General features: G+C 71.7%; 52 protein-coding genes (1 of these 52 cut by a window edge). 27 read left to right on the top strand and 25 right to left on the bottom strand.

What is annotated here, in order from left to right; genetic code table 11:
• The 4 genes from ACIBG7_RS04120 to ACIBG7_RS04105 form a co-directional block, all read right to left on the bottom strand.
• Positions 1-2,071: the 5' portion of a xanthine dehydrogenase family protein molybdopterin-binding subunit gene (locus tag ACIBG7_RS04120; RefSeq protein ID WP_397335123.1), read on the bottom strand. 311 nt of this gene lie to the left of the window's left edge; the window shows 2,071 of its 2,382 coding nt (coding positions 1-2,071); its start codon is at positions 2,069-2,071; its stop codon lies off the left edge, out of view.
• Positions 2,068-2,559 carry a (2Fe-2S)-binding protein gene (locus ACIBG7_RS04115; protein ID WP_357916085.1) on the bottom strand — a complete coding sequence of 164 codons (492 nt, stop codon included), beginning with the start codon at positions 2,557-2,559 and terminating at the stop codon, positions 2,068-2,070. The genes ACIBG7_RS04120 and ACIBG7_RS04115 overlap by 4 nt, the downstream gene beginning before the upstream one ends.
• A 95-nt stretch (positions 2,560-2,654) precedes the next feature.
• Entirely contained in the window at positions 2,655-2,861 is a 207-nt protein-coding gene (locus tag ACIBG7_RS04110; protein ID WP_357916088.1) for a hypothetical protein, read from the bottom strand.
• Entirely contained in the window at positions 2,851-4,356 is a 1,506-nt protein-coding gene (locus tag ACIBG7_RS04105) for a PspC domain-containing protein (protein WP_397335122.1), read from the bottom strand. Before ACIBG7_RS04105 ends, ACIBG7_RS04110 begins: the two co-directional genes overlap by 11 nt.
• Positions 4,357-4,594: 238 nt before the next feature.
• On the opposite strand from ACIBG7_RS04105, the gene ACIBG7_RS04100 reads away from it, so the two are divergent.
• A complete protein-coding gene (locus ACIBG7_RS04100) occupies positions 4,595-5,740 on the top strand; it encodes a PspC domain-containing protein (protein ID WP_357918356.1) in 1,146 nt (381 codons plus the stop codon).
• Positions 5,737-6,369: a response regulator transcription factor gene (locus tag ACIBG7_RS04095; RefSeq protein ID WP_357916094.1), complete on the top strand. Its 633-nt coding sequence runs from the start codon at positions 5,737-5,739 to the stop codon at positions 6,367-6,369. Before ACIBG7_RS04100 ends, ACIBG7_RS04095 begins: the two co-directional genes overlap by 4 nt.
• Before the next feature lie 61 nt (positions 6,370-6,430).
• On the opposite strand, the gene ACIBG7_RS04090 is transcribed toward ACIBG7_RS04095, so the two are convergent.
• Positions 6,431-7,525, bottom strand: a complete 1,095-nt coding sequence (locus ACIBG7_RS04090) for an MFS transporter (RefSeq protein ID WP_397335121.1) — start codon at positions 7,523-7,525, stop codon at positions 6,431-6,433.
• Between the two features lie 143 nt (positions 7,526-7,668).
• Here ACIBG7_RS04090 and ACIBG7_RS04085 point away from each other — a divergent pair, with 143 nt between their 5' ends.
• From ACIBG7_RS04085 to ACIBG7_RS04070, 4 genes are all read left to right on the top strand, one after another.
• Positions 7,669-8,571 carry a LysR family transcriptional regulator gene (locus ACIBG7_RS04085; RefSeq protein WP_397335120.1) on the top strand — a complete coding sequence of 301 codons (903 nt, stop codon included), beginning with the start codon at positions 7,669-7,671 and terminating at the stop codon, positions 8,569-8,571.
• A 64-nt stretch (positions 8,572-8,635) separates the two neighbouring features.
• On the top strand, positions 8,636-10,078 hold the full coding sequence (locus ACIBG7_RS04080; protein WP_357916103.1) for a glutamate--cysteine ligase: 1,443 nt from the start codon (positions 8,636-8,638) through the stop codon (positions 10,076-10,078).
• Between the two features lie 87 nt (positions 10,079-10,165).
• Positions 10,166-10,426 (top strand): WhiB family transcriptional regulator, encoded by a 261-nt coding sequence (locus ACIBG7_RS04075; RefSeq protein ID WP_357916106.1) that lies wholly within the window; start codon positions 10,166-10,168, stop codon positions 10,424-10,426.
• 9 nt (positions 10,427-10,435) lie between these two features.
• Positions 10,436-11,212: a lysostaphin resistance A-like protein gene (locus ACIBG7_RS04070; RefSeq protein ID WP_397335119.1), complete on the top strand. Its 777-nt coding sequence runs from the start codon at positions 10,436-10,438 to the stop codon at positions 11,210-11,212.
• Here the strand turns inward: ACIBG7_RS04070 and ACIBG7_RS04065 are convergent.
• A complete protein-coding gene (locus ACIBG7_RS04065; RefSeq protein WP_397335118.1) occupies positions 11,176-11,895 on the bottom strand; it encodes a PIG-L deacetylase family protein in 720 nt (239 codons plus the stop codon). The genes ACIBG7_RS04070 and ACIBG7_RS04065 overlap by 37 nt on opposite strands.
• A gap of 92 nt (positions 11,896-11,987) precedes the next feature.
• Between ACIBG7_RS04065 and pcrA the strand changes: the two genes are divergently transcribed.
• Complete coding sequence (pcrA, locus tag ACIBG7_RS04060) at positions 11,988-14,210, top strand: DNA helicase PcrA (RefSeq protein ID WP_397335341.1); 2,223 nt, start codon at positions 11,988-11,990, stop codon at positions 14,208-14,210.
• On the opposite strand, the gene ACIBG7_RS04055 is transcribed toward pcrA, so the two are convergent.
• Entirely contained in the window at positions 14,207-14,920 is a 714-nt protein-coding gene (locus tag ACIBG7_RS04055; RefSeq protein ID WP_397335117.1) for a hypothetical protein, read from the bottom strand. The two genes, pcrA and ACIBG7_RS04055, sit on opposite strands and share 4 nt — an antisense overlap.
• Positions 14,921-14,974: 54 nt before the next feature.
• Here ACIBG7_RS04055 and galE point away from each other — a divergent pair, with 54 nt between their 5' ends.
• A complete protein-coding gene (gene galE / locus ACIBG7_RS04050; RefSeq protein WP_397335116.1) occupies positions 14,975-15,955 on the top strand; it encodes a UDP-glucose 4-epimerase GalE in 981 nt (326 codons plus the stop codon).
• Between the two features lie 30 nt (positions 15,956-15,985).
• Here galE and ACIBG7_RS04045 read toward each other — a convergent pair whose 3' ends face one another.
• From ACIBG7_RS04045 to ACIBG7_RS04035, 3 genes are read right to left on the bottom strand one after another with little or no spacing between them, the layout of a single operon-like run.
• Entirely contained in the window at positions 15,986-17,218 is a 1,233-nt protein-coding gene (locus ACIBG7_RS04045) for an amidohydrolase family protein (protein WP_397335115.1), read from the bottom strand.
• A 55-nt stretch (positions 17,219-17,273) separates the two neighbouring features.
• A complete protein-coding gene (locus ACIBG7_RS04040) occupies positions 17,274-18,050 on the bottom strand; it encodes a hypothetical protein (RefSeq protein WP_357916121.1) in 777 nt (258 codons plus the stop codon).
• 56 nt (positions 18,051-18,106) lie between these two features.
• Positions 18,107-18,901: a hypothetical protein gene (locus ACIBG7_RS04035; RefSeq protein ID WP_397335114.1), complete on the bottom strand. Its 795-nt coding sequence runs from the start codon at positions 18,899-18,901 to the stop codon at positions 18,107-18,109.
• A gap of 271 nt (positions 18,902-19,172) precedes the next feature.
• On the opposite strand from ACIBG7_RS04035, the gene sucC reads away from it, so the two are divergent.
• Positions 19,173-20,351, top strand: coding sequence for an ADP-forming succinate--CoA ligase subunit beta (gene sucC, locus ACIBG7_RS04030; RefSeq protein WP_357916127.1), 1,179 nt, complete (start codon positions 19,173-19,175; stop codon positions 20,349-20,351).
• A gap of 3 nt (positions 20,352-20,354) precedes the next feature.
• The gene (sucD, locus tag ACIBG7_RS04025; protein WP_357916130.1) at positions 20,355-21,230 is read left to right on the top strand and encodes a succinate--CoA ligase subunit alpha; all 876 of its coding nucleotides are present in this window, start codon (positions 20,355-20,357) and stop codon (positions 21,228-21,230) included.
• Positions 21,231-21,288: 58 nt separating this feature from the next.
• Here the strand turns inward: sucD and ACIBG7_RS04020 are convergent, their stop codons facing one another.
• Positions 21,289-21,891: a DUF6461 domain-containing protein gene (locus ACIBG7_RS04020; protein ID WP_397335113.1), complete on the bottom strand. Its 603-nt coding sequence runs from the start codon at positions 21,889-21,891 to the stop codon at positions 21,289-21,291.
• Positions 21,892-21,926: 35 nt separating this feature from the next.
• Entirely contained in the window at positions 21,927-22,490 is a 564-nt protein-coding gene (locus ACIBG7_RS04015) for a DUF6461 domain-containing protein (RefSeq protein ID WP_397335112.1), read from the bottom strand.
• Between the two features lie 203 nt (positions 22,491-22,693).
• On the opposite strand from ACIBG7_RS04015, the gene ACIBG7_RS04010 reads away from it, so the two are divergent.
• Positions 22,694-24,214, top strand: coding sequence for a DUF6350 family protein (locus tag ACIBG7_RS04010; protein WP_397335111.1), 1,521 nt, complete (start codon positions 22,694-22,696; stop codon positions 24,212-24,214).
• Here the strand turns inward: ACIBG7_RS04010 and ACIBG7_RS04005 are convergent.
• Positions 24,211-24,606, bottom strand: a complete 396-nt coding sequence (locus ACIBG7_RS04005; protein WP_357916142.1) for a hypothetical protein — start codon at positions 24,604-24,606, stop codon at positions 24,211-24,213. The genes ACIBG7_RS04010 and ACIBG7_RS04005 overlap by 4 nt on opposite strands.
• A gap of 94 nt (positions 24,607-24,700) precedes the next feature.
• Between ACIBG7_RS04005 and purN the strand changes: the two genes are divergently transcribed.
• From purN to ACIBG7_RS03990, 3 genes are all read left to right on the top strand, one after another.
• Positions 24,701-25,291 carry a phosphoribosylglycinamide formyltransferase gene (gene purN / locus ACIBG7_RS04000; protein ID WP_397335340.1) on the top strand — a complete coding sequence of 197 codons (591 nt, stop codon included), beginning with the start codon at positions 24,701-24,703 and terminating at the stop codon, positions 25,289-25,291.
• A 76-nt stretch (positions 25,292-25,367) separates the two neighbouring features.
• Positions 25,368-26,939, top strand: coding sequence for a bifunctional phosphoribosylaminoimidazolecarboxamide formyltransferase/IMP cyclohydrolase (gene purH / locus ACIBG7_RS03995; protein ID WP_357916145.1), 1,572 nt, complete (start codon positions 25,368-25,370; stop codon positions 26,937-26,939).
• A gap of 165 nt (positions 26,940-27,104) precedes the next feature.
• Complete coding sequence (locus tag ACIBG7_RS03990; protein ID WP_357916148.1) at positions 27,105-27,281, top strand: hypothetical protein; 177 nt, start codon at positions 27,105-27,107, stop codon at positions 27,279-27,281.
• Positions 27,282-27,284: 3 nt separating this feature from the next.
• Here the strand turns inward: ACIBG7_RS03990 and ACIBG7_RS03985 are convergent, their stop codons facing one another.
• Genes ACIBG7_RS03985 through ACIBG7_RS03975 form a run of 3 tightly spaced genes read right to left on the bottom strand, consistent with a single transcriptional unit; the run spans position 27,285 to position 33,138 of the window.
• The gene (locus tag ACIBG7_RS03985; protein ID WP_397335110.1) at positions 27,285-28,184 is read right to left on the bottom strand and encodes an ROK family protein; all 900 of its coding nucleotides are present in this window, start codon (positions 28,182-28,184) and stop codon (positions 27,285-27,287) included.
• A complete protein-coding gene (locus ACIBG7_RS03980; protein WP_397335109.1) occupies positions 28,184-29,032 on the bottom strand; it encodes a hypothetical protein in 849 nt (282 codons plus the stop codon). Before ACIBG7_RS03980 ends, ACIBG7_RS03985 begins: the two co-directional genes overlap by 1 nt.
• A complete protein-coding gene (locus tag ACIBG7_RS03975; RefSeq protein WP_397335108.1) occupies positions 29,029-33,138 on the bottom strand; it encodes an NEW3 domain-containing protein in 4,110 nt (1,369 codons plus the stop codon). Before ACIBG7_RS03975 ends, ACIBG7_RS03980 begins: the two co-directional genes overlap by 4 nt.
• A gap of 159 nt (positions 33,139-33,297) precedes the next feature.
• On the opposite strand from ACIBG7_RS03975, the gene ACIBG7_RS03970 reads away from it, so the two are divergent.
• Positions 33,298-33,426, top strand: coding sequence for a hypothetical protein (locus ACIBG7_RS03970; RefSeq protein ID WP_397335107.1), 129 nt, complete (start codon positions 33,298-33,300; stop codon positions 33,424-33,426).
• A 42-nt stretch (positions 33,427-33,468) separates the two neighbouring features.
• Positions 33,469-34,515 carry a LacI family DNA-binding transcriptional regulator gene (locus ACIBG7_RS03965; RefSeq protein ID WP_397335106.1) on the top strand — a complete coding sequence of 349 codons (1,047 nt, stop codon included), beginning with the start codon at positions 33,469-33,471 and terminating at the stop codon, positions 34,513-34,515.
• Between the two features lie 127 nt (positions 34,516-34,642).
• On the opposite strand, the gene ACIBG7_RS03960 is transcribed toward ACIBG7_RS03965, so the two are convergent.
• Complete coding sequence (locus ACIBG7_RS03960; protein ID WP_397335105.1) at positions 34,643-35,155, bottom strand: DUF5946 family protein; 513 nt, start codon at positions 35,153-35,155, stop codon at positions 34,643-34,645.
• Positions 35,156-35,258: 103 nt separating this feature from the next.
• Between ACIBG7_RS03960 and ACIBG7_RS03955 the strand changes: the two genes are divergently transcribed.
• Positions 35,259-35,639 carry a hypothetical protein gene (locus ACIBG7_RS03955; protein WP_357916167.1) on the top strand — a complete coding sequence of 127 codons (381 nt, stop codon included), beginning with the start codon at positions 35,259-35,261 and terminating at the stop codon, positions 35,637-35,639.
• Positions 35,640-35,748: 109 nt separating this feature from the next.
• Entirely contained in the window at positions 35,749-36,267 is a 519-nt protein-coding gene (locus ACIBG7_RS03950) for a GNAT family N-acetyltransferase (protein ID WP_397335104.1), read from the top strand.
• A 264-nt stretch (positions 36,268-36,531) separates the two neighbouring features.
• On the opposite strand, the gene ACIBG7_RS03945 is transcribed toward ACIBG7_RS03950, so the two are convergent.
• Together ACIBG7_RS03945 and ACIBG7_RS03940 are read right to left on the bottom strand one after the other, a co-directional pair.
• Positions 36,532-37,392 carry a MurR/RpiR family transcriptional regulator gene (locus ACIBG7_RS03945; protein WP_357916173.1) on the bottom strand — a complete coding sequence of 287 codons (861 nt, stop codon included), beginning with the start codon at positions 37,390-37,392 and terminating at the stop codon, positions 36,532-36,534.
• A gap of 58 nt (positions 37,393-37,450) precedes the next feature.
• On the bottom strand, positions 37,451-38,887 hold the full coding sequence (locus ACIBG7_RS03940; protein WP_397335102.1) for a glycoside hydrolase family 3 protein: 1,437 nt from the start codon (positions 38,885-38,887) through the stop codon (positions 37,451-37,453).
• Positions 38,888-38,970: 83 nt separating this feature from the next.
• On the opposite strand from ACIBG7_RS03940, the gene ACIBG7_RS03935 reads away from it, so the two are divergent.
• Together ACIBG7_RS03935 and ACIBG7_RS03930 are read left to right on the top strand one after the other, a co-directional pair.
• Positions 38,971-40,521, top strand: coding sequence for a glycoside hydrolase family 10 protein (locus ACIBG7_RS03935; protein WP_397335101.1), 1,551 nt, complete (start codon positions 38,971-38,973; stop codon positions 40,519-40,521).
• Entirely contained in the window at positions 40,522-41,610 is a 1,089-nt protein-coding gene (locus ACIBG7_RS03930; RefSeq protein WP_397335100.1) for an anhydro-N-acetylmuramic acid kinase, read from the top strand.
• On the opposite strand, the gene ACIBG7_RS03925 is transcribed toward ACIBG7_RS03930, so the two are convergent.
• Both ACIBG7_RS03925 and ACIBG7_RS03920 read right to left on the bottom strand, forming a co-directional pair.
• A complete protein-coding gene (locus ACIBG7_RS03925; protein WP_357916185.1) occupies positions 41,555-42,235 on the bottom strand; it encodes a polysaccharide deacetylase family protein in 681 nt (226 codons plus the stop codon). The two genes, ACIBG7_RS03930 and ACIBG7_RS03925, sit on opposite strands and share 56 nt — an antisense overlap.
• Before the next feature lie 62 nt (positions 42,236-42,297).
• On the bottom strand, positions 42,298-42,942 hold the full coding sequence (locus ACIBG7_RS03920; protein WP_357916188.1) for an FHA domain-containing protein: 645 nt from the start codon (positions 42,940-42,942) through the stop codon (positions 42,298-42,300).
• A 180-nt stretch (positions 42,943-43,122) separates the two neighbouring features.
• Here ACIBG7_RS03920 and ACIBG7_RS03915 point away from each other — a divergent pair, with 180 nt between their 5' ends.
• Together ACIBG7_RS03915 and ACIBG7_RS03910 are read left to right on the top strand one after the other, a co-directional pair.
• Positions 43,123-44,241 carry a citrate/2-methylcitrate synthase gene (locus tag ACIBG7_RS03915; RefSeq protein ID WP_357916191.1) on the top strand — a complete coding sequence of 373 codons (1,119 nt, stop codon included), beginning with the start codon at positions 43,123-43,125 and terminating at the stop codon, positions 44,239-44,241.
• A complete protein-coding gene (locus ACIBG7_RS03910; protein ID WP_357916194.1) occupies positions 44,228-44,524 on the top strand; it encodes a DUF3017 domain-containing protein in 297 nt (98 codons plus the stop codon). The genes ACIBG7_RS03915 and ACIBG7_RS03910 overlap by 14 nt, the downstream gene beginning before the upstream one ends.
• A gap of 7 nt (positions 44,525-44,531) precedes the next feature.
• On the opposite strand, the gene ACIBG7_RS03905 is transcribed toward ACIBG7_RS03910, so the two are convergent.
• A complete protein-coding gene (locus tag ACIBG7_RS03905; protein ID WP_397335099.1) occupies positions 44,532-46,715 on the bottom strand; it encodes an NADP-dependent isocitrate dehydrogenase in 2,184 nt (727 codons plus the stop codon).
• Positions 46,716-46,837: 122 nt separating this feature from the next.
• Between ACIBG7_RS03905 and ACIBG7_RS03900 the strand changes: the two genes are divergently transcribed.
• Positions 46,838-47,587, top strand: coding sequence for an SAM-dependent methyltransferase (locus tag ACIBG7_RS03900; protein WP_357916199.1), 750 nt, complete (start codon positions 46,838-46,840; stop codon positions 47,585-47,587).
• A gap of 61 nt (positions 47,588-47,648) precedes the next feature.
• On the top strand, positions 47,649-48,668 hold the full coding sequence (locus ACIBG7_RS03895; protein WP_397335098.1) for a polysaccharide deacetylase family protein: 1,020 nt from the start codon (positions 47,649-47,651) through the stop codon (positions 48,666-48,668).
• A 32-nt stretch (positions 48,669-48,700) separates the two neighbouring features.
• Here the strand turns inward: ACIBG7_RS03895 and ACIBG7_RS03890 are convergent, their stop codons facing one another.
• Genes ACIBG7_RS03890 through ACIBG7_RS03880 form a run of 3 tightly spaced genes read right to left on the bottom strand, consistent with a single transcriptional unit; the run spans position 48,701 to position 52,167 of the window.
• Positions 48,701-49,801, bottom strand: coding sequence for a saccharopine dehydrogenase family protein (locus tag ACIBG7_RS03890; RefSeq protein ID WP_397335096.1), 1,101 nt, complete (start codon positions 49,799-49,801; stop codon positions 48,701-48,703).
• Between the two features lie 12 nt (positions 49,802-49,813).
• Positions 49,814-50,680 (bottom strand): hypothetical protein, encoded by an 867-nt coding sequence (locus tag ACIBG7_RS03885; protein ID WP_397335095.1) that lies wholly within the window; start codon positions 50,678-50,680, stop codon positions 49,814-49,816.
• Entirely contained in the window at positions 50,677-52,167 is a 1,491-nt protein-coding gene (locus tag ACIBG7_RS03880; RefSeq protein WP_397335094.1) for a hypothetical protein, read from the bottom strand. Before ACIBG7_RS03880 ends, ACIBG7_RS03885 begins: the two co-directional genes overlap by 4 nt.
• 66 nt (positions 52,168-52,233) lie before the next feature.
• Between ACIBG7_RS03880 and ACIBG7_RS03875 the strand changes: the two genes are divergently transcribed.
• The 3 genes from ACIBG7_RS03875 (at position 52,234) to ACIBG7_RS03865 (ending at position 55,802) form a co-directional block, all read left to right on the top strand.
• The gene (locus ACIBG7_RS03875; RefSeq protein ID WP_397335093.1) at positions 52,234-52,695 is read left to right on the top strand and encodes a hypothetical protein; all 462 of its coding nucleotides are present in this window, start codon (positions 52,234-52,236) and stop codon (positions 52,693-52,695) included.
• A gap of 71 nt (positions 52,696-52,766) precedes the next feature.
• Complete coding sequence (locus tag ACIBG7_RS03870; RefSeq protein WP_397335092.1) at positions 52,767-54,776, top strand: protein kinase; 2,010 nt, start codon at positions 52,767-52,769, stop codon at positions 54,774-54,776.
• A 51-nt stretch (positions 54,777-54,827) separates the two neighbouring features.
• Entirely contained in the window at positions 54,828-55,802 is a 975-nt protein-coding gene (locus tag ACIBG7_RS03865; RefSeq protein WP_357916220.1) for a malate dehydrogenase, read from the top strand.
• Positions 55,803-56,118: the final 316 nt, after the last annotated feature.

The raw sequence follows: 56,118 nt of genomic DNA, 5'->3' as shown, positions 1-56,118 counted from the left end.
CGTGCACCTGGCCCTCGACGATCAGCGGGTTGACCACCTTGCCGACGTCGTCCACGGCCACGTACGAGCGGATCTTCGTCAGGCCCGTCTCGGTGTCGACCTCCACCGCGCACAGGTGGGTGCCGTGCGGGAAGGAGAAGGTCTGCGGGTCGAAGGTGGCGTCGGAGTCGAGCCGCGGCTCGACGCCGTCGGGCAGGTCGTGCGCGGTGAAGGTGGCCAGCGCCACCTCCTGGATGGTCTTCTGCGCGCCGGTGCCCTTCACCCGGAAGGCTCCCTGGACGAATTCCAGGTCGTCGGGCGAGCACTCCAGCGCGTGCGCGGCGACCTTCCTGGCCTTGTCCTTGACCTTGTCGCAGGCGGCCAGCAACGCCATGCCGCCGACCACCAGCGAGCGCGAGCCGTAGGTGTCCATGCCCTTGTGCGAGATCGCGGTGTCGCCGTGCAGGACCGACACGTCCTCGTACGGCACGCCGAGCGAGTCGGCGACGATCTGGCTCCACGCCGTCTCGTGCCCCTGGCCGTGCGCCGAGCTGCCGGTGACCACCTCGACCTTGCCGGTCGGCAGCACCCGGATCGAGGCGTGCTCCCAGCCGCCCGCGCCGTAGTTGAGACCGCCCAGGGCCCGGCTGGGCGCGATGCCGCACATCTCGGTGAAGGTGCTCACCCCGATGCCGAGCTGGACGGGGTCGCCGCGGTCTCGCCGGTCGGCCTGTTCGGCGCGGAGCTTGTCGTAGCCGAACAACGACAGGGCCCGGTCGGTGGCGGCCTCGTAGTTGCCCGAGTCGTACTCCAGCCCCACGATCGTGGTGTACGGGAACTCCTCGTGCTTGATCCAGTTGCGCCGCCGTACCTCGATGGGGTCGATCTTCAGCTCGTGGGCCAGCTCGTCCATCAGGCGCTCGATGGCGTAGGTCGCCTCGGGGCGGCCGGCGCCGCGGTAGGCGTCGGTGGGCATCTTGGTGGTGAAGACGCCGGTGCAGGAGAAGTCGTAGGCGTCCATCTTGTAGATGCCGTTGTACATCAGCGCGCCGAGCAGCGGCACGCCCGGCGTGATCAGCATCAGGTAGGCGCCCATGTCGGCGAGCAGCTCCACCCGCACGCCGCGGATGCGGCCGTCGGCCTCGGCGGCCAGCGAGACGTGCTGGATCTGGTCGCGGCCGTGGTGCACGGTGAGGTTGCCCTCGGAGCGGCTCTCGGTCCACTTGACCGGCTTGCCGAGCTTGCGGGTGAGCAGGAGGCAGAGCACCTCCTCGGCGGTGACCTGCAGCTTCGAGCCGAAACCGCCGCCGACGTCGGGGGCGATGACGCGCAGCCGGTGCTCGGGGATGCCGGTGGTCAGGGCCAGCATGACCCGCAGGACGTGCGGGATCTGGGTGGCCGACCACAGGGTGAAGCTCTCGCCGTCGGTGGTGGCGACCACCGCGCGCGGCTCCATCGCGGTGGGGATCAGCCGCTGCTGGACGTAGGTCCGGTCGACGACCACCGGCGCGTCGCGGAAGGCGGCGTCGATGTCGCCCACGCCGAGCTTCCAGGTGTAGGCCCGGTTGCCCGCCTCGTGCACCTTGGGGCTGCCCTCGGCCAGCGCGTCGTTCATGTCGAGCACCGGCGGCAGCGGTTCCCAGTCGACCTCGATGGCCTCCAGCGCGTCGGCGGCCTGGTAGCGGTCGGTGGCGATCACGCAGGCCACCGCCTCGCCCACGTACCGCACCTCGTCGACGGCCATCGCCGGGTGGTCGGGGATGACGATGTCCTCGCTGACCGGCCAGGCGCAGGGCAGGCTGCCCTGCTCGGCGGCGAAGTCGCGCCCGGAGAAGGCGGCCACCACGCCCGGCAGTTCCAGCGCGCCGGAGACGTCCACGCGGCCGATCCGCGCATGGGCCATCGGGCTGCGCAGGAACGCGACGTGCAGCAGGCCGGGGAGCTGGATGTTGTCGGTCCACTGGGTGCGGCCGGTGAGCAGCCGGGCGTCCTCCTTGCGGCGCCGGGCCCGGCCCACCTCGTGGCCGTTCTGCTTCTGCTCGCCGGTGACCTCTATCTGCTCGGCGATCAGGCCGGCGTCGAGCTCGCTCACGGGGTGTTCACCGCCCTGTCGGCCTTGCTCATCTCCTGGGCGCCCCGGCGGACGGCCCGCACGATGTTGCAGTAGCCCGTGCACCGGCACAGGTTGCCCTCGAGGCCCTCCCGGATGGCCTCCTCGGACGGGTCTGGATCGTCCCGCAGGATGTCGATGGCGGCCATGACCATGCCGGGGGTGCAGTAGCCGCACTGCAGGGCGTGTTCTTCGTGGAAGGCCTGCTGCATCGGGTGCAGCGAGCCGTTGCTCGCCAGCCCCTCGATGGTGACCACGTCGCTCCCGTCGGCCTGGACCGCCAGGACCGAGCAGCTCTTCACGCTCTTGCCGTCGAGGAGCACCGTGCAGGCGCCGCAGTTGCTGGTGTCGCAGCCGATCGGGGTGCCGGTCTTGCCCAGCCGTTCACGTAGGAGATGGACGAGCAGGAGCCGCGGCTCGCACTGCTGCTCGTACTTGATGCCGTCGACAGTGACGGTAACTAGGGGCATACGTCCTCCCTTGAAGGGATATGGCGGACAGATGCCAAGCTACGCCGGGGGAACCGGAGGTCAAGGGTCACTTACCTCCGGATTGCCTGCACGGCCTACTTTCCGCGCACCAGCCGGGCGATCACCGCCACCACCCCGGCGATCCCCAGCCCGCCGACCGTCACCGCGGTCAGCACGATCCAGTCGCGCAGCTCCCCGGTGACCACCAGGATGCCCAGGACGATGAAGAGCAGGCCGCTGAGCAGGGCCATCCAGTCGGTACGGTGCACCCGCCGGGGGCGCTCCTCCATCTCACGCCGCACGCCGCACCACCACGTCGCCGACGCCGCCCTTGATCCGCAGCACGATCGTGGCCGCCGCGCCCTCCGGGGGCGTCTCCGGCTGCAGCACCCTGTTCACCTCGATGTCCGTGCCGTCGATGACGGAGTGGTCCACCCGGATCTCACCGATCCGGGCGGTGGCGTGCACCTCCACCTGGGCGGTGGGCGGCAGCACCACGATCAGCTCGCCGATGGTCACCGACGCGTTGAAGGTCGTCCGCGACCCGGCCGCCAGCGGCAGCCGCGTCAGGTCGAGCGTCGCCTCGCCCAGGCCGACCTGGTAGGGGTCGGCCACCTCGGCCATGCTCGTCGGCGTCCACACGGTGTCGGTCAGCCGCTTGGGCACGCCGCCGAGCACCAGGCCGGCGGAGATGGTCAGCGCCAGGACGGTGCCCAGCGCGACCAGGCCGGCGCCCCTTCCCCACCAGGTCGCCACCAGCAGGCCGGCGCCTACGGTGATCAGCATCGCGCCGCCGACGACGGTCAGGCTCGGCATGCCGGACGCGGACGTGATCTGGCCGGCCACGACGACGCCTCCAATGAATAGAGCGAGCAGGAAGGTGAGCACGCCGATGTACGACCTCGGCCGCTTGGCCGGGCGGCGCGGGCGGATGATCGTCTCGCCGGGGTGGAGGCCCGGGTCGTGACCGGCGCGCCGGCGCGGGTCCAGCGGCTGGTAGGGGCCGTGCGGGGCGAACGGCTCGCCGTAGGCGAGGTTCGGGTGGGGTCGCGTCACGTACGGCGAAGCCCCCGGCTCGGCTTCTGCGGTCGCCGGCTCGTCGATCGGCTCGGCTCTTGCGGCCACCGGCTCGTCGATCGGCTCGGTCAGCGGCTCCGGTTCAGGCTGCGGGCGGGCGGCCTGGGGGCTCGGCTGGGCCTCGGGCGGCGGCGCGGGCCGGTAGGCCGGGGCCGGCTCGTACGCGCGGGTGTCGAAGGGCGCGGCGGGGGTGCCGAAAGGAGTGGCACCGGTGTCGAAGGAGGTGAACGGCTCGTACGGCGGCGCCGGAGCCACCGGAGGCTGCCGGGTCGCCGCCCGCCGGCGGTTGAGCCGCTCCGGCATGGACCTCGCGATCCCCAGCAGATCCACCCCGTTGGCGTGCGCGGCCAGCAGCCCCACCGCCATCAGGATGGCCACCACCAGGGTCCCGGTCCCGAACGCGACGGTCGCCAGGTTGACGGTGAGCCCGAACCCCAGCACCGCGGTCAGCAGGGCGAACACCGTGTCACCGGAGAAGTCCCGCCGGGTCCACTGCTCGACGTACCCCGGCCCGCCCCGCGGCGCCTTCATCAGCAGGAAGGCGGCGAGATAGAGGTAGACCCCCACGCCGGAGCCCAGCACCAGCACCGCGAAGGCCGCACGGAAGACCACCGGGTCGATGCCGGTGTAGCGGCCCAGCCCGGCGCTGACTCCGGTGAGGATGCGTCCCTCGGAGCTGCGGGCCAGGGGCCGGAGTGGCGGCGGCGGTGCTGCTGTCATAGGACCATCGTGGCGTGAGCGCGCCTCGCCCGCATCGGGGACTCCCCTGAGCCGACCCCTAGGCGGCGGTGTCGGGACAGCTCAGGGGATATCCCTGATGTCCCGCACACCGGGCCCGTGTGACGATTCAGGCTGCACGAACGTTGTACTAGCGTCGAGAGGACCACAGATGCAGGGTTCGATTCGGCGTGATGAGGTGAGTTCCGTCGACAAGGACGTAGCCGAGCCGTTCCACCGGATGATGCGGCCGATGGACGGCCGCCTCGTGGGCGGGGTCGCCCACGGGCTGGCCCGCCAGCTCCGGCTCGACCCGGTGGTGATCCGGCTGGCCTTCCTGCTGCTGAGCGCGGTGGAGGGCGTCGGCCTGGTGGTCTACGCCGTCCTGTGGATGATCACACCGCGGGAGCCGTACGAAGGGCCGTCGCCGGCGCGCGACTGGAGCCAGCTCAGCGCGTTCACCGCCATCGGCATCGCGGTCCTGGCCTTCGGCTGGCTCACCGGCGCCTCGCGGGGCGGGGTGGCGATGCTGCCGTTCGCGGTCTGCGGCATCGGCGCGCTGATCCTCTGGCAGCAGGCCGATCCCGACCGGCGCACCAACTGGGTCAGCGGCGCCACCAAGGGCATGCGCAAGCACCGGGTGCGGACCCTGCTCGGCGTCATCCTGGTGATCGGCGGCGCGATCGGCTTCCTGGTGACGCAGGACGCCCTGGAGGCGGCGCGCAACGGCCTCATCTTCACCCTGGTCGTCGTGGGCGGCCTCATCTTCATCGCCACCCCGTGGCTGGCCGGCCTGTGGAAGGAACTGCAGCTCGAACGGCGTGAGCGCATCCGCCAGGAGGAGAAGGCCGAGATCGCCGCGATGGTGCACGACTCGGTGCTGCACACCCTGACGCTGATCCAGCGCGTCGCGCACGACCCGCGCGAGGTCACCAGGCTGGCCCGCGCGCAGGAGCGGGAGCTGCGCAACTGGCTCTACCAGCCGGCCCAGGACGCCGACTCGACCTTCGCGGCGGCCGTGCGCCGGATCGCCGCCGAGGAGGAGGACGCGCACGGCGTCTCGGTCGAGATCGTCTGCGTCGGCGACACCGCGCTCGACCCCAAGCTCGACGCGATGCTCAAGGCCTTCCGGCAGGCCATGGTCAACGCCGGCAAGTACTCCGAGAGCCCGGTCATCTCGGTCTACGCCGAGGTGGAGGGCGAGGAGGTCTTCATCTCGGTCAAGGACCGGGGCAAGGGCTTCGACCTCGACGAGGTCCCGCTGGACCGGATGGGCATCCGGGAGTCCATCATTGGCAGGATGGAACGGCACGGCGGAACCGCGCGGGTGCGCAGCGAGCCGGGCGAGGGCACGGAAGTGATGCTGACCATGAAGGTGGAGAGATGATTCGGGTACTGATCGTCGACGATCACCGGCTGTTCCGTTCCGGCGTCCGGGCCGAGCTCGGCGACTCCATCCAGGTGGTGGGCGAGGCCGAGGACGTGGAGTCGGCGGTCAAGGCGATCGCCGAGCTCACCCCCGACGTGGTGCTGCTGGACGTGCACATGCCCGGCGGCGGCGGCCAGGAGGTGCTGCGCCGCGTCCTCGGGTCGGGCTCGCAGGTGCGTTTCCTCGCGCTGTCGGTCTCCGACGCGGCCGAGGACGTCATCGGCGTCATCCGCGGCGGCGCGCGGGGCTACGTGACCAAGAACATCAGCGGCCGGGAGCTGACCGACGCCATCCGCCGGGTGTCGGAGGGCGACGCGGTCTTCTCGCCGCGGCTGGCCGGGTTCGTGCTCGACGCCTTCGCCTCCTCCGAGGCCCCGCCGATCGACCCCGAGCTCGACTCGCTCACCCAGCGGGAGCGCGAGGTGCTGCGGCTGATCGCGCGGGGCTACGCCTACAAGGAGATCGCCAAGGAGCTGTTCATCTCGGTCAAGACGGTCGAGACGCACGTGTCGAGCGTGCTGCGCAAGCTCCAGCTCTCCAACCGGCACGAGCTCTCCCGCTGGGCGACCGCCCGCCGCCTGGTCTGACCCCTTTTGGTACGGCAGGCGCACCGTCTGACCTTGTACGGCGAGCGGTCGCGGCCCGGGTTCAGGCCGGTTCCGGGGCGCGACGCCAGGCCGCGGCCACGATCAGGCCCGCCACGGCCAGGCCCGCGCCCAGCCACACCGCCCCGGAGGCGGACAGCGCGTCCACGGCCACCCCGCCGAGCACCGAGCCGAGCGCGATGGCCAGGTTGAACACCATCGTGAGCAACGCCAGCCCCGCCTCACGCACCCGAATGCCCGCCTCGAACACCCACAACTGCACCGCGACCCCCACCCCGCCATAGGCCAGGCCCCACGCCAGCAGCGCCGGCCAGCCGAGCACCGCGGTCAGCGGGGCGGTCACCGCGATCCCGGCCGCCATCACCAGCAGCACGCGCCGCGCGCCCCCGGCCGCCCGCGGCCCGAGCACGAAGTTCCCCAGGATGCCCGCCGCGCCGTACGCCAGCAGCAGCAGGCTCGGGTCAAGGTCGGAGACCCCGGACAACACCGGCCGGACGTAGGTGTAGGCGGCGAAGTGCCCCGCGATCAGCAACCCGGTGACGATCATGATGGGCCGCAGCGCCCGCGAGCGCAGCGCGTCCCGCAGCCGGGCGCCGCCGTCGGCGGGCAGCGAGGGCAACAGAGCGGCGAGCGCGACGAGCACGAGCGCGGCGACGATCGCCATGGCGCCGAAGGCCCACCGCCAGTCGAACCGGTCGGCGAGGAAGGTGCCCGCCGGCACGCCGAGCACCGAGGCCACCGCCACCCCGCCGGTCACGATGGCCACCGCCCGCCCGGCCGACGACGGAGGCACCAGACGCGGTCCGACGCTGCCGGCCAGCGCCCAGAACCCGCCGATCGCCACCCCCACCAGGACCCGGGCGGCCAGCAACACGGCGAACGACGGGGCGAGCGCGGCGGCCGCGTTCGCCACGATCAGCAAGCCGGCCAGGCTCAGCAACACGGTCCGGCGGTCCACCCGGCCGGCCGCGGCGGGCAACGAGGCGGCGGCCAAGGCGGCGACCAGGCCGGGCACGCCGACCATCAGCCCTGCCGTGCCCTCGCTCACCCCCAGGTCGCGGGCGATGGGGGTGAGCAGGCCGACGGGCAACATCTCGCTGGTGACGACGGTGAAGGTGCCCACCGCCACGGTGAACACGGCGGGCCAACGGGCGGTACGGGATCCGGGAGGAGTCTGTAGAGCAACCATGCAGCTCAGCCTGCTTTGTACGGAATCGCGGAACAATGACGAAGCTCGAAGGCTTGCATTAGTCGGGCTAAACGATCGCGACGGAGGTGGCCATGGAGTTCCGGCAGATCGAGTGCTTCGTCGTGCTGAGCGAGGAGCTGCACTTCGCGAGGGCGGCCGAGCGGCTCTACCTGTCGCCGGGCCGGGTCAGCCAGTTGCTCAAGGAGCTGGAGCTGAGCATCGGCGGGCGCCTGGTGGACAGGACCAGCCGGCGGGTGGCGCTGACCCCGCTCGGGCGCGGGCTGCTGGCGGAGCTGCGTCCGGCCTACGACGCGTTGCTGGCGGCGGTCGAGGGGGCCAAGGCCGCCGCGCGCAAGGTCGACGGCACGCTGCGGGTGGGTTTCCACGGCGCGCCGACGCGGCTGGCGGTGGCCGGGTTGCGCACCTTCCAGGAGCGGTACCCCGAGTGCGAGGTGGAGCTGGTGGAGGTGCCGCTGTCCGATCCCTACGGGGCGTTGCGGCGCGGCGAGGTGGATGTGGTGTTCACCGTGCTGCCGACGGGGGAGAGCGACCTGGAGGAGGGCGCCGAGCTCAACCGCGAGCCGTACCAGCTCGCGTTGCCGGTGCGGCATCCGCTGGCCGGGCGGGAGGTCATCCAGGCCGAGGAGCTGGCGGGGGTGTCGCTCATCGGGCTGCCGCCGAGCGCGCCGCGCGGCTGGCGGGAGCGGTCTGCTCCGCCGTACACGCCGCTGGGGGTGCCGATCCCGCGCGGCGCCGAGGTGTCGACCAGCCAGGAGGGGCTCACGCTGGTGGCGCTGGGGCGCGGGGCGATGTTGCTCTGCCGGCCGTCGGCGCTGTTGCACCGGCGGCCGGACGTGCGGTTCGTGCTGGTGGAGGGGCTGCCGGCCTCCTCGCTTGGGCTGGTGTGGCGGGCCGGGGAGCGGACCGCGCGGCTGCGGGCGTTCGCCGACACGGTGGCCGAGCAGGCCGCGCCGCGGCTGGCCGCAGTTTCCTGATCCTCTTGGCAGGCGCGCGTCCCCGTGGGACATTCCCGATATGGGCAGGGACGTGCCAGTCGTCGTGTTCAGTCGAGAAGACCGCCGGAAATATCGGGAGAAGGTGCGCGGCTGCCTGGACGTCTTCGCCCGGATGTTGCGCGAGGCCCGCTTCGAGTTCGACCGCCCGCAGGCCGGGCTGGAGATCGAGCTCAACATCACCGACGAGCACGGCGAGGCCGCCATGCGCAACGCCGAGGTGCTGGAGGCGATCGAGCGGCCCGACTGGGCCACCGAGCTGGGCCAGTTCAACGTGGAGATCAACGTCCAGCCGCAGAGCCTGGCCGGCCAGGGCGCGCTGCACCTGGAGAACGACGTCCGCACCCGGCTCAACCACGCCGAGGAACGGGCCCGCTCGGTGGGCGGGCACCTGCTGATGATCGGCATCCTGCCGACGATCCGCGAGTCCGACCTGGTCGCGGGCAACCTGTCGGCCAACCCCCGCTACGCGCTGCTCAACGAGCAGATCTTCGCCGCCCGCGGCGAGGACCTGCACCTGCGCATCGAGGGCGTCGAGCACCTCGACACCTACGCCGACAGCGTCGCCCCCGAGGCCGCCTGCACCAGCGTCCAGCTCCACCTCCAGGTCTCGCCCGAGCAGTTCGCCGCGCACTGGAACGCCGCCCAGGCCATCGCCGGGCCGCAGGTCGCCCTGGCCGCCAACGCGCCCTACCTGTTCGGCCGCGAGCTGCACCAGGAGACCCGGATCGACCTGTTCACCCAGGCCACCGACACCCGCCCGAACGAGCTCAAGGAGCAGGGCGTGCGGCCCCGGGTGTGGTTCGGGGAACGCTGGATCACCAGCGTCTTCGACCTGTTCGAGGAGAACGTCCGCTACTTCCCGGCGCTGCTGCCGCTCTGCTCCGACGAGGACCCGCGCGAGTCGCTCGACCGGGGCGAGATCCCCGACCTCGACGAGCTCACCCTGCACAACGGCACGATCTACCGCTGGAACCGGCCGGTGTACGCGGTCGTGGACGGCACCCCGCACCTGCGGGTGGAGAACCGCGTCCTGCCCGCCGGGCCGTCGGTGCTCGACGTCGCCGCCAACGCCGCCTTCTACTACGGCCTGATGCGTGTGCTCCCGCACCTGGAACGGCCGATCTGGAGCCGGATGTCGTTCGCCGCCGCCGAGGAGAACCTCAACGCCGCCGCGCGGCACGGCATCGACGCCCGGCTGTACTGGCCCGGCATGGGCGAGGTGCCCGCCACCGAACTCGTGCTGCGCCGCCTGCTGCCGCTCGCCTACGAGGGGCTGCGGGAGTGGAACGTCGACTCCGACGTGGCCGCGCGGCTGCTCGGCGTCATCGAGGGCCGCTGCCTGACCCACCGCACCGGCGCGACCTGGCAGGTGGAGCGGGTGCGCGCGGAGAAGGGCGCCGACCGGCACGAGGCGTTGCGCCGGATGACCCTCGACTACATGGAGCTCATGCACACCAACGAACCGGTGCACACCTGGTCGGTCTGACCGCGCCGGCGGGGCCTCCCGGTGGTGTACGGGCGTGTCCATCCGCAGGATGATGCGCGCGCGGGCCGCTGGTCCTAGCGTTGAGCCATGGGAATCGCCGACGAGGCCGACTGGCTGCGCAGGGGGGCCTGCCGGTCAAGTGATCCGGAGCTGTTCTTCCCGCTCGCCCCCTCTCGCCTGCAGGAGGTGCAGGCCAAGGCGGTCTGCGGCCGGTGCCCGGTGCTCACCGAGTGCCGCGAGTACGCGTTGCGGGCGGGGGAGTCGGAGGGCATCTGGGGCGGGCTCACCCCGGACGAACGCCGCCGCCTGCGCTTCCCCGCAGGCTGGCGCACACCCGCGGCGTCGTAGTCTGCAGGGGTGCCACGGTCATCGCCTTCGCCTTCGCCTGAGCCCTCCTCGCGGCCGCTCGCGGTGCTGGGCGCGTCCGTGGCGGTGCTCGCCGCGGCCAACGTGCTCAACAACCGCCTCGCCCGCCGCTGGGCGCCGCTCACCTCGGCCGCCGCCACCGGCGCGCTGGTCGCGATGGCCCGCCGCAGCGGCCTGACCTGGGCCGAGCTCGGCTTCGAGCACGGCCGCCGCGGCGCAATCGCGGGCGGCGCGCTCGCCTTCGGCGTCGCCGCCGTCTACGGCGCCGGCATCTCCGTCCCCCGCACCCGCGCCCTGTTCCGCGACGAGCGGGCGCTGTCCCTCACCAGGGCGCGCGCCTTCGAGGAGGCCCTGCTCCAGGTGCCCGTCGGCACCGTCCTGCTGGAGGAGGCCGGTTTCCGCGGCGCGCTGTACGGCATGCTCCGCCGGCAGTACGGCACGCCGTGGGCCACCGCCGTGTCCTCCACGCTGTTCGGCCTCTGGCACATCCTCCCCGCGATGGACATGGCCCGCGCCAACCCCGCACTGGCCGCAGTGACCGCAGGCGAGGAGAGTCCCGGCCGGGCCGACACCGCCCGGATCGTCGCCGGCAGCGTGGTCTCGACGGCGGCGGCCGGCGTGCTCTTCTGCGAGCTGCGCCGCCGCGGCGGCCTGCTCACCCCGTCGCTGCTGCACTTCGCGACGAACTCGCTCGGCTACCTCTTCGCCCGGATCGCCCCCAAGGACGACACTCAGGCCGTCGGAACGACCTGGAAGCCCTCGGCGTAGTGCCCGTCGGGCAGGCCGGCCCGCTTGCCCCACTCCTGGAAGCGGGCGCGGATGTTCTCCTCGAACCCCTCGACGTGCGCGACCTGGCTGGTGTGCGAGAGCAGCGCCTTGATCTTGCGGTCGGCGGCGTCGGTGACGTCCACGAAGTGGTCGGGCGTCGGACCGCTGGTCAGCCAGACCTCGCGGACCGTCCACGCCTCCAGCCCCTCCTCCAGGAAGAGCTCGGGAAAGGCGTAGGGGTTGCGCGCGTCGGGATACACGGCGTCCAGCGCCGCGCCGCCCACGGCCCGGTGGTCCGGGTGCGAGGGGGCGATGAACTGGTAGTTGCGGTCGGGGTGATGCGTGATCACCAGGTCGGGACGGACCTGCCGGATCACCCGGGCGATGTCGCGGCGCAGCTCCAGGGAGGGCACGACGGTGCCGTCGGAGTAGCCGAGGAAGCGCACGTCCGTGACGCCCACGTGGCGGGCGGCGGCGATCTGCTCGGCGCGGCGGAGCTCGGCCATGCCGCCGTTGTCGAGGGTGCGCTCGTTGCCTCCGGCGTCCCCGTCCGTCACCACGAGGTAGATCACCTCGACGCCCCGGTCGGTGAACCCGGCGACCGTCCCGGCGGCGCCGAAGTCGATGTCGTCGGGGTGGGCGGTGACGGTCAGCACGCGCTTGATCTCGTTCTCCGGAAGCATGTTCGTATCAACCGTCGCCGTCTGGCGCACATTCCGTCGGTGGCGGGTCTTACCCTAGGGGCGTGCCGACCCAAGTCTCGATAGACAACCCCTTGCTCGACGGTCTCAACGCCCAGCAGCGCGAGGCCGTGATCCACCATGGCAGCCCGCTGCTCATCGTCGCGGGGGCGGGGTCGGGCAAGACGAGGGTGCTGACGCACCGCATCGCCTACCTCCTGGCCGAGCGCGACGCGCATCCGGGGGAGATCCTCGCGATCACCTTCACCAACAAGGCCGCGCGGGAGATGAAGGAGCGCATCGACAAGCTGGTCGGGCCGCGCTCCAAGGCGATGTGGATCATGACTTTCCACAGCGCGTGCATGCGGATCCTGCGCCGGGAGGCCAAGCGGCTGGGCTTCCCGTCGAGCTTCTCCATCTACGACCAGGCCGACTCGCAGCGGCTGATGGCGATGGTCTGCCGCGAGATGGAGCTCGACCCCAAGCGCTACCCGCCGCGCTCGTTCTCCGCCCAGGTCAGCAACTTCAAGAACGAGCTGATCGACTACGAGACCGCCGTCGAGCGGGCCGGGTCGCACCTGGAGCGCACCCTCGCCGAGGCCTACAAGTCGTACCAGCTCAAGCTGACCGAGGCCGGCGCGATGGACTTCGACGACATCATCATGAACACGGTGACGTTGTTCCAGCTCTTCCCCGACGTCGCCGAGCACTACCGCATGCGCTTCCGGCACGTGATGGTCGACGAGTACCAGGACACCAACCACGCCCAGTACATCCTCATCAGGGAGCTGGTCGGCCGGCCGTCCCTGCACACCGCCGACGGCGAGCTGGTTCGCTCCGGCGCCGACCAGTCCGAGCTGTGCGTGGTCGGTGACGCCGACCAGTCGATCTACGCCTTCCGCGGGGCGACGATCCGCAACATCCTGGAGTTCGAGCGCGACTACCCCGACGCGCGCACGATCCTGCTCGAACAGAACTACCGCTCGACCCAGAACATCCTCAACGCCGCCAACGCCGTCATCTCCCGCAACGAGGGGCGCAAGCCCAAGAACCTCTGGTCGGAGCAGGGCGACGGGCCACTGATCGTGGGCTACGTCGCCGACAACGAGCACGACGAGGCGGTCTTCGTCGCGCAGGAGGTCGACCGGCTCCACGACGAGGAGCAGGTGCGGCCAGGCGACGTCGCGGTCTTCTACCGCACCAACGCCGCCTCCCGCGTCTTCGAGGAGATCTTCATCCGCACCGGCCTGCCGTACAAGGTGGTCGGCGGGGTGCGCTTCTACGAGCGCAAGGAGGTCAAGGACCTGCTGGCCTACCTGCGGGTGGTGGCCAACCCCAACGACGTGGTCTCGCTGCGGCGCATCCTCAACGTGCCCAAGCGCGGCATCGGCGACCGGGCCGAGTCGATGCTGGAGGCGTTCGCCGCGCAGCAGCGCATCCCGTTCTGGGAGGCGATGAAGCGGGCCGAGGAGGCGTACGGCCTGGCCGCGCGCTCGCTCAACGCCATCCGCGAGTTCGTCGCGCTGATGCAGGACCTCATCGGCAAGGCCGAGGGCATGCCGCCCTCCGCGCTGGCCGAGGAGATCCTGGTCTCGACCGGCTACCGCGCCGAGCTGGAGACCTCCCAGGACCCGCAGGACGAGTCGCGCCTGGAGAACCTCAACGAGCTCATCTCGGTCGCCTCCGAGTTCGAGGAGGCCAACCCCGAGGGCACGCTGGTGGAGTTCCTGGAGCAGATCTCCCTGGTCGCCGACGCCGACCAGATCCCCGAGGCGGACGGCGGGCAGGGCGTGGTCACCCTGATGACCCTGCACACCGCCAAGGGCCTGGAGTTCCCGGTGGTCTTCCTCACCGCGATGGAGGACGGCGTCTTCCCGCACGTGCGCTCCCTCGGCGAGCCCAAGGAGCTGGAGGAGGAGCGGCGGCTGGCCTACGTGGGCATCACGCGGGCGCAGAAGCGGCTCTACCTCACCCGGGCCGCCGTGCGCAGCTCGTGGGGCGCGCCCTCGTTCAACCCCGCCTCCCGCTTCGTCAGCGAGGTGCCCGGCCACCTCCTGGAGTGGCGTACCGACCCCGACAAGTCCGCCTGGTCGGCGGCGACCAAGCGCGAGAGCGCCGTCGCCGCCCCGGCCGCCAAGAAGAGCGGCAGGACCGTCCCGTCCCTCTCGCCCGGCGACCGGGTCTCCCACGACGCCTTCGGCCTCGGCACCGTCGTGTCGGTGGACGGGGTGGCGGAGAAGACCAAGGTCAAGATCGACTTCGGCACGGGCGGCGAGAAGACCTTGCTCCTCGCCTACGCACCGCTGGAGAAGCTCTAGCCGGCGAGCTTGGTCGTCACCTCGTCCTTCGGCGGCGCCTTGACGCTCACCTTGGCGCCCCACCCGCTGTAGCGGACCTCCGTGAGCCGCTGACCGCCCGGACCGTAGGTGGTCAGCCGGTACGGCAGGCCGCCCGCGGTGACGTCGAGCCGCCAGCTCAGGACGGCGTCCGCGGCGAACTTGGGGTGCGGGGTCGCCCGCGCCCAAGGCGAAGCCTTGAGCAGCCGCGCGAACGGGATCTCGCCCCGGTAGCTCCGTCCGTCCCGCTCGGCGCCCGCGAGGATCGCGGCCAGGGCGGCGGGCTCCGCTGCGTTGAGGATGGAGACGTAGTTCGCGCTCAGCCAACGGGTCCGGCCTGGCGTCTCCTTCAGCCAGGCCTTGCCCGGTGGCATCTTGGGGGCCAGGGAGTCGGCGCGGTGATAGGAGGCGCCGCCGACCCGGATGGTGCGCTCACGTTCGGGACGATCGCCCGGGAAGTCGATGGTTCCGCTCACCTCCGACCCGGTGATGCCGCTCTTGCCGTACTGGAGGCGGCCCTTGCCGCGCCAGGTGCTGTCGACGCCCGCCCACTTGAAGGAGCGCTCGGTGAACAGGACGCCGCGACCCGCAGCGGCCTGCTTCTTGAGGGCCTTCACCGGGTCTGGGGGAGCGGCCTGGGCGGGGGCCGCGCTCACCATCAGGGTCAGCGCGGCGACGAGGATCATTCTCATGGGTGGATCCTGGCCGTGGATGATCACGACTGGATCTCGGGGTAGTGTGCGCGGGTGAGTGTTCTGATAACGGGTGGAGCGGGTTACATCGGCAGCACGGTCGCCTCGGCGTGTGAGGAGGCCGGGATCGTTCCGGTCATCCTCGACAGCCTGGTGACCGGGCGGCGGGAGTTCGCCGAGGGGCGGGAGTTCTACGAGGGCGACATCGCCGACGGCGAGCTGATCGACCGGATCTTCCGGGAGCACCCGGACATCGAGGCGGTCGTGCACTGCGCCGCGCTGATCGTGGTGCCGGACTCGGTGGCCGACCCGATCGGCTACTACGAGGCGAACGTCGTCAAGACGCTCGACCTGGTCAAGCACCTGATCAGGAACGGCTGCGAGCGCATGATCTTCAGCTCGTCGGCGTCGATCTACGCGCCAGGTGACGACCTGACCGTGGACGAGGGCTCCGCGCTCGACCCGCAGAGCCCCTACGCCCGGACCAAGGCCGTGTGCGAGGGCATGTTCGCCGACATCGCCGCGACGCAGCCGATCCGGGTGCTGTCCCTGCGGTACTTCAACCCGATCGGGGCCGACCCCAAGATGCGCACCGGGCTGCAGCTCGCCCGGCCCTCGCACGCGCTGGGCAAGATGATCCAGGCTTACGAGGAGGGCGTGCCGTTCGAGCTCACCGGGGTCGACTACGCGACCCCCGACGGGTCGGGGATCCGCGACTACATCCACGTGTGGGACCTGGCCGAGGCGCACGTCGCGGCGCTGCGGCGGTTCGACGAGCTCGACGTGTCGGTGATCAACCTCGGCACCGGGCAGGGCACGACCGTGCGCGAGCTCGCGGAGCTGTTCAACGAGGTCGCCGACCGGCCGATCGAGATCGTCGAGCGGGACCGGCGGCCGGGTGACGTCATCGGCTCCTACACCCGGGTCGAGCTGGCCGAGCGCGTGCTGGGGTGGAAGGCCCGCTACTCGGTGGCCGACGGGATCCGGCATTCGCTGGAGTGGCGCGAGCTGCGCGCCGAGCGCCTGGGCGCCTGAGCCCTCCAGGCAGGTCAACGTCGCCGCGGTTCAGGAGACGACGGCGCCCGCCTGGATGACGTGCCGCAGGTGGCGCTCCGGGCGGGTCAGCACGGACAGATCGGCCAGCGGGTCGCCGTCGAGGACGAGCAGGTCGGCGTGCGCACCGGGCGCGAGGGTGCCGAGCCGGCCCTCCTGGCCGAGCAGCCGCGCCGCCGTGCTGGTGGCCGAGCGGAGCACCGCGGCGGCCGGCTGCACCCGGGCGCGCAGGGTGAACTCCTGGAGCTGCGCCACCCGCATGGGCCCGAGCAGGTCGGAGCCGTAGACCAGGTTGACCCCGGCGCGGTGCGCCCGGTCGAGCGCGGCGAACCCGGCCTCGCGCACCTCGGCGATCTTCCGGTACGAGCCCTCGGCGAGCCCGGCCTCCCGGCCGCGCTCGGCGAGCTGCTCGTAGGTGACCAGCGTGGGCACCAGGTAGGCGTCCCGGTCGAGGAGCAGCTTGAGCGTGGTGTCGTCGAGCAGGTTGCCGTGCTCGACGCAGCGCGCCCCGGCCTCCAGCGCCCGGTTGATGGCCTTCGCGCCGTAGGCGTGCACGGTCACGTACCGGCCGGCGTTGCCGGCCTCGGTCACCGCCGCGGTGATCTCCTCCAGCGTGTACTGCACCGCGGACACCTCGTCGTGAGGCGAGGCCACCCCGCCGGAGACGGTGAGCTTGAGGTGGGCCGCGCCCTTGCGCAGCTCGTCGCGGGCGGCCAGCCGTACCTCCTCCACGCCGTCGGCGATGCGGGCGAAGCCGGGCTGGTGGCCGCAGCACGGCCGGCCGTCCTCCGACAGCGGCCGGAGGTCGCCGTGCCCGCCGGTCTGGGAGAGCGCCTTGCCGCCGTGGATCAGCCGGGGCCCGCGGACCAGCCCTTCGCGCAGCGCCTGCGCCAGGCCGTGATCGGCGCCGCCGACGTCGCGGACGGTGGTGAAGCCACGCGCCAGCATCTCCTCGGCGGCGCGCAACGACCGGACCGCCGCGTACCCGGGGGTCCAGGACTCGCGTTCGCGCGGGTCGAGGGTGTTGGCGGTGAGGTGCACGTGCGCGTCGATCAGGCCGGGCAGCACGGTGGCCCCGGCGGCGTCGAGCACCCGGACGTCGCCCGGGACCGCGGGAGGCGCGCCCGTGCCGGTGGCGGCGATCAGCCCGTCGGCGAGCTCGATCCAGGACCGGTCACCGAGCTGCTCGGTGACCGGTTCGAGCGGATGCGCGTTGACGATCAGCAGGCGGTTCACACGGTTCACACGGCTCTCACGGCTCATGCGGCGATTGTGGCATTCGCCGCCCCGGCCGTGACGATCACAGGGTGCCGACCACCGGCGGTACGGCAGGCGGCTCCTCCCCGGTGGCCAGTTCGTCGGCGACCTGGTCGGGCGGCGGCGGGACGATCGTGACGGCGGAGCCCCAGCCGGAGTAGCGGGTGTCGGCGATGACCGTCTCGCCGGAGCTGGTGTAGGCGGTGACCAGGCGCTTGGGCAGCTTGGCCGCGTCCACGGTCAGCCGCCAGGAGAGCACGATCCCCGGCTTCTTGGGCTTGGACGCGGCCGAGGCGCGGAACCAGGGGGAGAGCTTGTACAGCGCGCCAAGCGTGATCGTGCCGCGGTAGCCGTACGACGTGCGCTTGGCGGTCTTGAGCAGCGTGGCGCGGGTACGGGGCTCGGCGATGTTGAGCAACTGGCTGTAGGTGCCGGTCACGCCCGCGGCCGGGCCGCCGGGATAGCGGTACCAGGTTCTGCCTTCCGGGAGCAGCGTGCCGTACAACCCGCCGGACAGATAGGACGTCGTGCCGACGCGGATGGTCCGCTCCGGCGCGGCCAGCCAGGTGAAGGCCTCACCGGGCAGGTCGGCCGGGGTGATCGCCAGCCGGGCGGTCACGTCGGCGGCGGCGACGCCGGAGTCGCCGAGGCGGAAGGCGCCGGAGCGGCGCAGGAACAGGGTCCGCCGGCCGTCCTCCGCCAGGAAGACGCGCTCGGTGAACTTGACGGTCCGGGGCGGCCGGACGGAGGGTGCCGCGTGGGCCGGCGCGGCGGACAGCAGCAACGCTGCCGAGAGGAGCCCCGCAAGGAGTCGCTTCACCCGGGAAACGTTGCTGCTGCCGCGTATCGGCTAGGTCTCGACCAACCCAACGGGTATCACTGGGTGGGGACGACCTCGTACGCCGGCGGGTCGGCGGGCGCGCTGTTGAGGTCCTTGGCGTCGATGACCTCGTCCTTCGGCGGCGCCTGGATCTTCACCTTCAGGCCCCACTCGTAGTACTGCGAGTCGACGACGCTGCGCAGGTTGCCGAGCAGCCCGAAGTCCATGGTCATCTCGCTGCGGACGCGCGAGACGAGCCCGGAGCGGCCGGTGAAGATGCGGTAGGAGACCTTGATCTTGCTCATGAACTTGCCGAGGTCGCCCTTGAGCTTCTGGCCGGAGAGCGTGGCGAGCTGCTTGAAGCTCATCGAGCCGCGGTACTCGCCGCCCTTGACCAGCTTGGCCTTGGCCAGCGCGCCCCGGAGCACCTTCGCGTCGAAGATGTTGATCGGCTGGATGGTGGCGGCGACCGGGCGCTCACCGGAGTACTTGACCCACTTGATGCCCTCGGGCAGGTCGCCGACCCACTTGGCGTCGGCGTAGGTGTCGCCCTTGACGTGGATCAGGTGCGAGCGACCCAGCGTGGGGTCGCGCTGGACGATGTCGTAGGCGGAGACGCCACGGGGGCCGAACCCGACCACGCCGCGGGAGGTGCCGGAGGCGTCCTTGCCGAACATGCTGGAGCTGTAGGACGACTCCTTGATCTTGACGCCCCGGCCCTCGGCGTACGCCTTCTTCAAAGCCGCGACCGGATCGGGCGCGGCGGCCCGGGCCGGGGCGGCTTGCGCCGGGGCGGCGAACAGCAGGAGGGAGGCCGCCGCGGCGGCTACCCCCGCGATGATGCGCTTCATAGAGATCTTTCTCGAGGGGAGTGAGGACAACATCATCCAGAGTTGGAGTCACAACTGGATCTCAGGATCAACCGTTATCAACGGGATAAATGTGAAGCTTTCGTGCACGCGCGCGTTCCAGGAAGTGAGATCGCTGTCACATCGCGAGATATCTCCGCCCCGATGACCAGGTCAGGTCCGGCCAAAGGCTAGGCTTCACTGGCGGAAACGCCCGGCACACGGGGTGGCCCGGGCCGTCGGACATCATTCGGACAAGCAAGGACGGACCCTCGTGGACCTGTTCGAACATCAGGCGAAGGAGCTCTTCGCGGACTACGGCATCCCGGTGCCGCGCGGAGTCGTCGCGCACACCGTGGAGGAGGCACGCGCCGCGGCTGAGCAGCTGACCGGCCGCGTCGTCGTCAAGGCCCAGGTCAAGACCGGAGGGCGCGGAAAGGCCGGCGGCGTCAAGGTGGCCGACGACGCCGACGACGCCGTCAAGAAGGCGACCGACATCCTCGGGATGGACATCAAGGGCCACACGGTCCACAAGGTGCTCGTGGAGGAGGCCAGCGCGATCGCGGAGGAGTACTACTTCTCCTTCCTGCTCGACCGCGCCAACCGCACCTTCCTCGCCATCTGCTCCGCCGCCGGCGGCATGGACATCGAAGAGGTCGCGCACAACACGCCGGAGAAGGTGGCGAAGGTCCCGGTCTCTCCGCTGACCGGTGTCGACCGCGCCAAGGCCCGCGAGATCGCGGCCGCCGGCCTGCTGCCGGAGAAGGCGCTCGACGGCGCCGCCGAGCTCATCGAGAAGCTGTGGTGCGTCTTCGTCGACGAGGACGCCACGCTGGTCGAGGTCAACCCGATGATCCTCACCGCGGACGGCGAGGTGAAGGCGCTCGACGGCAAGGTCACCCTCGACGACAACGCCTCCTTCCGCCAGGCCGACCACGCCGCGCTGGAGGACAAGGCCGCCGAGGACCCGCTGGAGGCCGCGGCCAAGGCGAAGGACCTCAACTACGTCAAGCTCGACGGCAACGTCGGCATCATCGGCAACGGCGCGGGCCTGGTCATGTCCACGCTCGACGTGGTCGCCTACGCCGGCGAGCAGTTCCCCGGCAAGCCCAAGCCCGCCAACTTCCTCGACATCGGCGGCGGCGCCAGCGCCGAGGTCATGGCGGCCGGCCTGGAGATCATCCTCTCCGACCCCGCGGTCAAGTCGATCTTCGTCAACGTCTTCGGCGGCATCACCGCCTGTGACGCGGTGGCCAACGGCATCGTGGCCGCCTTCAAGCTCCTGGAGGAGCGCGGCGAGGCCGTCACCCGCCCGCTGGTCGTGCGCCTCGACGGCAACAACGCCCTCCTCGGGCGGCAGATCCTGCACGACGCCGCCCTCAAGGGCGTCGAGCTGGTTGACACGATGGACGACGCGGCCAAGCGCGCCGCCGAGCTCGCGGCAGGTGCGTAAACCATGGCTATCTGGCTCACTGAGAACAGCAAGATCATCGTCCAGGGCATGACCGGCGGCGAGGGCACCAAGCACGCCAAGCGCATGCTCGCCTCCGGCGCCCGCGTCGTCGGCGGCGTCAACGCCCGCAAGGCCGGCACCACCCACCTCGACCTGCCGGTCTTCGGCTCGGTCAAGGAGGCCATGGAGGCCACCGGCGCCGACGTCTCGGTCGTCTTCGTGCCCCCGGCGTTCACCAAGGACGCCGTCAAGGAGGCCATCGACGCCGAGATCCCGCTCTGCGTGGTCATCACCGAGGGCGTGCCGATCCACGACTCCACCGAGTTCTGGGCCTACGCCGTCGAGAAGGGCAACAAGACCCGCATCATCGGGCCGAACTGCCCCGGCATCGCCTCGCCCGGCGCCTCCAACGCCGGCATCATCCCCGCCGACATCACCACCGCCGGCCGGATCGGCCTGGTGTCGAAGTCCGGCACGCTCACCTACCAGCTCATGTACGAGCTGCGTGACTTCGGCTTCTCCACCGCCGTCGGCATCGGTGGCGACCCGGTCATCGGCACCACGCACATCGACGCGCTCCAGGCCTTCCAGGACGACCCGGCCACCGACGCCATCGTCATGATCGGCGAGATCGGCGGCGACGCCGAGGAGCGGGCCGCGGCCTACATCGAGCAGCACGTCACCAAGCCGGTCGTCGCCTACGTCGCGGGCTTCACCGCCCCCGAGGGCAAGACCATGGGCCACGCCGGCGCCATCGTCTCCGGCTCGGCCGGTACGGCGCAGGCCAAGAAGGAAGCCCTGGAGAAGGTCGGCGTCCGCGTCGGCAAGACCCCCTCCGAGACGGCGCGCCTCATGCGGGAGATCATGCAGGCCCGCTGAGCACCCCTGCCCTGCCTGGAACAGCCCCGTGCCGCAATGGCGCGGGGCTTTCCTGGCTTCAGACCGGCCACGGGAACGCGTCGTCAGGACACGGCGCGAACTCGTAGCCCCGGTCCGGTACGGTCCCCCACAGGAAGGGCGCGGCCATCAGCTCCTCCTCGACCAGCCTGAACCCGGTCAGCCGCTCCGACAGCAGGAAGGTCGGCCCCGTGGACGGATCCGCGCTCGGCGGATACAGCCGCCTGATCGCCTCCATCGTCTCCCGCAGCTCCTCCGGGACCGGCGCCGAGTAACCCTCCTGGGCGATGAAGCAGAACCGGATCTCCCCGTCCTCCGCCCAGTAGAAGTAGTCGAGCCCCTTGATGCCCAGCGCGTACTGGGCGACCACCCGCGTGCCCTCCGACAGGGGGAGCACGGCACCGGTGACGGCGAGCTGGCCGCCGTCCTGGATGTAGGTCCAGCCGCGCAGAGGCGCGACACCGATCGACAGCCCGGACCCGCCGGTGTGTCGGTCGGGGCCGTGGAAGGTGCCGGGGGCGAAGCCTGCCATCGTCCCGCCCAGCCGGGCCACCACCTCCTCCACCGGGAGCCGGACGTAGAGGTGGCTGAGGCCGCCGTCGTCGCCGGTCAGCCAGCGGTGGTCGGGTGCCCGTTCGATCATGCGCCCATGCTGCCAGCCGCCACCGACCGCTTCTCTTACCGGGGAGGCGGCAGATGGCCCCAGGCGAAGTCGAGGCCCCGCACCAGCTCCTCCGTCAGCCGGATCCCGGTCAGGTGCTCGACGAGCATGAACGCGGGGCCTTCGTAAAGCTGTGCCTCGGGAAACAAGCGGTCGGCCTCGGCCAGGACGGCGGTGAGCTCGTCCGGTGGCTCCCTGAAGAACCCGTCATCGCTCCCGCACTCGAACCTGACCGCTCCGTCCTCGTACCAGGCGAAGTTGTCGGCGCCCTCGATGCTGAGCGCGGCCTGCGTGACGAGCGTGGTGTCTTCGGAGAGCCGGGCCAGGAGGTCCTCGTACAGGTAGCGCAGGTCGGATTCGATGACGAAGGTCCAGTCGCCGATCGCGGCGACACCGGCCGGCTCGCCGGGGGAGCACAACTGGTCGGCGTCCTCGGGGAACGGGCCGGGGGTGAAGTCCGGCCACCGCCCGCCCAGCCGGGCGACGGCACGCTCGGGGGTGTCGCGGACGTAGAGGAAGGAGTAGCCGTATTCGCCGTACTCGCCGTAGAGCCAGGTGAAGTCAGGGGGTGGTGGCGTCATGTGGATCATGGTGGCAGTCGCCTCCGACAGTCCCGTGGGCGCCGAAGCGGGGACTCCAGGTGGGTGGATGGGCGGGAGAATGGGGCTTCGCGGGGTGTCGGCGAGTGCACTTGACCGAAAACTTGAGAACATCGAATACTGTGACGGCGCTTCTCGACCAGCTACGGACGGCCCCCCGGTCGGTGCTCGGCAGATTCCCCGGTATGACGGGGGATGACGACGAGAGCCGGCGTCCGCTTCCCGTGTCCGGGATGCTCGCCGCCGCGATGACTCTGGGCGTGGGCCTGGCCGCCTTGACGACGCTGACCCTCGTGGGGTGGATCGCCGCGCCGAAGGGCACGCTGGGCACCGGGCTGCCGGGGGTGTTCCGCACGGCGGCGCAGGTGTGGCTGGCGGCGCATCATGCGGGGTTCGCGATTCCGGGCGGCCGGGTGGGGCTGCTCCCGCTGGGCCTGATGGTCCTGCCGGCGATCCTGCTGTACCGCGGCGGGCGGTGGATGGCGCGCGACGCCGACCTGCGCTTGCGGCTGCCGGCGGCCCTGCCGAAGAACAGCCCCAAGGAGCAGGCGACCGCACGGCGCCGGGCGCAACTGGTGCTGGTGGTGCAGGCCGGGGTGTCGCTGGCCGCGCCGTACGCGCTGCTGGCCGGGGTGATCGCGCTGGTGGCCCGCAACGAGGTGACCCAGCCGTACGTGGGCGAGGCGCTGCTGAGCCACTTCCTGCTGGCCTTCCTGTGCGGCGCGCTGGCGACGGCGCGCACGATCGGGCCGTTCCGCTCGATGTTGCGGCTGCTGCCGGAGCGGGTGCGGGCGGTGGCGCTGGGCACGGCGACGGCGACGGCGCTGATGCTGGCGGCGGGCCTGCTGGTGGTCCTGAGCGCGATCCTGATCAACATCGGCCAGGTGAAGGACCTGACCTCGGCCCTGTCGCCGGGGTTCGTGGGCGGGCTGCTCCTGCTGCTGATTCAGCTCCTCTACCTGGCGAACGCGGCGATCTGGGCGATGGCCTACATCGCGGGGCCGGGCTTCGCGGTCGGCACCGGGACGCTGGTCGCGCCGACCGGGGTGAACCTGGACGGCATGCCGATCCTGCCGCTGCTCGGCGCGCTGCCGGACAGCGGGCCGGCGCCGGCCTGGGCGATGGCGGTGATCGCGCTGCCGTTCGCGGCCGGCGCGGTGGCCGGCGTGGTGGTGGTGCGGATCGCGCCGTCGCCGTCGTACGAGGCGGCCCCGTTGTGGGGGTTCGTGACCGGGCTGACCACCGGCCTGGTGGCGGGCGGGCTGGCGGCGCTGTCCGGCGGGCCGATCCGCGGCGACCGGCTGGCGGCGATCGGGCCGTCGGCGTGGGAGGTCGCGCTCTCGGTCGCCCTGGAGGTGGGCGTCGCCGCGGGCATCTCGGCCGGGCTGGCCAACTGGGCGCTGCTCTACCGCGACGCGCGCAAGGAGCCCGGCAAGGTGCGCAAGGCGGGTGCGGCGCTGGCGCGGGTGGCGGGCAAGGTCGGCCTGGCCGACGCCGACCCCAAGCCGCTGCCGGGCCACTGGATGGACGCCACCGAGGCCGACACCCAGCCGATCCCGGTGATCCGCGACGACTGGATGGACGAGCACGCCTCGGCCGCGGCGGAGGTGGCCGCGCAGTCGACCCGGCGCGACATCGTGGACGAGACCGACGACCGCGGGGGCCACGTGATCTACATGGACCCCTACGCCTGGGACCGCGACTAGGGCTGGAGGTAGCGCAGCACGTCCGCCGGGAGCTTCTTCTCGGTCGCCTGCTTGAAGGCGGCGAAGCACTCGCCCTCGGCGGAGACCGTGCCGGCGCCCTTCAGGCACTCCTGGTAGGCGGTGAACTCGTCGGCGAGGTAGAACTGCAGGGCGGCGGCCAGCCCGGAGAACAGCAGCACGACCGACGAGACGGTGATCCCGCCCACGGCGGCGCCCACCGACTTGCCCTCCTTCCGGAGCAGCGGCAGCGCGCGGATCCCCGCCACCAGGGCGAAGACCGCCAGCACCAGGCCGGCCAACGGCAGCATGAACGCCATGGCCAGCGCCGCGATGGACAGCCAGACCGCCCTGCGCCCTGCCGCCTCGGCGGGCACGCGGACAGGTATCGTCACTGGGCCTCCCTCTCACTTCGCCGGTTTCCAGACCCGATACCCTGGCTACCCACCCAACACTGGAGCGTGCGTGTCCGATTCTGTGGGGCGGCGGCTGGTCGTCCTCGTCTCCGGCTCTGGAACCAACCTACAGGCCCTTCTGGACGCCACAGCCGATCCGTCGTACGGCGCGGCCGTGGTGGCCGTCGGCGCCGACCGCGTCGGGATCGAGGGGCTGGCCCGGGCCGAGCGGGCCGGGGTGCCCACGTTCGTGGAGCGGCTGAACGATCATCCCTCCCGCGCCCTGTGGGACGAGGCGGTCGCCGCCCGGATCGCCGCCTACGAGCCGGACCTGGTGGTGCTGGCCGGATTCATGAAGATCCTGGGCGCGCCCACGCTGGAGGCGTTCCCGGTGCTCAACACCCACCCGGCGCTGCTGCCCGCCTTCCCGGGCGCGCACGGGGTACGAGACGCGCTGGCCTACGGCGCCAAGATCACCGGTTGCACGGTCATGCTGGCCGACGCCGGGGTGGACACCGGGCCGATCATCGCCCAGGAGGCCGTGCGGGTCCTCGACGGCGACGACGAGGCCCGGCTGCACGAGCGCATCAAGAGCGTCGAGCGCGGGTTGCTCGTCGACACCGTGGGCCGCATGGCCCGTGAAGGCTGGACCGTCACCGGGCGGCACGTCCGGATCGGCGGCTGACAGGGCTGGACCACCGCCGGACCCACCCGGCGGCGGTGACAGACAGGGCATCTAACCAGGAGGGGTGTTTCTCAGCGTGGCTGAGCACAGCGAAGGCGCCGGCGCGAGCCGCATCGCCATCCGGCGCGCGTTGATCGCGGTTTACGACAAGTCCGGCCTCGAGGAGCTGGCCAAGGCACTCGACGCCGCCGGGGTGGAGATCGTCTCCACCGGCGGCACGGCTGCCGCCATCGCCTCCTACGGCGTGCCCGTCACCAAGGTCGAGCAGCTCACGGGCTTCCCCGAGTGCCTCGACGGCCGGGTCAAGACGCTGCACCCGCGCGTCCACGCCGGGCTGCTGGCCGACCTGACCAAGCCGCACCACGTGGCGCAGCTCGAGGAGCTGGAGGTCGAGCCGTTCCAGCTCGTGGCGGTCAACCTCTACCCGTTCCGTGAGACGGTCGCCTCCGGCGCGTCCGACGCCGAGTCGGTCGAGCAGATCGACATCGGCGGCCCGGCGATGATCCGCGCGGCGGCGAAGAACCACGCCACCTGCGCGGTCGTGGTCGACCCGGCCGGCTACGGCGAGGTCGTCCGCGCGCTGGGCGAGGGCGGCTTCACCCTCACCGAGCGTCGCCGCCTGGCCGGTCGCGCCTACGCGCACACCGCCGCCTACGACGTGGCCGTGGCGAGCTGGTTCGCCAACGTCTACGCCGCCGACGGCGACTGGCCCGGCTTCATGGGCGCCACCTGGGAGCTGGAGAGCCCGCTGCGGTACGGCGAGAACCCGCACCAGTCCGCGGCCCTGTACACCTCCGGCACGGGCGGGCTGGCCGGCGCCACCCAGCTCCACGGCAAGGAGATGTCGTACAACAACTACCTCGACACCGACGCCGCCTGGCGCGCGGCCTGGGACTTCACCGAGCCGGCCGTCGCGATCATCAAGCACCAGAACCCGTGCGGCATCGCCGTCGGCGCCGACGTGGCCGACGCGCACCGCAAGGCGCTGGCCTGCGACCCGGTCTCGGCCTACGGCGGCGTCGTGGCGGTCAACGGCACCGTCACCGCCGAGCTGGCCCGCCAGCTCACCGAGGGTTTCACCGAGGTCCTCGTGGCCCCGGGCTACGAGGACGAGGCGCTCGACATCCTCAAGGAGCGCTGGAAGAACCTGCGCATCCTGAGCTGCCCCGAGGGCCCCTCCGGCGCGGCCGAGTTCCGCCGCATCGACGGCGGTCTGCTCGTGCAGAGCACCGACCGGATCGACGCCCCCGGCGACGACCCGGCGAGCTGGGAGCTCAAGGCCGGTCCCGCCGCCTCGCCCGAGGTCCTGCGCGATCTGGCCTTCGCCTGGCGGGCCTCGCGTTCGGTCAAGTCCAACGCCATCCTGCTGGCCGCCGGCGAGGCGACCGTCGGCGTCGGCATGGGCCAGGTCAACCGGGTCGACTCCGCCCGCCTCGCGGTCTCCCGCGCCGGCGAGCGGGCCGCCGGGTCGGTCTGCGCCTCCGACGCCTTCTTCCCCTTCGCCGACGGGCCGCAGGTGCTCATCGAGGCCGGGATCAAGGCCATCGTGGAGCCGGGCGGCTCGATCCGCGACGAGGACGTCATCGCCGCCTGCGAGCAGGCGGGCGTGACCCTCTACTTCACCGGGACCAGGCACTTCTTCCACTGATCCCCGCGTTCACCGGCGCCGGTCGTGCTTCTGGTACGGCCGGCGCCGCCGTTCCGGGGGATAGGTGACCCTTGCTCAAGGGATAGGTCGAAACCGGTCAAACCTCCGCCAAGTTCGGCTAGCCTGTGCCGACGGCACTCGCCACGTATCCCTCGGGAGCTCCCCTTGCTCGATGTCATCCTGCATGCCTACGTGACCATGACCGGCTTCTCCACCAGTCCGATCGTGCTCGTGGCACTCGCCTTCATCGGGGCCTACCTGGGCAGCAAGCTCGTGGAGATCATCCCGGTAACCCGCCGGATCATCGAGCGGCGCGAGGCACGCTGGGCCGAGCGGCAGTAGGGGTCAGGCCACGGCCGACCAGGCCAGTTTCGCGGCCCCGGCCAGGCCGGCTCGCACGCCGAGCGTGGTCGGGGCCACCTCCACCGAGCGGAGGAAGGCCAGGCCGCTGAGGTCGTCGAGGGCCTTGCGGAGCGGGGCGAAGAGGATCTCGCCTGCGCCGGCCACGCCGCCGCCGATCACCACGGTCCGCACGTCCACCGCGGCGGCCGCCGAGACGATCATCGCGGCGAGCGCCCGCGCGCCCCGCTCGAAGGCGGCCAGCGCGATCGAGTCGCCGTTCGCCGCCGCCTTGGCCAGGTCCCGGGCATCGGGCCGGTCGCGGGGCGGCTGCCAGCCGGCGGCCAGGGCCCAGCGGGTCAGGTTGGGGCCGCTGGCGTACCGTTCCACGCAGCCTCGGCCGCCGCAGTCGCACGGCTCGCCGTACGGGTCCACGCTCATGTGCCCGACGTGCCCGGCGTTGCCGGTGGGCCCGAGCAGCGGGACGCCGCCGAGCACGAACCCGCCGCCGATCCCGGTCGAGACGACGACGCCGAGCAGCGAGGCCGCCCCGCGTCCCGCGCCGACCCAGTGCTCGCCGAGCGCGAAGCACTGCGCGTCCCCGGCCAGGACGGCGGGCAGCCCGGTGAGCGCGGCGAGCTCGTCCCGGACCGGGAAGCCGCGCCAGCTCGGGATGTTGACCGGACTGACCGCCCCGGTGGCCAGGTCCAGCGGGCCCGCGCAGCCGATGCCGACCGCGCGGGGAGCGGCGCCGGGCAGCAGCTCGGCGACCAGGTCGGCCAGCGTGCCCAGCACGTCCGCCGCCGGGGTCGGCCGCGTCGCGGACCGCAGCACGGTCCCGGCGGGGTCGACCAGGGCGCCGGCCAGCTTCGTGCCGCCGATGTCGAGGGCGAGGACGCAGTCCATCAGTGCTTGTGGTGGTTGTCGGGCTGGCGGGGATCGCCGGGATGCTCCAGGCCGGGCACGAGTTCGACCCGTTCGGCCCGCAGGGTGTCGAGCCACTGGGCGAACGTGCGCCGCCGGGCGGCCTCGCCGAGCCCCCCGTCGGGCTCCGCCGTACCGGCTGGGGGAGCGGGACGGGCGACGGCGAGGTGCCAGCCGAGGTGGTCGGCCACCGGCCCGGCCAGGGTCCCGTACGGCAGGCGGTCCAGCTCCGCGGCGATGGCGGCGGGCAGCGTGCCGAGGGCGGTGACGCCCAGGTCGTCGAGGTCGTCCTCGGCGACGCCCTCGGGCGGGGGCGCGGCGTAGAGCCGGTGCCGGATCCGCAGCGCGGCCGTCGCGGGCGCGGCCTCGGGCTGCTGCCAGGCGGCGGGCACCTGGGCCGGCACGTGCTCGTACAGGGCGCGCACCCACGGGTTGCCGTTGACCGCCGAGGCGTTGATCGAGCCGAGCTCGACCGCGGCCAGGCGGTCGAGCGGCGGCAGTTCGGCGGGGGCGAGGCCGAGCGCCCGGGCCTCGTCCTCGCAGACCAGCTCGGTGAGGATGACCTGGGTCAGCCAGCGGGCGAGCTGCCGGTCTTCCGCGCTGCCGGGGGTGGGCAGCGCGGCGTGCAGGGGACCTTCGCGCAGGTCGGCGAGGCGACGGTCGAGCGGCAGGCGGGGGATCGGGCGGCCGTTCACCCAGCCGATGACCGGGCCGACACCGGGCGCGGTGGCCGCGCCGGTCGCGGGCGGGCGGGTGCGCACCGGGACATATCCGGGGTCGTGGTCATGCCCGTGGCCGTGCCCGTGCCCATGCCCATGCCCGTGACTCATCGGGTGACCTCCAGCCGGACGACGGGCGCGTACTGGCAGCGGCCGAACCACATGACCTTCACCAGCGCCCACGAGTGCCCGGCGGCCATGTCCAGCGGCACCTCGACCGGGAAGGCCACCTCGACGCTCTCCCCGGCCTCGACGGTGAAGCCCTGGACGACCGTCGGCAGCATCTCCCACGTCCCCCACGGCGAGGCGAGCTGCGCCTCGCCGCGGATCGGCCCGGCGCTCGTGTTCGCCAGCCGTACGCCGACGGTGGCGGAGGAGCCGGGACGGAGGGTCAGCGAGTCGGTCACGGAGGTGACGACGAGCCCGGTGGGCCGGGCGGTGTCGAGCCGGGTGCCCTGGGCGGCCACCGCGTCCTCCGGGACCGGCCCGGGCACCGGAAGCTCTGGCACCGGCCCGAGGGCGACGGTGAGCACGTCCTCGACGCTCTGCCCGGCGAACTCGGTGCGCGCGGCGACGAAGTGCAGCCCGCCCGCACCGGGAGCCGGGGTGACGGTGACCGGGAAGCGCAGGTGCCCGCCCGGCTCGACGCGGAAGGCGCGCTGAGCCGGGCTGACGCTCCAGCCGGTGGGCGCCTCCAGCGTCACCACGCCCTCGTGCGCGGCGTTGACCAGGTGCGAGGCGACGACCACCTCGGCCTCGAACGGCTCGGCGGAGGTGACCAGGCCGGGCGTGATCGCCACGGAGACCGGCAGGTAGCCGAGCGGCGCGGGCCCCTTGTTGTGCAGCCAGTAGCGGCTGTAGACCGGCTGGGCGGCCTCGGCGGTGAGCCCGAGCTCCTCGCCCTCGGCGGTGAGCGGCACGGGCGCGAGGTAGGTGGCCACCTCCGATCCGGCCAGCTCGAACGAGGCCGGCCCGCCCCGGTTCTCCAGCAGGTCGGAGGCGAGCAGCGAGCCGACCGGGAGCACCGGCGAGTGCAGCGCGGCCCGCGCGCCGAGCCCGGTGGACTCGACCAGGCGCAACGTCACCCCGTCGGCGGCGTCGGCGGCCAGGCCGTGCGCGTGCGGGTTGCCGGCGGCCTTGACCGTGCTGACCAGCACGTCACGGGCCGGATCGACGCGCAGCAGCGAGTGCGTCGCGGGCAGGTCGCCGCCCGGCCCGTCGACCAGGCGCGGCAGCAGCGGCGTGATGTACTCCTGCCCGGCGGCCGGCAGATTGAGCTCACGCCAGTCGCCCGCGCCGCCGACCAGCGAGTAGGCGAACTCGTGCGTCCAGTGCTGGAGCTGGAACCCCGAACCGTCCGGCGTGGTACGGCGAGGCGGATCGAGCCAGACGCCCGACGGCCAGCCCGTGCACGAGCGCATGAGCGACAGGTGCAGCGCCCCCGACGGATCGACCGCGAACCCCGGCAGGCCGTAGGTGAGCAGCGCGACCGTCCGGTCCTCCAGCACCTCGCTCCCCTCGGGGCAGGTGGCGGCGATCCGCGCGTCGTCGAGGTCGGCGACCAGCTCGGCCGCGTCGGCGACGATGAGCGCCGGCAGCGAGCGCAGGCCGCGCAGGTCGGCGCTGGGCTGCCACACCTCCGCCAGGGGCCGCTCGGCCGGCACCCAGACCCGGCCCTCGGCGGCGAGCGTCTCGGCGAAGGTGGGGGAGACCTGGCCGAGCAGCTCGGCGGCCAGCGGGTTGTGCTCCGGGCCGCCGAGGATGATGCGCACGTCGGGCAGGTTGGAGTCGACGTCGAGCCAGCCGTACCGGGAGCCGGGCGCGCTGGAGGTGGTGGCGGTGACGCCGGCGCGGGCCAGCGCGACGACCAGGTCGCGGGCGGCGGGCGCGTCCGCCAGCGCGGGCACGACCACCTCGGCCACGCCGATCGCGCGGGCGCCGGCCTCGCCGAGCTCGACCCGGGCGGTGGAGGAGAGCCCGAACCAGGTGTTGGCCGGGTTGTCGAGGGTCCAGGGGTGCTCGGCGGCGTCGGCCTCCGGCAGGGCGAAGCCGCGGCCGATCACCGCGCCGGCCACGTCCGAGACCGGCAGCGCGCCGGGCACGGCGGCCGGGAAGCGCACCCGGAGCAGCCGGTCGGCGCCGGTGTAGTCGAGCACGCGGGTGGTGAAGTCCACCTTGTCGGACCCGGCCCAGAGGGTGACGATCTGCTCGTAGGCGAGCTCGTCCAGCTCGCCGGTGATGATCAGGCGCTCGCCGAGCGCGGACTGCTCCCGCCGGACCGTCGCCGGACGCTCGGCCGAGCCGCTGACCTCGCCGGTCGGGATGAGGTGCCACGGGCCCTCGCCCATGTCCGGGTGCTGCGGGTACTCGGCGTGCAGGCGCAGCTCGTTGCCCTGGCCGGTGAGCAGCTCCTGGCCGGCCGCGAGGTCGAGCACCGAGCTGAGCGTGCCGCCGCGTGCCGGGTCGGCCGTGACGCGGTAACGCTCGTTCTCGACGACGGAGCCCTCCGCCGGCTCCCAGCCGCCGGGCGTGCCCTCGACCAGCGGGTAGGTGCGCCAGCCCATCGAGGGCACCTCGCGGGCGAGGAAGGTCAGCACGCCGTCCTCCAGCAGCGCCTCGCCCTCGACCGTCAGGCCCGGCGCCGGCCGAACCCGGACCAGGCCGTCACGGGCGAAGGACAAGGTGTTGGTGACCACGACGCTGCGGCCGTCCACGGAGATCTGCGCGGTCAGCGCGTCGAGCGCGCGGTCCCGCGCGTCGGTGGCCAGGTCGTGGGCCTCGCGCCAGCCGGTGAGCAGGTCGATGTAGACCTGGTCGGACTCCGAGCCGGTGATCGCGTCGTGGTGGGCGCCGTAGGCGAGCTGCCGCCACACCTTGTCCAGCGCGGCGTGCGGGTAGCGGCCCAGGCCGAGCAGCGAGGCGAAGGTCGCCAGCTTCTCGGCGTCGGTCGCGGCCACCTCCGCGGCGCGCTGGGCCTGCTTGGTGTCGATGTAGGAGACGTCCTTGCCCGTGTAGATCGGGTTCATGTCGCGCGTCTGCGGGCTGAAGGTGGCCTGCTCGGCGGTCACGGCGTCGAGGAAGTCGCGCGGCGTGCCGCAGACGAAGCGCGGCCACACGTACCGGCTGGCGACCCAGCGGTGGATCTCGGTGACCCACTTGTTCGGCGGCGAGTAGTCCGTGCCGACCGGGAGCAGGATGTTCTTGGTCGCCGCGACCGGCTTGAGCGCCTGGTAGAGCTCGAAGACCGCGCTCAGCGCCTCCTCCAGCGACGGCGAGGAGTCCATCCACCAGCCCGCCGAGTAGTGCGCGGGCATGTAGTGCGTGAGCACGCCCAAGCCCGAGGGCGAGATCCACTCGAACTCGCTCGGAAACTGCATCAAGGTGGCGTCGTTCTTGGCCTCCTTAAAATTCTTGCTGATCGGGCCCCACTGGTGGAACGGACCGCGCGCCCAGGCACTGCCGGTCAGCCCCGCCGCGGCCAGATAGCCGGGGAACTGCGGGTCGTGCCCGAACGCGTCGAGCTGCCAAGCGGTTCTCGGGTCGCCGCCCAGGATGTCGCGCTGGTAGCCGATGCCGTAGACGATGTTGCGGATCGTCGTCTCCGCGCCGGTCAGGTTCGTGTTCGGCTCGTTGTAGGTGCCGCCCATCAGCTCCACCCGGCCGTCGGCCATCAGCTTGCGCAGGTCGGCGCGGCGCTCGGGGTGGGTGTCGAAGAACGGCTTCAGGTAGTCGATCTCGGCGAGCACGAACTTGTAGTCAGGGTCGCGCAACGCCAGCTCGATGTGCGCCTCGACCAGCGCGAACGCGTTGCGCTCCCACAGCGGCCGGGTGCTCGCGTCCCCGGACAGGAACTCCCACGGGCTGGTGTAGGCCGCCTGCGTGTTCCACCAGACCGGGTCGTAGTGGAAGTGTGAGACCAGGTACATGGTCCAGCCCGGCTCCTCGACCCTCACCTCCGCGTCGAGGCTCTCGCCGCCTGCGGTGACAACGCAGGACACGACCTCGCCCGCCGGCCGGTCGATCCGCAACGGGACCTCGACCGTGCCCACCCCCGCGGGCACGACCACCGGCCTCGCCGTCCTGACCCCCTCACCCCGGACCTCCAGCTCGACGTCCTGGCCTGCCGGTTCGACGGTGACTCTCAAGACCTGGTACGGCTCCGCTTCCGTGCCGACGAACAGGTCGGTGGAGGTGGCGGACAGCAGGCGAAAAGGCACGGGGACTCCCTGACTGTACGGGTCTGACGACCGCCACACTAGGGCCTTGATCGGTGAATGGCAACGTTGTCATTTGGAGCTCTGACGTTCACCGTCCGCCGGTTCATCCGCCCCCGCTGTCCATGGTCCGCCGGGGCTCCCGGCCCAGCCGGCCGCTCGATGCCGCCGTCGCCGCCTGGAACCACCACCTTCGCCGCCACCCCGCTGCTGGAGCACCCCATCTGTACCGCCTCCACCGCCTTCTCCAGCCCCGGCGGGCACCCCGGGCGCCGCCCCTCGCCCGCCTGACCTTCGCAAACCTGACAACGCTGTCATCCCCAGCCCGTTACCATGAGCAACAACAGCTCGCAGATAGGGATAACGTTGTCAGCCCTGCACCGCCGCCCGACCATGAAGGACGTGGCCGAGGCCGCCGGAGTGGCCCTCAAGACCGTCTCACGCGTCGTCAACGGCGAAACCACCGTCGCCCCCGACACGCTCGAACGCGTCCAGGAAGCCATCCGCCGCCTCGGCTACCGCCGCAACGAGGGCGCCCGCGAACTCCGCCAGGGCCGCACCCAGGCGATCGGTCTCGTCGTCCGCGACATCGCCGACCCCTTCTTCGCCGCCATCGGCCGGGCCGTCGAGCACCGCGCCGAGGAGGACGAACTGGTCGTCATGATCGGCTCCTCCCACGACGACCCCGCCCGCGAGCGCCAGGTCGCCCTGGGCTTCACCGCCCGCCGCCCCAACGGCCTCATCCTCGCCCCCATCGCCAAGCGCCAGGACTACCTGCTGCCCGACATCGCCGAGGGCCTGGCCATCTGCGCCGTCGACCGCCCCGCGCAGGGCATCGCCTGCGACGCCGTACTCAGTGACAACGCCGCCGGCATCCGCCTGGCCGTGGAGCACCTGCTCCACCACGGCCACCGCCGGATCGGCTACCTCGGCGACGACCCGGCCGTCTTCACCGCCCGCGAGCGGGTGGCCGGCTTCCGCGCCACCATGGCCGGGCACGACGTGCCCGTCAACGAGCACGAGGTACGGCTCGGCAGCCCGGGCCCCGACTTCGTCGCCGCCGCGCTCCGTACCATGTTCGACCCATCCGACCCGGTCACCGCCCTGGTCACCGGCAACAACCGCATCACCGCAGAGGTCCTCAAGCACCTCGCCGGCCGCCCCGAGCAGCCCGCCGTGGTCGCCTTCGACGACCTCGAACTCGCCGAACTGCTCCGCCCCGGCCTCACCGTCATCGCGCAGGACCCGGTCGCCATCGGCGACGCCGCCATGGACCTCCTCGCCAAGCGCCTCGCCGACCCGACCCGCGAACCCCGCGAACTCCGCATCCCAGTCCGCCTCATCCCTCGGGGCTCAGGAGAGGAACCCCCGACCAACTGAGCCCTCTGCCCCTACCAGCCACCCCTTCGCGCCCCCGCAGGTCCGCGCGGTCACCCCACCGGTCAGCGGGGCGGCGACGGCGAGCCGACCATTCAGCGGGTGGCGGTGGCGAGCCCGCCTCGACCGGTCAGCGTGGGGCGATGGCGAGCCACCCCTCGACCGTCGCCCGAGCGATGGCCTCGATCCGCCGCCCGTAAGCCTCATGCCCATCCGGCACCATGCTCCCGTCCTTGACCGGCAACTCGCAGAACGCGGCCCCGAACCCCGTCGGCCGCCCCTCCGGAAGCGCCGCGTATCCCTTCAACGGCTCCTCATCCCACCCCGCCCGAACCCGATGGTTGTTCCGCGCCACCTGATGCGCCGCCACCCGATGCAGCGCCTCCAACCCCTGGTCAAGAAAGAACTGCAACTGCCGGAACTGACTGTCCAGATACTTCGGATGCCCCTGATCCGGATGCTGCAACAGATAGGCACACACCACCGGCCCATGCCACCGGGACATCACCGGATCAAGATGCTCCTCAGACAAGATCGCGTGGTAGTACTCCACGCAAGCCCCCCGAGCCCCGCACTCACACCCAGCCCGCTCACCCTCACCCACAGCGTCCTCCTCCGCCACCCGTATCCGCGGGAAAGCCATCTCACCTAGTCCAGCCCCACCCGCCCACCCCGCGCAACCGAGAATCGACCGCTCCCCCCAAACTGCCCCGAACCACAACCCAACCCCACGCATCTCACCCATCATGAGACTCCCGTTGATCACCCTCGCCGCCGCCGCAACGCTCACCCTCACCGCCCTCCCGGCCGCCGCCGCCACCTCCTCCCAGCCAGCCGCCCCCGGCTGCAACCGCCCCGCCGTGTCCAACCTCGACCCCGGCTGGGGCGTCATGCGCGGCTCCTACAACCTCAAGAAGGGCCCGTACTCCGGCAAGCGCTGCGGCACCGTCACCAAACTCCACCAGGGCGCCGTCCTCCTCTTCTTCTGCTGGACCACCAACGAGTACGGCAAGATGTGGGTCCACACCGGCGTCAAGGGCACCTCCCTGCGCGGCTGGATGTCCCTGGACAACATCAAGGTCACCAAGACCTCCGGCATGCCCGACTGCGGCCTCGCCAAGCCCTAGCCGTACGGCCGGCCACCCGCCTCGCCAGCCCCAAGCCGTACGGCCGGCCTGCCGCCGGCCTTCCCACCTTCGACCGAAACGGCGAACCTCCGTCTGACAGGGTGCCCCCATGACCGACCGCGACCTGGACGACGGCGTGATCCGGCTACGGGAGTGGACCGACGAGGACGCCGCTTGGTACGCCGAGACCGTCCGCGACCCGCTCATCCAACGGTTCACGACCGACCCACCCACCCTGACCACCGCCGAGGTCCAGGCAGCGATCTTCCGCATGCGCGAGTCCGCCACCGAGGAGGGCTTCCTCATCTGCGACTTCACCACCGGCCACCGCCTGGGCAACATCGCCCTCCGCCACGACGGACAGGTCGGGGAGCTCTCCTACTGGGTAGCCCCCACCGCCCGCCACCGCGGCGTAGCCACCCGAGCCGTCAGGCTGTTCACCGCCTGGTCCTTCCGCGAGGTGGGTCTGAGGGAACTGTGGCTCCGCGCCCACCGCGACAACCTCCCCTCCCAACAGGTGGCCTTGAACGCCGGCTTCCACCGCGACCCCCAACGCGACAAGACCCACGAGGCCAAGGACGAACTGTGGCCAATGCTCGGCTACCGCCTACCCCATCCCACCCCGTAACCGAGCCCTCCCAGTACCGGACGGTGCCGTTCTCAAGCCCTCGAGACGTACGGCTGCCGAGCCGGCCAACCTCTGCCCGGCCAGCCATGAGCCCACGGCCAATCCTCAAAACACAGCCCCTCCGGAACCCGCCCCGCACTCGGGGGTCCGGGGGCCGGGAGGCCCCCGGCTAGGGGGTATGGGGGAGCTTGGCTCCCCCAGGAGAGGAGCCCAAGCCCGCACGCGCGAAGCGCGCCCCACCCGACGGCTCAAGCTTTTCGGGGGTCAGCGGCCGCGGAAGGTTTCGAGGGCTTCGCGGGTGGCCTTGAGGGCGGCTTCGGCGGTGTCGTAAGTGCGCTGGGCCAGTCCGACGAAGATGCAGTCCACGATGAGGAGCTGGCTGATCCGGCTGGCCAGCGCCCCAGGCCGGAAGGAGGTTTCCCGTCCGGCAGAGATGAGGGCGTGGTCGGACAGAAGGGCCAGCGAGGAGCGCGGATTGTTGGTGATGGCCACGATGAGCGCCCCGGCCTTCTTGGCGGTGCGGACGGGCACGAGGACGTCGGTGGTCTCGCCGCTGTAGCTGACGGCGACCACGACGTCGCCGGGCTGGAGGAGGGCGGCACTGGTGAGGGCCAGGTGGGCGTCGCTGAAGGGGCGGCTGGACAGGCCGATGCGCATGAGCTTCTGGGACAGGTCGGTGGCGACCAGGCCCGAAGTGCCGACGCCGTAGACGTCCACGCGGCGGGCGGTGGTGATGGCGGTGACGACGGCGCCCAGTTCGTCGGGGTCGAGCTGGGCGGCGGTGTCGGCCAGGGCGTCGGACTCGGCCCGGGTGACCTTGGCGATGACGTCGGTGAGGGGGTCGTCGGGGCCCAGGTCGCCGGGGACGAGGCGTTCGGGCTGGTCCCGGGCGACGGCGGCGGCCAGGGCGAAGCGGAGCTGGGAGTAGCCGGAGTAGCCCAGCGCCCGGGCGGTACGGACGATGGTGGCCTCGCTGGTGCCCGAGATGGCGCTGAACTCGGTGATCGTGCTGCGCACCACCACGCCGGGGTCGTCCAGGATGATCCGGGCGATGGACTGGGCGGCGGGCGTCAGGGAGGGGAGTACGGCACGCACCGCGCTCACCGGGTTGGCGGGTTCCGTCATGAGGTCTCCTTCGTCGACCTCGTGGCCGGGTCGCGGGGGGCGGTGGGGGTGGAACGGGTCATGTGGTGAGCCAGTCGGCGACCGCCTCGGCGCCGACGCGCGACAGGCCGTGGGTGGCGATGTAGGTGGCGCCGATGGGGTGGTCGGGGATGCCGGTCTCGACGACGATCGCGTCGGGGCGTTGGGTGACGAGGTCGGACAACGCCTGCCGTACCCACTCGTGGCGGGCGGTGTCGTGCACGAGGAGCACCACCGGGCGGTCGTCGAGGGTGGGGAGGGGGGCGCCCAGGGGGACGCGGAGGTGGTCGGTGCCGGGGAGGCGGGCGGCGAGGGCGACGGTGAGGCCGGTGGGGGTGCCTGGCTCGACGGCCTGGTTGTGGCGGGGGCTGATCTCGACGACCAGGGGTGGGGCGGCCAGACGGGTGGAGCCGGTGATCTCCAGGGCGGCCCGGGCGGCATAGGTCCCGGCAGGCTCGCCCTCCCCGGGAGTCACGGGAGGTCCACCGAGGGGGGCGGCGGGGCGGGGGTGCTTGGTCCACCAGGAGGCGAGGGCTTCGACGCGGGCGGCGGCTTCGGCGAGGCGTTCCTCGGGGAGTTCCCCGCTGCGGACGGCGGCGACGATGGCGTCGCGGAGGGCGTAGAGCTCGTCCTCGGTGACCAGCCCGGCGCAGATGGCGTCGGCGCCGGCGGCGAGGGCGCGGACGGCGATGTCGCCGGGGGAGTGCAGGGCGGCCACGGCGCGCATCTCGATGGCGTCGGTGACGAGCAGGCCGTCGAAGCCGAGCTGGTCGCGAAGGAGGCCGGTCAGGGTGGTACGGCTGAGCGTCGCCGGCCCCGAGGGATCAAGCGCCGGAATCAGCAAATGTCCGCACATGATGGCTTTTACGTCTGCGGCAATCGCCGCCTCGAAAGGAGCGATGTCGCGCTCGAGCAAGGTGTCCAAGGAAGCGTGCACGGTGGGCAAAGCAAGGTGCGAGTCGGTGACCGTGTCGCCATGCCCCGGAAAGTGCTTGGCGCAAGCCGCCACCCCCGCCCCCTGATGCCCCCGGATCCAGGCGGCCCCGTGCCGCGAGACCAGCGAGGCGGTGGGCCCGAAGGACCGAACGCCGATCACCGGGTTGGCCGGGTTGGCGTTGACGTCCACCGAGGGCGCGTAGTTGAGGGTGATGTCGCAGGCCGCGAGCATGGTGGCGATCTCCCGCCCGACCCGCTCGGTGAGCGCGAGGTCGTCCACCACGCCGAGGGCCCGGTTGCCGGGGAAGGAGCTGCCTTCGCGGGCTTCGAGCCGGGTGACCACGCCGCCTTCCTCGTCCACGGCGACGATCGTGTCCGGGTTGGCCGCCCGGATCTGGTCGACCAGTTCGCGCCGGGGCAGGTTGCGCGCGAACAGCACGACGCCGCCCAGCCCCTGGTCCAGCGCATGGCGCAGCCAGTCGGGCGCGGTGGTGCCGTCGAATCCGGGTTGCAGGACGGTCAGGGCCAGCCGGCTCAGCATGACATTTTCCTTCATCAATATTGATCGGAAGGTAATTTTCTGTCATCGTCACCCTCGATGACAACACCCCCCAGGAGTTCACGATGAGCGCGCCCTCCCGACGCACCGTACTCCGCGGCCTCGCCCTCGCCGCCGCGGCCACCGCCGTTCCGTTCTCCGCGACCCAGGCGAGCGCAGAGAGGGCGGCCTGGACGCCGCCGCTGCGCCAGATGCGCGGCATGTGGATCGCCTCGGTGCTCAACATCAACTGGCCGTCGAAGCCGGGACTGACCGTCGACGAGCAGAAGGCGGAGTACCTGGCCTGGCTCGACCTGGCCGAACAGCGCAAGCTGAACTCGATCTTCCTGCAGATCCGGCCCACCGCCGACGCCTTCTGGCCCTCGCCGTACGAGCCGTGGTCGCAGTACATCACCGGCACGCAGGGCCAGGACCCGGGCTACGACCCGCTGGGCTTCGCCGTGGAGGAGACGCACAAGCGCGGCCTGTCGCTGCACGCGTGGTTCAACCCCTACCGCGTCTCGATGCAGGCCGACCCGAACAAGCTGCACCCCGACCACCCGGGCCGCAAGAACCCGACGTGGATCCTGCCGTTCGGCGGCAAGCTCTACTACAACCCGGGCATGCCCGAGGTGCGCAAGTTCTGCCAGGACGCGATGATGCACGCCATCGAGAACTACGACCTCGACGGCCTGCACTTCGACGACTACTTCTACCCGACCAACTCCACCGCCTTCAACGACGCCGAGGCGTTCGCGAAGTACGGGGCGGGCTTCCCGGACCTGGCGGCCTGGCGGCGCAACAACGTCGACCTCATGGTCCAGGAGATGCAGCAGCGCGTGCTGGCCTCCAAGCCGGAGATCGCGTGGGGCATCAGCCCGAGCGGCATCTGGCGCAACAAGGGCACCGACCCGCTCGGCTCGGACACCAACGGCGGCCAGTCGTACGACAACCTGCACGCCGACACCCGCGGCTGGGTGAAGAAGGGCTGGCTCGACTACATCGCGCCGCAGCTCTACTGGTACATCGGCCAGCCGCCGGCCGACTACGCCAAGCTGGTGCCGTGGTGGTCCGACGTGGCCGACGGCACGGGCACGCTGCTGTGGATCGGCCAGGCCGCCTACAAGGCGGGCGACCCGGCGCAGGCGCCGCAGTGGCAGGACCCGAAGGAGCTGTCCAAGCACCTCACGCTCAACCAGAGCCACCCGCAGATCACCGGCGACATCTGGTTCAGCGCCGGTGACGTGCGCGCCGACCGGCTCACCTCGATCACCACGGCCGTGGCCGACCACTACCAGCGGCCGGCGCTGTCGCCGGTGCTGCCGCGGCTCGCCTCGGGCCGGCGTCCGCACCGCGCGGTCGTCGCCCAGGCCCGCACCACGTCGGGCGGCGTCGAGGTGAAGGTGGTGGCCACGGGCCCGCAGGAGCCGTTCCAGTTCGCCGTCTTCCGCTTCGACTCCCGGCCCTCCGCCGAGCAGTTCGAGAACGCCGCCAACCTGGTCGCGGTGCTCCCGGGCGACCGGCACATCACGTGGACCGACCCGGAGGGCAAGCGCGGGCAGTACTACTACGCGCTCGCCGTCGACCGCGCCAACCGGGTGAGCCGGCCCAGCAACGGACACCGGGTGATCTTCTAGATGCGCGTCCTCGGCCTGATCTCGGGCACCTCCCACGACGGGATCGACAGTGCCGTCGTGGACTGGTCACTGGACAACGGCGTCCTGACCGGGGTGGTCGAGCAGGCCGGGGAGCTGCCCTACCCGCCCGAGCTGCGGGCCCGCATCCTGCGGGCGCTGCCGCCGGGCCGGGTGGACCTGGCGGAGGTCTGCGCGCTCGACACCCTGATCGGGCAGGCCTTCGCCGAGGCGGCCGTCCAGGCCGCCGAAGGCCGGGACGTCGACCTCATCTGCTCGCACGGGCAGACGCTGTTCCACTGGGTCGAGGACGGGCGCGTGTACGGCACGCTCCAGCTCGGCCAGCCGGCGTGGATCGCCGAGCGCACCGGCACGCCGGTCGTCTCCGACGTGCGGGCTCGCGACGTCGCCGCCGGCGGCCAGGGCGCGCCGCTGGTCTCCTACCTCGACCTCCTCATGCTGCCGCCCCGCTGGGGCGCGCTGAACATCGGCGGCATCGCCAACCTCACCGTGCGGGACGCCGCCCTGGCGTATGACACCGGGCCCGGGTGCGCGCTCATCGACGCGGCGGCTCCGCCGTACGACCGGGACGGGGCGCTCGGGGCGGCGGGGGAGGTACGGCAGGACCTGCTGGCCAAGCTGCTGGAGGAGCCGTACTACCGGCTGGAGCCGCCCAAGAGCACCGGCAAGGAGCTGTTCACCCCCGACTACCTGCCGACCGGGCTGCCGCAGGCGGACCTGGTCGCGACGCTCACCGCGCTGACCGCCGAGACGGTGGCCGCGGAGGTCAGGCGGCACGACCTGGCCGGCGTCGTCGTCTCGGGCGGCGGTGCGCGGAACCCCACGCTGATGGGGATGCTCCGCGACCGGGTGAGCGCCGAGGTGACGGTGAGCCCGTTCGCCGACGAGAAGGAGGCGATCGCCTTCTCGCTGTTCGGCTGGCTGACCGCGCACGGGCTGCCGGCCACCGTGCCCAGTTGCACGGGCGCGTCCGGCCCGCGCGTCCTGGGCACGATCACCCCGGGCGCGGGACCGCTCAGGATTCCGGAGCCGGTAGCGGAGGCACCAGTCCGCGCAGTTCTGACACGGTGACCAGGCGGTAGCCGCGCTTCTGCAGCGCCTTGATCACCTTGGGCATCGCGTCCACGGTGGTCTTGTGGATGTCGTGGGCGAGCACCACCTCGCCCCGGCCGGTCTGCTTGAGGATGCGCCCGGCCACCCGCCGGGCGTCGCGGACCAGCCAGTCCTGCGGGTCGACGTCCCACAGCACCTGGACGAGGCCCATCTCCCGCATCACGCCACGCACCTTCGCGTTGGTCGCCCCGTACGGCGGGCGGGCCAGCGTCACGCGCGCTCCGGCCGCCTCGATGTCCGGGATCGGGCCGTGCAGTTCCTTCTTCACCCGGGTGGCCGACAACCTGGTCAGATCCGGGTGGTTCTGGGTGTGCGTGCCGATCTCGTGGCCCTCCTGGACCATCCGCCGCAGCAGCCGGTGGTTGCCGCGGGTGTTCTGCCCGGTCACGAAGAACGTGGCGCGGGCGCCGTGCTTCTCCAGCAGGTCGAGCAGCCGGCCGGTGTGCACGCTGGGACCGTCGTCGAACGTGAGCGCCACGCACTTGTCGACCTTGCAGTCCACGCGCTTCTTGACGGTCGCGTGCGCTGCCGAGCCGTACAGGAAAACGGCAGCGCAAAGCGTTCCGGCGACCAGCAGTCGCATTCATTACCCCCAGTAGGAATCCCGCCCCTACTGGTGTGATGCGCGCAAGTCCCGAAAGGTTCTCAGGAAGCGCGACGTCCTACCGGTTGCGACTCCGGGGTCGCGCCCGCCGAGCGCTGCGGCGGCACCACGGGGGTCGGCCGCACCAGCCCCAGCGCCACGACCTCGTTGGCCAGGCGCGTGCGCCGGTTGGTGCCCTCCGGGATGCGGAACTTCTGGTAGAGCCGCAGCAGGTGCTGCTTGACGGCGGCCTCGGTGACGACGAGGTCGTCGGCGATCTCCCGTGCGGTGGCCGGCGCGACGAAGGCCTCGTCCGAGAGGGCGGGCCGGCAGAGCGAGGTGAGCACGTCCACCTCGCGCCTGGTCAGCTCGGGAGCGGCGGCCCGGCGCAGCTCCACCTCGGGCGCGAAGTCCTCGCGCGGGATGCCGTTGACCCGGCAGCGGGCCGCGCCGAAGGAGACGACGTCGCCGTCGTCGAGGACCCTCCGGGCGATCGGCCTGCCGTTCACCCGCGTGCCGTTGCGGGACAGGCCCAGGTCAACGACGTACAGGTAGGGTCCGCGGCGCACGAACTCGGCGTGGAGCCGAGACACGCTCGGGTCGGTGAGCCGGATGTCCACCCCCCGGCCCCTCCCGACCGTCGTGATCTCGGGGCGCAACGGGACCACGTCGCCGGTGTCCTCGATGCGAATGAAGGGCCCCTCCACGGCGGTTCCTCCTTGGGAAGGCTGCCATTACTTTCGCTACAGCTCCGGCTTACCCAGACGGGGCGATGGGGAATCGCCTTTGCCATAAGGAGAATCCCGCGTGAAATTGGCGTGGGGCGTCTCCGTCGGTTTTGCCTGCTCACCGGTAGACTTCGAGCGAGATAAGCGGAGGATCCACTTATGGCGGACAAGCCCACCAAAGGCCTCGCCGATGTCGTCGCCGCGTCCACCGCGCTGAGCGACATCGACGGGAAGGCCGGTCGCCTCTTCTACCGCGGATACGACATCCACGATCTGGGCGGCCGCGCGAGCTTCGAAGAGACCGCCTACCTGCTGCAGCGCGGCAAGCTGCCCACCAGGCAGGACCTGGCCGGATACGGCGAGGAACTGGTGCGCGGCCGCGAGCTGGGCGCGCTGGTAGCGCAGAACGTCGAGGAGATCGCCGAGAAGCAGAAGCCCATGGAGGCGCTGCGCTCGCTGGTCTCGCTCGCCGGGGCCGACGACCCCGACAAGGACTCCATCGAGCCGGACGCCAACCTGCGCAAGGCGGCCCGGCTGGTGGCCCAGCAACCCCTGCTGGTCGCGCGCTACCACGCCGCGCGCAACGGCCGTGCCGTACCCGATCCCGACCCCGAGCTGAGCATCGCGGGCAACTTCCTGCTGCAGGTGACCGGCCGCCGGCCGGAACCGCGGCACGTCGAGCTGTTCGACGAGTGCCTGGTGCTGCACGCCGACCACACGATGAACGCCTCGACCTTCGCCGCCCGCGTCTGCGCGGCGACGCTCTCGGACATGCACTCGGCGATCGTCGCGGCCATCGGCACGCTCAAGGGCCCGCTGCACGGCGGCGCCAACGAGCAGGTCATGAAGACGCTGGAGTCCATCGAGGAAGGCCGCGTCGCCGAGACGGTCCGGGAGAAGCTCGCCGCCGGCGAGAAGATCATGGGCTTCGGTCACCGCGTCTACAAGACCGAGGACCCGCGGGCCACCCACCTGCGCCGGATGTCGGAGGAACTGTCGGCCTCAGGCGACCCGAAGTATTACCGTATGTCGAAGGAAATGGAGGAGGTCGTCTTCGAGACGAAGGGCCTCTACCCCAACGTCGACTTCTACGCTGCCTCGGTCTACCACTACCTCGGCATCCCGACGGACCTGTTCACGCCGGTCTTCTCGGTCAGCCGGATGTCGGGCTGGACGGCCCACGTGATCGAGCAACACGCGGACAACCGCCTGATCAGGCCGGACAGCGAGTACATCGGCGAGCGAGACCAGAAGTGGAAGCCTATTGACGAGCGATGAGACCTGGGGCCCGTACCCGCTGGTGACGGCGGGTGCGGGCGTCGCCCTGCTCGGGATCTTCTTCGTGGACGCCGAGTGGGGCGCGTTCGCCCTCGGCTCGGTGCTCCTCGTCGCCGCCGCGCTGCGCTTCGCGGGGTACGGCGGGCAACTGGCGGTCCGGAGCCGGCGCGCGGACATGATCGTGACGAGCCTGCTCGGCGCCGGCCTCGTGGGCGTGGCCCTGTTCATGGAGTTCGGCCACGTGCTGAAGCCCGCCCTGCTGAAGCTGCTGGGCGGGCCCTGAACAGCGGTTACAGGCCGGCGAGCGCCTGGTTGAAGGTCTTCGACGGGCGCATCACGGCCTCGGCCTTGGCCGGGTCGGGCTGGTAGTAGCCGCCGAGGTCGACGGGGGAGCCCTGCACGGCGAGCAGCTCGCCGGCGATGGTCTCCTCCTGCTCGGCCAGCGTCTTGGCCAGCGCGCTGAAGGCCTGGGCCAGCTCGGCGTCGTCGTTCTGCGCGGCCAGCTCCTGGGCCCAGTAGAGGGCCACGTAGAAGTGGCTGCCGCGGTTGTCGATGCTGCCGAGCTTGCGGGCCGGCGACTTGTTCTCGTTGAGCAGCGTCGCGGTCGCCCGGTCGAGGGTGTCGGCCAGGATCTGCGCGCGGGCGTTGCCGGTGCTCTGCGCGAGGTGCTCGAAGCTGACCGCGAGCGCCAGGAACTCGCCCAGGCTGTCCCAGCGCAGGTAGTTCTCCTTGACGAGCTGCTGCACGTGCTTGGGCGCCGAGCCGCCGGCGCCGGTCTCGAACAGGCCGCCGCCGTTCATCAGCGGGACCACCGAGAGCATCTTGGCGCTGGTGCCCAGCTCCAGGATCGGGAACAGGTCGGTCAGGTAGTCGCGCAGCACGTTGCCGGTGACCGAGATGGTGTTCTCGCCGCGGCGGATGCGCTCCAGGGAGACCTTGATCGCCTCGACCGGGGCCAGCACGCGGAGGTCGAGACCCTCGGTGTCGTGCTGCGGCAGGTAGGCGTCGATCTTCTTGATCAGGCTGGCGTCGTGCGCGCGCTCGGCGTCGAGCCAGAAGACCGCGGGGTCGCCGGTCGCGCGGGCGCGGGTGACGGCCAGCTTGATCCAGTCCTGGACGGGGGCGTCCTTGGTCTGGCACATGCGCCAGATGTCGCCCTTGCCGACCTCGTGCTCGAAGAGCACGTTGCCGTCCTGGTCGCTGACGCGGACCACGCCGGCGGCCGGGATCTCGAAGGTCTTGTCGTGGCTGCCGTACTCCTCGGCCTTCTGCGCCATGAGGCCGACGTTGGGCACCGAGCCCATGGTCGCCGGGTCGTAGGCGCCGTTGGCGCGGCAGTCGTCGAGGACGACCTGGTAGATGCCGGCGTAGCTGCTGTCGGGGATGACGGCGAGGGTGTCGGCCTCGTTGCCGTCGGGGCCCCACATGTGACCCGACTGGCGGATCATGGCCGGCATCGAGGCGTCGACGATGATGTCGCTCGGCACGTGCAGGTTGGTGATGCCGCGGTCGGAGTCGACCATCGCCAGCGCAGGGCCCTCGGCGAGCTCGGCCTCGAAGGAGGCCTTGACCTCGTCGCTCGCGTCCTTGAGGATGCCGCCCAGGCCGTCGTTGGGGTTGAGCTGCGAGCCGTACTTCGCGAAGGTCTTCGGGAAGAAGGCGCGCACGACGTGACCGAAGATGATCGGGTCGGAGACCTTCATCATGGTGGCCTTGAGGTGCACGCTGAACAGCACGCCCTCCTCCTTGGCCCGGGCGACCTGCGCCTTGAGGAACTCCTGGAGGGCGGCGACGCGCATCACGGCGGCGTCGACGATCTCGCCCTCCTGCACCTTGACCGGCTCGCGCAGCGCGCTGGTCCCCTCGGGGGTGACCAGCTCGATGCTGAGGGCGCCGGCCCGCTCGACGATCGCCGACTGCTCGGTGGAGCGGAAGTCGTCGGCGGTCATGTGGGCGACGTTGGTCTTGGAGTCGGCGCTCCACTTGCCCATGCGGTGCGGGTGGGCCTTGGCGTAGGCCTTCACGCTGGCGGGGGCGCGGCGGTCGGAGTTGCCCTCGCGCAGGACCGGGTTGACCGCGCTGCCCTTGACCTTGTCGTAGCGGGCGCGGATGTCGCGCTCCTCGTCGGTCTGCGGGTTCTCCGGGTAGTCCGGCAGGTCGTAGCCCTGCTCGCGCAGCTCGGCGACGGCCGCCTTGAGCTGCGGGATGCTCGCGGAGATGTTGGGCAGCTTGATGATGTTCGCCTCGGGCGTCTTGGCGAGCTCACCCAGCTCGGCCAGCGCGTCGCCGATGCGCTGCTCCTCGGTCAGCCGCTCGGGGAAACTGGCGATGATCCGCCCAGCCAGGGAGATGTCGCGGCTCTCCACCCGCACCCCGGCAGTGGAGGCATACGCCTGGATCACAGGCAGGAACGAGTACGTCGCCAGGGCAGGGGCCTCGTCGGTATGCGTGTAAATGATGGTCGAATCAGTCACGGGATTTCCGCTCCACGTATGCGAGATTGCTTGACATCAAGATATCCGGTGGCGGGCTTCGCTGCGACAGCCCGGTATTCGATCATTTGCGGCTAGGCTCCCGAGTGAGACGAGGAGGCGCAGTGGAGATCGACTTCACGACCCCCAGCGTGGCCCGCATGTACGACTACTACCTCGGTGGCAAGGACCACCTGGAGGTGGACCGAGTCGCGGCCGAGCAGGTCCTGGAGACCTTCCCCGAGATCAAGACCATGGCGCGGGAGAACCGCGCCTTCCTGGGACGGGCCGTCCGCGTGATGCGCGAGGCCGGGATCGACCAGTTCCTCGACCTCGGCACCGGCCTGCCCGCCGCGGGCAACGTGCACGAGATCGCCGGCCCCGAGGCGAAGGTCGTCTACGTCGACCACGACCCGGTCGTGGCCGCGCACGGCCGCGCCCTGCTGGAGAACACCGGCGCGGTCCTGCTCCAGGAGGACGTACGGCAGGCGAAGACGGTCCTGGCGGAGGCCGCCCGGCACCTCGACTTCGACCGCCCGGTCGGCGTGCTGTTCATCGCGATCCTGCACTTCCTGCCCGAAGGCGCCCACGACCTGGTCGCGACCTTCCGCGAGCGGCTCGCCCCCGGCAGCTTCCTGGCCCTGACCCACGGCACCTGGGACGAGGAGGGCGACTACGACGGGGTGAACGTCTACAAGCGGACCAACGCCCCGCTCAGCGTCCGCACCCGCAAGGAGATCCTCGACTTCTTCGGCGACTTCGAGGTGCTCGAACCCGGCCTGGTGGACGTGCCGCAGTGGCGGCCGGAACTGCCCGAGCTGGCCGCCCAGATCGAGCGGCTGGGTCTGTCGGCCGGAGTCGCCCGCAAGCCGTAAGTGATCTATGGGGTAGCTCTGGGTAGAACCTCCGGCACATGGAGTAGTCGGGGGGTCTCTCATGCGCGCACGGATCATGATCGTGGCCGTCGCCCTGGTGAGCGGATGCAGTTCACAGGTGGCGACACAGGCGGTTCCGCAACAGGACGCGGCGAAGGTCAAACAGGCCAAGGACGCGGCGGCGGCGAAGGCCGCTGCCGCCGCCGCGGCGAAGGTGAAGGCGAACGAGCTCGGGCAGATCCCGGTGCTCATGTATCACAGGATCGTCGACAAGCCGGGCAGTGACGACGACCGCACGCCGGCCAAGTTCAGGGCCGACCTGGACCGGCTGGCCGCCGACGGGTACGTGCCCATCACCGCGGCCGAGTACGTCACCGGGAAGATCGACATCCCGGCCGGCAAGCACCCGGTGGTGCTGACCTTCGACGACTCCTCGCCCTCCCAGCTCACGCTGGACGAGATGGGCGTGCCGAAGAAGGACACCGCCGTCGCCATCCTGCGCGAGGCGGCCGCCAAGCACCCCGGCTTCCGGCCGGTGGCGACCTTCTACGTGACCCGGGACATGTTCGGCAAGACCACCAGGGAGGAACAGGCCCAGACGCTGCTGTGGCTCAAGGACAACGGGTTCGACATCGGCAACCACACGCTCGACCACGTCAACCTGCGCACCCGCTCCCAGGACGAGGTGTCCAAGCAGCTCGGCTCGATCGGCAAGATGGTCGGCGACCTGGTGTCACACAAGCCGGTCACGCTGGCGCTGCCGTACGGCAACCAGCCGCGCAAGCAGGCGTGGGCGCAGAAGGGCGACGGCTACGAGCACCAGGGCGTCTTCCTCGCCGGCTACACCCCGGCGCAGGCGCCTTTCAGCAAGAGCTACGACGCGCTCAACATCCCGCGGATCAAGGCGATGGACAAGAAGGGCGACTGCTCGCAGTTCTGCTCGACGGCGTGGCTCGACTGGCTCAAGGCCAACCCGGACATGCGCTACACCTCGGACGGCAACCCGGCGACGGTGGCCTTCCCCAAGTTCAAGGCGCCGTTCCTGCGCAAGACCTTCACCACCAAGGCCCTGGCCTACTAGCCCTGAGCCTGGACCTCGGCCGGGGTCCAGGCTCAGGTGAAGTGGATCCCGGCGGCGCGCAGGCGCTCGATCAGCGGCTCGCCCATCGCCGACGCGGTGGTGAGCTGCCCCGCGCGCTCCGGGGTCCGGTCGAAGGCCAGGCACAACGCCGACTCGGCGAGCATCTTCGCCGTCTCGTCGTAGCCCGCGTCGCCGCCGGACACCCGCGTCACCACCCGCTCGCCGCCGCCCCGGCCGACCAGCGTGGCCTCGAACCAGTGCCGGGCCCGCTGCTCGGGCGACGGCCCGGTGCCGCGCGGCAACCGCTTGGCCAGCCACTCCCGCGCCGGCGGCACCTGAGCCAGCGCCGCCACGCCGGCCGCGCCCGCCACCGCGGCCACCGCCTGCGGCAGCCGCTTGACCGCGTAGTACTGCCGGTAGGCGAAGTCCGGCCCGTACCGGTCCAGCAGCCGCGCCGACCGGCCCACGATCCGCACGTCGATCGTCGGCATCGGCAGCGCCCAGCCGCCCACGTGCCGCACCCCGCCGGGCCGCGAGCTCACCCGCCGGCCCTCCGGCACCGGATCGGCCGCCTTGCGCTGCCCGTGCGCCTCCACCATCTGCGGCACCCGCGACATCATCGCCAGCGCCGAGGCGAACGTCCCGCCCGACGCGCCCAGCTTGCCGCGCAGGAACCCGTCGATCCTGATCGGCACGCCCTCCGGCAGCCGGTTCACCGTGTTCAGGACGCCCAGGTCCCACGGGATCGAGTCGAACCCGCACGCGTGCACCAGCTTGGCCCCCGTGCTCGCCGCCAGCGCGTCGTAGCGCAGGTACATCCAGTCCACGAACTCCGGCTCGCCGGTCAGGTCCACGTAGTGCGTCCCCGCCTCCGCGCAGGCCCTCACCAGCGGCTCGCCGTACTCCAGGTACGGCCCCACCGTCGTGGCCACCACCCGGGTACGGCGAGCCAGCTCCCCGGGCTCCCGCGCGTCCGCCACCAGCACCGGCACCCCGAGCCCCAGCGCCTCCAGCTTCCCCCGATCTCGCCCGGCCACCGCCCACCGCACCTCAGGCCCAGCGGCCTTGGCCAGGTAGCGAGCGGTCAGGGCTCCGGTGAACCCGGTGGCGCCGAAGAGCACGATGTCGAACACCTGGCCAGGATGTCACTGGTAGTCGTTCAGGACCAGGGTGCCCGGCGCGGCCTCGTCGGGTCCGAAGGGCGTGCTCGTCCCGGTCGCCGGATCGAGCACCCAATAGCGGGTGGACCGGAGGACGACCAGCCGCGAGTGATCCAGCCAGCCCGCGACCTCGTCGGCCTGGAAGGTGTGGAGGACCTTGCCGGTGGCCGGATCGAGCACCACACCGGGAGCCGCCGCCCGCCGGCCGTCGGGGGAGATGCGGAGCGGTCCGGCGAGGCCGGACGGGATGGGCGTGGCTCCCATCCGCTTTCCGTCCGGCGAGTACTCGATCAGCTCGGCCCAGTGGAGGCGGCCGGGCTCGGCGGACCGGCGGGCGACGGTCAGCAGCACGCCGCGGCTCGTCCAGCCGTGGAAGACCGGGTCGGCGCCGACCTTGACCCTGCGGGAGCGCCCGCCGGCGACGGGCCGGAGGGTGAGCACCCTCCCGTAGAGGTGGGCCAGCGTCGTGCCGTCCGGGGAGACCGCGACTTTCCCGGACGGGTGCTCGCTCTTCTTGCCGCTGGTCAGGTCGTGCACGACGACCACACCCTGCTCCCACAACCCGACGAGGGCGAAGCGGCCGCTCAGCCGCAGGGAGTCGCCGCCGCCCGGCAGGGCCCAGTGGCGAGCCGCCGTGTCCGCCAGCCGCCAGGTCAGGCAGTCCCTGTCGATGAAGCCGTCCAGGCAACCGGGGCGGTAGCCGTACCGGATGGGGCCGGCCTGCCGGTCGAGCTCGGCGACCTGGGACGTGCGCCGGCCCGGGGCGGGATCGCGGCCGGCGTCGGCGAGCGGGAGCAGGGACCAGGCCGCCGCGGCGGCGAGCAGCAGGGCGAGGACGAGGCGGCGGATCATGAGCGGATCTCGCGGTGCACGGTGTGGCGGGCGTAGTCGGCCGGCGCCCGCGAGAGCTTCCCGGAGGCCAGATCGAGGATGCGCAGGGTGTACCAGTCGCTGATGAGAGCGCGGTCCGGGCCGTCCCAGCCCCGGAAGTCGACCGAGGCGCCGGTGTCGAGCCGGTGCCGTGCGCGGACCTTGCCGGTGGCGACCTCCATCTGGGCGGCGTCGCCCCACCGGGTCAGCACGAACACCTCCTTGCCGCCGGGTATCAGCCAGGCGGGCTGGGACGGGTCGAAGGGCGCACGGGACACCACCCGGCCCTGGAAGTCGTAGGCGACGAGCTCGCCGTCGAGCGTGGTGCGCGGCGCGGTGAGGCCGACGACGGCCCGGTCGCTCAGGCCGACGACGCGCACGAGGCCGGGGATGGGCAGCTCCTTGCCCGAGGTCAGATCGATCAGGTGGCCGGTGGTGGCGAGGTGCCGTCCGTCGGGCGAGAAGGCGGGCTCGCCGTCGCCCGGCAGGTCGCGAGCCGTGTCCTTGAGGAAGTCCCGTAGGACGAGGCGGCCGGTCGTCCGGTCCCGGTAGACCACGGCGGTTCCGTCCGGGTGGATCACGAAGGGGTCGGCGTCGGCCTCCGGCAGCGGGCGCCCGCCGTCCAGGACCCAGTGGGTGCAGCCGGCGTCCGAGCAGGCCTGGCGGGTGGCGTACTGCACGCCCATGTGGACCTGGGCGCCGGGCGCGGGCGGGATCAGCGCCACCGCCGGTGCGAGGACCAGGCCGGCGCTCGCCGGGATCCACCAGGGCCGCGAGCTCGGGCGGCCGGTCGCCGGGCGGGTGCCGATGAACAGCGCGACGAGCGAGAGCGCCGAGGCCGCGATGCCCAGGGCGGGTCCCAGCGGAGCCGCGCCGAGCGCCAGCCACACCGTGCTCACCCCGCCTCCGGTGGCCAGCACCTGGGCCGAACGGGCGCGGACGGCGGTCTCGTCGACGTACTCGTGCGCGGTGTGCAGGCGGCTCAGCAGGGACAGTACGGCGAGCAGCACCGCCAGCGCGGCGAACGCGCCGAGCCGGGCCGTGAGCTCCGCCGGGTCGAGGATGACCACGCGGACGAGGAGGCCCACGGTGACACCGAGGCAGACCGACCAGAAGGCGGTGGCGGCGGGCGAGAGCAGGGCCACCCGCGCGGGCGGCGTCCTCGGCCTCGCGCGAGCCAGGCGGTGTTCGGCCACCAGAACCCCGGCGAACCAGCCGAGCAGCAGTGGTGAGGCGTAGATCCCGAACTGCAGCGCGGAGACGACCGCGCCCGCCGTCAGCCCGACGCCGCGCCACAGCCGCGTGACGCGGAGGTAGTGCCAGACGCCGGGGGAGAAGAAGCCGGGCGGCAATCGCTGGAGCCTGGCGAAGCGCGCCAGGCGGGCGGGCTGCGGCTGATCCGGCTCGCTCTGCACCCACAGCAGTCCTGCGGCGGTTCCTACCACGAGTACCGCCGCTTCGTAGATCACGGGGGTTACGGTAGCAACGGCATAGTTTGTCGATCTAGCACGCCGAATTTCCGGATCGGAGCGGGAGTGCGGGAGAAGCGGTACGCGCGGTGGACGGTCGCGGGGCTGGCGCTGGCGGCTGTGGTCGCCGTCATGCCCTGGGTCAAGGGGCTGGTCGTGCCCCAGCTCTCCGTCGAACTGGTGCGGGAAGGGCCGGGCATGACGTGGGACACCGGCCAGCTCCTGCAGGTGGACGTGCGAGTGCGCAACGACGGCCCCCTGCCCGTCGAGCTGACCGCGGTCGGGAACTCGCTCACGGAGTTTCGCCTGCTGAACGCCGACTTCCCGGCCCGCATCGGTCCCGGCGAGGTGGTCGACGTCGGCCTCCGTTACGCCGGGCCCCACTGCCGGAAGTCCAGGCGGGTGCCGTTCCGCCTTGCGGCGACCGTCGGAACCTGGTGGGGAAGCACCACGATCGAAGCGAAGCCGGGCGAGGACGGCTCGGCGCTGTCGGCTTCGTCGGAGAACTGTGACGTCTCGAAGCGTTAACGAGTCCCTGTGAACTTCCTGAGCGTCGTAAAGTTTGCCTCGTCAGGCTTTGTGCAACGTGGGGATGACGAATGCCGCAGATCGCGCCGCTGGTGGCGAGCGATCCCGCAGAGCTGGGATCGTTCCGGCTGACCGGGCGCATCGGCGAAGGCGGCCAAGGGATCGTCTATCTGGGCGAGACCGCGCAAGGGGAGCGCGCGGCGATCAAGTTGCTGCACGTGAAGTTCACGGGTGACGCGATCGCCAGGTCGAGGTTCGCGCGGGAGTTGAAGGCCGCCCAGCGGGTGGGGTCGTTCTGCACGGCCGGGGTGATGGAGGCCGACCTCGAAGGGGACACGCCGTACATCGCCAGCGAGTACATCGACGGGCGGCCGCTGCGGGAGATCGTCGAGACCGACGGGCCGCTGCGCGGCAGGCAACTGGAGATGCTCGCGATCGGCACGGCGACGGCGCTGGTGGCGATCCACCAGGCGTCGATCGTGCACCGCGACTTCAAGCCGGACAACGTGCTGATCGCGGCGGACGGACCGCGGGTGGTGGACTTCGGGATCGCCCGGATCATCGACTCGACGGGCACGATCACGAGCCGGGCGATCGGGACGCCGGCCTACATGGCGCCGGAGCAGATCTCCGGCGACGAGGTCGGCCCGTACACCGACGTGTTCGCCTGGGGCGCGACGATCGCGTACGCGGCGACCGGGCAGGCGGTGTTCGAGGGCGGGTCGATCGCGGTCGTGCTGAACCGCATCCTCAACCACGAGGTCGACGTCAGCGCCATGCCCGAGCCGTTGCGCGGCGCCGTACGGGACGCGCTGGCCAAGGAGGCGGATCGGCGGCCGACGGCGGACCAGATCCTGCTGCGGCTGCTGGGCCGGCCGGACGCGGCCGGGGCGTCGAAGGCGGTGCTGAGCCAGGCCGCGGTGCTGGTCAGCGACGACACCGCGCCGTTCCCCCGGCAGCGGGCGACCGTGGCCGAGCCGACGGCGCCCCAGGGCTCCACCGCTCAGGGCCCGGCGTCCCCCTCGCCGGGGCCGACGACCCCGGGGGCCACGTTCCAGGAGCCCGCGGCCCCGCCGCAGCCGGCCCACGTGCAGTCGCTGCTGGACGTGCCCGTGCCGGCGGACCCGGCGACGGAGCGGTCGCAGTGGCCGGCGCAGGCGCCCGTCACGCGCCGCAGGAAGGGCCCGTGGATCGGGCTCGGCCTGGTCCTGGCGCTGGTGGCGGCGGCCGTGGTGGCACTGGCGATGAACGGCGGGCTGCCGCTGATGTTCGGCGCCGAGGCGGGCGAGCAGCCCACGCAGGAGCCGACCACGGGCGGCAAGGGCGGAAAGATCCCGGCCGCGCTGGCCGACCGGGTGGCGAAGACCGGGAAGATCGTGATCGGCGTCAAGGCCGACCTGCCCGGCCTCAGCCTGGAGGACCCGAAGTCGGGCACCTTCACCGGCATGGAGGTCGAACTCGCCCGCCGCATCGCCACCGAACTCGGCGCCACGCCCGAAGGCATCACCTTCGTGCCGGTCGCCCGCGCCGAACGCGCCAAGATGCTGGCCCGGGGCGACGTCGACATGGTGATCGCCACCTTCGTGCCGGACAAGAGCGAGCTCACCTTCGCCGGGCCGTACTACCTGGCCCACCACGACGTGCTCGTGCGCGCGGAAGGCGAGATCAGCGAACTGCGCGACCTGGAGGGCAAGAACCTCTGCAACCCCAACAACAGCCCCTCGGTCTACAGCGTGCAGAGCCGGCTCAAGGGCGTGAAGCTGATCCCCGGCCGCGACTACGCCGACTGCATGGACCTGCTGCGCGCCGGCACCGTGCACGCCGTACCGGGCGAGGACCTCCTGCTGGCCGGTTTCGCCCAGCGGGAGGCGATCCAGTACGAGGTGCTGGGCCTGCGGCTGACCAACGAGCCCTACACCGTGGCCCTGCCGAAGAACGACGCGCGCACCTGCCGGGCCGTCCAGGGCATCATCGCCGGGCTCTACCGCGACGGCGAGATGGGCAAGCTGCTGAAGCAGTACTTCAACCGGGTGCGATTCGATCCCGAGGACAGGCAACCCACCCTGACCCCGTGCGGCTGACGGGCGGTAACATCCAACCGCAACCATCCATCCGCGAACGAGGGGACGCCCATGGGCACGCCCGTCAAGGTAACCGTCACCGGAGCCGCCGGCCAGATCGGCTATGCGCTGCTGTTCCGCATCGCCTCGGGTCAGCTCCTGGGAGCCGATGTCCCGGTCAAGCTGAGCCTGCTTGAGGTTCCCCAGGCGGTCAAGGCGGCCGAGGGCACCGCCATGGAGCTGGACGACTGCGCCTTCCCGCTGCTGTCCGGCATCGAGATCACCGACGACGCCAACGTCGCCTTCGACGGCGCCAACGTGGCGCTCCTCGTCGGCGCGATGCCGCGCAAGGCCGGCATGGAGCGCGGCGACCTGCTCTCCGCCAACGGCGGCATCTTCAAGCCGCAGGGCAAGGCGATCAACGACCACGCCGCGAGCGACATCCGCGTCCTGGTCGTCGGCAACCCCGCCAACACCAACGCCCTGATCGCGCAGCAGCACGCTCCCGACGTGCCCGCCGACCGCTTCACCGCGATGACCCGCCTCGACCACAACCGCGCGCTCTCCCAGCTCGCGGCCAAGCTCCAGGTGCCGGTCGCCGAGATCAAGAACATGACCATCTGGGGGAACCACTCCTCCACCCAGTACCCCGACCTGTTCCACACCGAGGTCGGCGGCAAGATCGCCGCCGAGCAGGTGGACGAGGCCTGGTACCGCGACACCTTCATCCCCACCGTCGCCAAGCGTGGCGCGGCGATCATCGACGCCCGTGGCGCCTCCTCGGCCGCCTCCGCGGCCAACGCGGCGATCGACCACGTGTACGACTGGGTCAACGGCACCGACTGGACCTCCGTGTCGCTGCCTTCCGACGGGTCGTACGGCGTGCCTGAGGGGCTGGTGTCGTCGTTCCCGTGCCGGTCTGTGGGTGGGAAGTGGGAGATCATCCAGGGGCTGGAGATCAACGAGTTCTCCCGTCAGCGGATCGACGCCTCGGTGGCCGAGCTGGCCGAGGAGCGGGACGCGGTGCGCGAGCTGGGGCTCATCTAGCCCCCTTTCGTACCCTCGCACTCAACTGAACGGGACGCCCGGCACGCAGCCGGACGTCCCGTCTTTTCATCTCCTTACCGCCCAGGCACCTTCGCCGACCCCCCTCTCCCACCGCACAGGGTCATGCCCCGCCGTACCCACATCTCGCCGCATTGGGAGGGAGGACCGGTGGACGCCCCTGTGCAGCGGCCAGCCCCCGCCCACCTATGCGGCGAGATGCGGGTACGGCGGTGCATGACCCTGTGCGGCGGCCAGCCGCCGACCACCTGTGCGGCGGGGTGTGGGTATGGCGGGGCGTGATCCTGTGCGGCGGCCA

The sequence above is a fragment of the Nonomuraea sp. NPDC050328 genome, assembly GCF_044459405.1.
In the GTDB taxonomy this organism is placed as follows: domain Bacteria; phylum Actinomycetota; class Actinomycetes; order Streptosporangiales; family Streptosporangiaceae; genus Nonomuraea.
This window is presented reverse-complemented; position numbering and strand designations above follow the sequence as displayed.

Coding starts and splice junctions, on each gene's coding strand:
- ACIBG7_RS04115 (WP_357916085.1), bottom strand. CDS start 2,559: ATGCCCCTAGTTACCGTCACTGTCGACGGCATCAAGTACGAGCAGCAG.
- ACIBG7_RS04105 (WP_397335122.1), bottom strand. CDS start 4,356: ATGACAGCAGCACCGCCGCCGCCACTCCGGCCCCTGGCCCGCAGCTCC.
- ACIBG7_RS04100 (WP_357918356.1), top strand. CDS start 4,595: ATGATGCGGCCGATGGACGGCCGCCTCGTGGGCGGGGTCGCCCACGGG.
- ACIBG7_RS04095 (WP_357916094.1), top strand. CDS start 5,737: ATGATTCGGGTACTGATCGTCGACGATCACCGGCTGTTCCGTTCCGGC.
- ACIBG7_RS04085 (WP_397335120.1), top strand. CDS start 7,669: ATGGAGTTCCGGCAGATCGAGTGCTTCGTCGTGCTGAGCGAGGAGCTG.
- ACIBG7_RS04075 (WP_357916106.1), top strand. CDS start 10,166: ATGGGAATCGCCGACGAGGCCGACTGGCTGCGCAGGGGGGCCTGCCGG.
- ACIBG7_RS04065 (WP_397335118.1), bottom strand. CDS start 11,895: ATGCTTCCGGAGAACGAGATCAAGCGCGTGCTGACCGTCACCGCCCAC.
- ACIBG7_RS04055 (WP_397335117.1), bottom strand. CDS start 14,920: ATGAGAATGATCCTCGTCGCCGCGCTGACCCTGATGGTGAGCGCGGCC.
- ACIBG7_RS04035 (WP_397335114.1), bottom strand. CDS start 18,901: ATGAAGCGCATCATCGCGGGGGTAGCCGCCGCGGCGGCCTCCCTCCTG.
- sucD (WP_357916130.1), top strand. CDS start 20,355: ATGGCTATCTGGCTCACTGAGAACAGCAAGATCATCGTCCAGGGCATG.
- ACIBG7_RS04020 (WP_397335113.1), bottom strand. CDS start 21,891: ATGATCGAACGGGCACCCGACCACCGCTGGCTGACCGGCGACGACGGC.
- ACIBG7_RS04015 (WP_397335112.1), bottom strand. CDS start 22,490: ATGACGCCACCACCCCCTGACTTCACCTGGCTCTACGGCGAGTACGGC.
- ACIBG7_RS04010 (WP_397335111.1), top strand. CDS start 22,694: ATGACGGGGGATGACGACGAGAGCCGGCGTCCGCTTCCCGTGTCCGGG.
- ACIBG7_RS03985 (WP_397335110.1), bottom strand. CDS start 28,184: ATGGACTGCGTCCTCGCCCTCGACATCGGCGGCACGAAGCTGGCCGGC.
- ACIBG7_RS03980 (WP_397335109.1), bottom strand. CDS start 29,032: ATGAGTCACGGGCATGGGCATGGGCACGGGCACGGCCACGGGCATGAC.
- ACIBG7_RS03970 (WP_397335107.1), top strand. CDS start 33,298: ATGCCGCCGTCGCCGCCTGGAACCACCACCTTCGCCGCCACCCCGCTG.
- ACIBG7_RS03965 (WP_397335106.1), top strand. CDS start 33,469: ATGAGCAACAACAGCTCGCAGATAGGGATAACGTTGTCAGCCCTGCAC.
- ACIBG7_RS03960 (WP_397335105.1), bottom strand. CDS start 35,155: ATGGCTTTCCCGCGGATACGGGTGGCGGAGGAGGACGCTGTGGGTGAG.
- ACIBG7_RS03955 (WP_357916167.1), top strand. CDS start 35,259: ATGAGACTCCCGTTGATCACCCTCGCCGCCGCCGCAACGCTCACCCTC.
- ACIBG7_RS03950 (WP_397335104.1), top strand. CDS start 35,749: ATGACCGACCGCGACCTGGACGACGGCGTGATCCGGCTACGGGAGTGG.
- ACIBG7_RS03945 (WP_357916173.1), bottom strand. CDS start 37,392: ATGACGGAACCCGCCAACCCGGTGAGCGCGGTGCGTGCCGTACTCCCC.
- ACIBG7_RS03940 (WP_397335102.1), bottom strand. CDS start 38,887: ATGCTGAGCCGGCTGGCCCTGACCGTCCTGCAACCCGGATTCGACGGC.
- ACIBG7_RS03935 (WP_397335101.1), top strand. CDS start 38,971: ATGAGCGCGCCCTCCCGACGCACCGTACTCCGCGGCCTCGCCCTCGCC.
- ACIBG7_RS03930 (WP_397335100.1), top strand. CDS start 40,522: ATGCGCGTCCTCGGCCTGATCTCGGGCACCTCCCACGACGGGATCGAC.
- ACIBG7_RS03925 (WP_357916185.1), bottom strand. CDS start 42,235: ATGCGACTGCTGGTCGCCGGAACGCTTTGCGCTGCCGTTTTCCTGTAC.
- ACIBG7_RS03915 (WP_357916191.1), top strand. CDS start 43,123: ATGGCGGACAAGCCCACCAAAGGCCTCGCCGATGTCGTCGCCGCGTCC.
- ACIBG7_RS03895 (WP_397335098.1), top strand. CDS start 47,649: ATGCGCGCACGGATCATGATCGTGGCCGTCGCCCTGGTGAGCGGATGC.
- ACIBG7_RS03885 (WP_397335095.1), bottom strand. CDS start 50,680: ATGATCCGCCGCCTCGTCCTCGCCCTGCTGCTCGCCGCCGCGGCGGCC.
- ACIBG7_RS03870 (WP_397335092.1), top strand. CDS start 52,767: ATGCCGCAGATCGCGCCGCTGGTGGCGAGCGATCCCGCAGAGCTGGGA.
- ACIBG7_RS03865 (WP_357916220.1), top strand. CDS start 54,828: ATGGGCACGCCCGTCAAGGTAACCGTCACCGGAGCCGCCGGCCAGATC.